The organism is Allorhizocola rhizosphaerae (genome assembly GCF_003426775.1).
Lineage (GTDB): Bacteria > Actinomycetota > Actinomycetes > Mycobacteriales > Micromonosporaceae > Allorhizocola > Allorhizocola rhizosphaerae.
The window spans coordinates 1-52,586 of sequence record NZ_QJUG01000027.1; the positions used below are offsets into that span (position 1 = coordinate 1).

The 52,586-nt window shown below is 67.5% G+C and carries 59 protein-coding genes, 1 tRNA gene and 1 pseudogene; 40 read left to right on the forward strand and 21 right to left on the reverse strand.

What is annotated here, in order from left to right:
* The 3 genes from DM816_RS07865 to DM816_RS07875 all read left to right on the forward strand — a co-directional run.
* Window positions 1-1,117: hypothetical protein (locus tag DM816_RS07865; RefSeq protein WP_211588584.1), on the forward strand; the 1,117-nt coding region annotated here is incomplete at its 5' end.
* Between the two features lie 189 nt (window positions 1,118-1,306).
* On the forward strand, window positions 1,307-1,468 hold the full coding sequence (locus tag DM816_RS43655) for a hypothetical protein (protein WP_211588587.1): 162 nt from the start codon (window positions 1,307-1,309) through the stop codon (window positions 1,466-1,468).
* A gap of 1,964 nt (window positions 1,469-3,432) precedes the next feature.
* The gene (locus DM816_RS07875; RefSeq protein WP_162907216.1) at window positions 3,433-3,954 is read left to right on the forward strand and encodes a hypothetical protein; all 522 of its coding nucleotides are present in this window, start codon (window positions 3,433-3,435) and stop codon (window positions 3,952-3,954) included.
* A gap of 77 nt (window positions 3,955-4,031) precedes the next feature.
* On the opposite strand, the gene DM816_RS07880 is transcribed toward DM816_RS07875, so the two are convergent.
* Window positions 4,032-4,760, reverse strand: coding sequence for an XRE family transcriptional regulator (locus DM816_RS07880; protein WP_117209486.1), 729 nt, complete (start codon window positions 4,758-4,760; stop codon window positions 4,032-4,034).
* Between the two features lie 135 nt (window positions 4,761-4,895).
* Here DM816_RS07880 and DM816_RS07885 point away from each other — a divergent pair, with 135 nt between their 5' ends.
* The 3 genes from DM816_RS07885 (at window position 4,896) to DM816_RS07895 (ending at window position 6,255) form a co-directional block, all read left to right on the forward strand.
* Window positions 4,896-5,135, forward strand: a complete 240-nt coding sequence (locus DM816_RS07885) for a hypothetical protein (RefSeq protein ID WP_117209487.1) — start codon at window positions 4,896-4,898, stop codon at window positions 5,133-5,135.
* 86 nt (window positions 5,136-5,221) lie between these two features.
* Window positions 5,222-5,677, forward strand: coding sequence for a GntR family transcriptional regulator (locus DM816_RS07890; protein WP_117209535.1), 456 nt, complete (start codon window positions 5,222-5,224; stop codon window positions 5,675-5,677).
* Between the two features lie 26 nt (window positions 5,678-5,703).
* Window positions 5,704-6,255: an HD domain-containing protein gene (locus tag DM816_RS07895; protein ID WP_117209488.1), complete on the forward strand. Its 552-nt coding sequence runs from the start codon at window positions 5,704-5,706 to the stop codon at window positions 6,253-6,255.
* On the opposite strand, the gene DM816_RS07900 is transcribed toward DM816_RS07895, so the two are convergent.
* Genes DM816_RS07900 through DM816_RS07910 form a run of 3 tightly spaced genes read right to left on the reverse strand, consistent with a single transcriptional unit; the run spans window position 6,252 to window position 7,925 of the window.
* Window positions 6,252-6,710 carry a hypothetical protein gene (locus DM816_RS07900; protein ID WP_117209489.1) on the reverse strand — a complete coding sequence of 153 codons (459 nt, stop codon included), beginning with the start codon at window positions 6,708-6,710 and terminating at the stop codon, window positions 6,252-6,254. The two genes, DM816_RS07895 and DM816_RS07900, sit on opposite strands and share 4 nt — an antisense overlap.
* Window positions 6,703-7,179 carry an NUDIX domain-containing protein gene (locus tag DM816_RS07905; protein ID WP_117209490.1) on the reverse strand — a complete coding sequence of 159 codons (477 nt, stop codon included), beginning with the start codon at window positions 7,177-7,179 and terminating at the stop codon, window positions 6,703-6,705. The genes DM816_RS07900 and DM816_RS07905 overlap by 8 nt, the downstream gene beginning before the upstream one ends.
* An 11-nt stretch (window positions 7,180-7,190) precedes the next feature.
* A complete protein-coding gene (locus DM816_RS07910) occupies window positions 7,191-7,925 on the reverse strand; it encodes a helix-turn-helix domain-containing protein (protein ID WP_117209491.1) in 735 nt (244 codons plus the stop codon).
* A 287-nt stretch (window positions 7,926-8,212) separates the two neighbouring features.
* Here DM816_RS07910 and DM816_RS07915 point away from each other — a divergent pair, with 287 nt between their 5' ends.
* The 7 genes and pseudogenes from DM816_RS07915 (at window position 8,213) to DM816_RS07950 (ending at window position 15,373) form a co-directional block, all read left to right on the forward strand.
* Window positions 8,213-8,659 carry a hypothetical protein gene (locus DM816_RS07915; RefSeq protein ID WP_117209492.1) on the forward strand — a complete coding sequence of 149 codons (447 nt, stop codon included), beginning with the start codon at window positions 8,213-8,215 and terminating at the stop codon, window positions 8,657-8,659.
* 990 nt (window positions 8,660-9,649) lie between these two features.
* A pseudogene (locus DM816_RS07925) lies at window positions 9,650-9,928 on the forward strand (hypothetical protein); the annotation flags it as partial.
* An 83-nt stretch (window positions 9,929-10,011) separates the two neighbouring features.
* Window positions 10,012-11,469 carry an FtsK/SpoIIIE domain-containing protein gene (locus tag DM816_RS07930; protein ID WP_117209493.1) on the forward strand — a complete coding sequence of 486 codons (1,458 nt, stop codon included), beginning with the start codon at window positions 10,012-10,014 and terminating at the stop codon, window positions 11,467-11,469.
* Complete coding sequence (locus DM816_RS07935) at window positions 11,466-12,029, forward strand: DUF2637 domain-containing protein (protein WP_425455225.1); 564 nt, start codon at window positions 11,466-11,468, stop codon at window positions 12,027-12,029. Before DM816_RS07930 ends, DM816_RS07935 begins: the two co-directional genes overlap by 4 nt.
* Entirely contained in the window at window positions 12,026-13,807 is a 1,782-nt protein-coding gene (locus tag DM816_RS07940; protein ID WP_117209494.1) for a replication initiator, read from the forward strand. The genes DM816_RS07935 and DM816_RS07940 overlap by 4 nt, the downstream gene beginning before the upstream one ends.
* Window positions 13,800-13,991 (forward strand): helix-turn-helix transcriptional regulator, encoded by a 192-nt coding sequence (locus DM816_RS07945; RefSeq protein ID WP_117209495.1) that lies wholly within the window; start codon window positions 13,800-13,802, stop codon window positions 13,989-13,991. The genes DM816_RS07940 and DM816_RS07945 overlap by 8 nt, the downstream gene beginning before the upstream one ends.
* Window positions 13,988-15,373 carry a tyrosine-type recombinase/integrase gene (locus DM816_RS07950; RefSeq protein ID WP_117209496.1) on the forward strand — a complete coding sequence of 462 codons (1,386 nt, stop codon included), beginning with the start codon at window positions 13,988-13,990 and terminating at the stop codon, window positions 15,371-15,373. The genes DM816_RS07945 and DM816_RS07950 overlap by 4 nt, the downstream gene beginning before the upstream one ends.
* A 202-nt stretch (window positions 15,374-15,575) precedes the next feature.
* On the opposite strand, the gene DM816_RS07955 is transcribed toward DM816_RS07950, so the two are convergent.
* A tRNA-Ile gene (locus tag DM816_RS07955) sits at window positions 15,576-15,649 on the reverse strand.
* Window positions 15,650-15,780: 131 nt separating this feature from the next.
* Between DM816_RS07955 and DM816_RS07960 the strand changes: the two genes are divergently transcribed.
* From DM816_RS07960 to DM816_RS07970, 3 genes are read left to right on the forward strand one after another with little or no spacing between them, the layout of a single operon-like run.
* Window positions 15,781-16,650, forward strand: coding sequence for an LLM class F420-dependent oxidoreductase (locus tag DM816_RS07960; protein ID WP_117209497.1), 870 nt, complete (start codon window positions 15,781-15,783; stop codon window positions 16,648-16,650).
* A gap of 45 nt (window positions 16,651-16,695) precedes the next feature.
* Window positions 16,696-17,415: a peptidylprolyl isomerase gene (locus DM816_RS07965; RefSeq protein WP_117209498.1), complete on the forward strand. Its 720-nt coding sequence runs from the start codon at window positions 16,696-16,698 to the stop codon at window positions 17,413-17,415.
* A gap of 17 nt (window positions 17,416-17,432) precedes the next feature.
* A complete protein-coding gene (locus DM816_RS07970) occupies window positions 17,433-17,960 on the forward strand; it encodes a DinB family protein (RefSeq protein WP_117209499.1) in 528 nt (175 codons plus the stop codon).
* Here DM816_RS07970 and DM816_RS07975 read toward each other — a convergent pair.
* The 8 genes from DM816_RS07975 to DM816_RS08000 are packed head-to-tail and all read right to left on the reverse strand — an operon-like array spanning window position 17,947 to window position 25,807.
* Window positions 17,947-19,263: a KamA family radical SAM protein gene (locus DM816_RS07975; RefSeq protein ID WP_117209500.1), complete on the reverse strand. Its 1,317-nt coding sequence runs from the start codon at window positions 19,261-19,263 to the stop codon at window positions 17,947-17,949. The genes DM816_RS07970 and DM816_RS07975 overlap by 14 nt on opposite strands.
* Window positions 19,260-19,871: an SET domain-containing protein gene (locus tag DM816_RS42295; protein WP_162907217.1), complete on the reverse strand. Its 612-nt coding sequence runs from the start codon at window positions 19,869-19,871 to the stop codon at window positions 19,260-19,262. Before DM816_RS42295 ends, DM816_RS07975 begins: the two co-directional genes overlap by 4 nt.
* Before the next feature lie 2 nt (window positions 19,872-19,873).
* Entirely contained in the window at window positions 19,874-21,142 is a 1,269-nt protein-coding gene (locus DM816_RS42300) for a preATP grasp domain-containing protein (RefSeq protein WP_162907218.1), read from the reverse strand.
* Entirely contained in the window at window positions 21,135-21,836 is a 702-nt protein-coding gene (locus DM816_RS07985; RefSeq protein WP_117209501.1) for a class I SAM-dependent methyltransferase, read from the reverse strand. Before DM816_RS07985 ends, DM816_RS42300 begins: the two co-directional genes overlap by 8 nt.
* The gene (locus DM816_RS07990; RefSeq protein ID WP_117209502.1) at window positions 21,833-22,690 is read right to left on the reverse strand and encodes an alpha/beta fold hydrolase; all 858 of its coding nucleotides are present in this window, start codon (window positions 22,688-22,690) and stop codon (window positions 21,833-21,835) included. Before DM816_RS07990 ends, DM816_RS07985 begins: the two co-directional genes overlap by 4 nt.
* The gene (locus DM816_RS45185; RefSeq protein ID WP_281274302.1) at window positions 22,687-22,809 is read right to left on the reverse strand and encodes a hypothetical protein; all 123 of its coding nucleotides are present in this window, start codon (window positions 22,807-22,809) and stop codon (window positions 22,687-22,689) included. Before DM816_RS45185 ends, DM816_RS07990 begins: the two co-directional genes overlap by 4 nt.
* The gene (locus tag DM816_RS07995; RefSeq protein WP_117209503.1) at window positions 22,806-24,050 is read right to left on the reverse strand and encodes an MFS transporter; all 1,245 of its coding nucleotides are present in this window, start codon (window positions 24,048-24,050) and stop codon (window positions 22,806-22,808) included. The genes DM816_RS45185 and DM816_RS07995 overlap by 4 nt, the downstream gene beginning before the upstream one ends.
* A complete protein-coding gene (locus DM816_RS08000; RefSeq protein ID WP_117209504.1) occupies window positions 24,047-25,807 on the reverse strand; it encodes a hypothetical protein in 1,761 nt (586 codons plus the stop codon). Before DM816_RS08000 ends, DM816_RS07995 begins: the two co-directional genes overlap by 4 nt.
* A gap of 201 nt (window positions 25,808-26,008) precedes the next feature.
* On the opposite strand from DM816_RS08000, the gene DM816_RS08005 reads away from it, so the two are divergent.
* The gene (locus DM816_RS08005) at window positions 26,009-27,154 is read left to right on the forward strand and encodes a GNAT family N-acetyltransferase (protein ID WP_211588586.1); all 1,146 of its coding nucleotides are present in this window, start codon (window positions 26,009-26,011) and stop codon (window positions 27,152-27,154) included.
* Here the strand turns inward: DM816_RS08005 and DM816_RS08010 are convergent.
* On the reverse strand, window positions 27,141-27,449 hold the full coding sequence (locus tag DM816_RS08010; protein WP_162907219.1) for a hypothetical protein: 309 nt from the start codon (window positions 27,447-27,449) through the stop codon (window positions 27,141-27,143). The two genes, DM816_RS08005 and DM816_RS08010, sit on opposite strands and share 14 nt — an antisense overlap.
* A gap of 62 nt (window positions 27,450-27,511) precedes the next feature.
* Here DM816_RS08010 and DM816_RS08015 point away from each other — a divergent pair, with 62 nt between their 5' ends.
* Genes DM816_RS08015 through DM816_RS08035 form a run of 5 tightly spaced genes read left to right on the forward strand, consistent with a single transcriptional unit; the run spans window position 27,512 to window position 32,477 of the window.
* Entirely contained in the window at window positions 27,512-28,678 is a 1,167-nt protein-coding gene (locus tag DM816_RS08015; RefSeq protein ID WP_281274303.1) for an NADH:flavin oxidoreductase, read from the forward strand.
* A 10-nt stretch (window positions 28,679-28,688) separates the two neighbouring features.
* Window positions 28,689-29,357 carry a 4'-phosphopantetheinyl transferase family protein gene (locus DM816_RS08020; RefSeq protein ID WP_162907220.1) on the forward strand — a complete coding sequence of 223 codons (669 nt, stop codon included), beginning with the start codon at window positions 28,689-28,691 and terminating at the stop codon, window positions 29,355-29,357.
* On the forward strand, window positions 29,354-30,496 hold the full coding sequence (locus DM816_RS08025; protein WP_117209508.1) for a glycosyltransferase: 1,143 nt from the start codon (window positions 29,354-29,356) through the stop codon (window positions 30,494-30,496). The genes DM816_RS08020 and DM816_RS08025 overlap by 4 nt, the downstream gene beginning before the upstream one ends.
* Window positions 30,497-30,537: 41 nt before the next feature.
* Window positions 30,538-31,509, forward strand: a complete 972-nt coding sequence (locus DM816_RS08030) for a thiamine pyrophosphate-dependent dehydrogenase E1 component subunit alpha (protein WP_117209509.1) — start codon at window positions 30,538-30,540, stop codon at window positions 31,507-31,509.
* Window positions 31,509-32,477, forward strand: coding sequence for an alpha-ketoacid dehydrogenase subunit beta (locus tag DM816_RS08035; RefSeq protein ID WP_117209510.1), 969 nt, complete (start codon window positions 31,509-31,511; stop codon window positions 32,475-32,477). The genes DM816_RS08030 and DM816_RS08035 overlap by 1 nt, the downstream gene beginning before the upstream one ends.
* Before the next feature lie 22 nt (window positions 32,478-32,499).
* Here the strand turns inward: DM816_RS08035 and DM816_RS08040 are convergent, their stop codons facing one another.
* Window positions 32,500-33,264 carry a class I SAM-dependent methyltransferase gene (locus DM816_RS08040; RefSeq protein WP_117209538.1) on the reverse strand — a complete coding sequence of 255 codons (765 nt, stop codon included), beginning with the start codon at window positions 33,262-33,264 and terminating at the stop codon, window positions 32,500-32,502.
* Window positions 33,265-33,453: 189 nt separating this feature from the next.
* On the opposite strand from DM816_RS08040, the gene DM816_RS08045 reads away from it, so the two are divergent.
* The 5 genes from DM816_RS08045 to DM816_RS08065 are packed head-to-tail and all read left to right on the forward strand — an operon-like array spanning window position 33,454 to window position 38,020.
* Window positions 33,454-34,755 (forward strand): condensation domain-containing protein, encoded by a 1,302-nt coding sequence (locus DM816_RS08045; protein ID WP_162907221.1) that lies wholly within the window; start codon window positions 33,454-33,456, stop codon window positions 34,753-34,755.
* 1 nt (window position 34,756) lies between these two features.
* Entirely contained in the window at window positions 34,757-36,100 is a 1,344-nt protein-coding gene (locus DM816_RS08050) for a condensation domain-containing protein (RefSeq protein WP_117209512.1), read from the forward strand.
* The gene (locus DM816_RS08055) at window positions 36,097-37,020 is read left to right on the forward strand and encodes a 3-oxoacyl-[acyl-carrier-protein] synthase III C-terminal domain-containing protein (protein ID WP_117209513.1); all 924 of its coding nucleotides are present in this window, start codon (window positions 36,097-36,099) and stop codon (window positions 37,018-37,020) included. The genes DM816_RS08050 and DM816_RS08055 overlap by 4 nt, the downstream gene beginning before the upstream one ends.
* Window positions 37,021-37,032: 12 nt before the next feature.
* Complete coding sequence (locus DM816_RS08060; protein ID WP_117209514.1) at window positions 37,033-37,305, forward strand: acyl carrier protein; 273 nt, start codon at window positions 37,033-37,035, stop codon at window positions 37,303-37,305.
* Window positions 37,289-38,020 carry a 2-hydroxy-acid oxidase gene (locus DM816_RS08065; RefSeq protein ID WP_117209515.1) on the forward strand — a complete coding sequence of 244 codons (732 nt, stop codon included), beginning with the start codon at window positions 37,289-37,291 and terminating at the stop codon, window positions 38,018-38,020. The genes DM816_RS08060 and DM816_RS08065 overlap by 17 nt, the downstream gene beginning before the upstream one ends.
* Here DM816_RS08065 and DM816_RS08070 read toward each other — a convergent pair.
* Together DM816_RS08070 and DM816_RS08075 are read right to left on the reverse strand one after the other, a co-directional pair.
* Window positions 37,997-38,761, reverse strand: a complete 765-nt coding sequence (locus tag DM816_RS08070; RefSeq protein WP_117209516.1) for an ABC transporter permease — start codon at window positions 38,759-38,761, stop codon at window positions 37,997-37,999. The genes DM816_RS08065 and DM816_RS08070 overlap by 24 nt on opposite strands.
* Before the next feature lie 11 nt (window positions 38,762-38,772).
* Window positions 38,773-39,729: an ATP-binding cassette domain-containing protein gene (locus tag DM816_RS08075; protein ID WP_117209517.1), complete on the reverse strand. Its 957-nt coding sequence runs from the start codon at window positions 39,727-39,729 to the stop codon at window positions 38,773-38,775.
* Window positions 39,730-39,965: 236 nt separating this feature from the next.
* On the opposite strand from DM816_RS08075, the gene DM816_RS08080 reads away from it, so the two are divergent.
* From DM816_RS08080 to DM816_RS08090, 3 genes are all read left to right on the forward strand, one after another.
* The gene (locus DM816_RS08080) at window positions 39,966-40,235 is read left to right on the forward strand and encodes an acyl carrier protein (protein WP_117209518.1); all 270 of its coding nucleotides are present in this window, start codon (window positions 39,966-39,968) and stop codon (window positions 40,233-40,235) included.
* 58 nt (window positions 40,236-40,293) lie between these two features.
* Window positions 40,294-41,364, forward strand: a complete 1,071-nt coding sequence (locus DM816_RS08085) for a LacI family DNA-binding transcriptional regulator (protein WP_162907222.1) — start codon at window positions 40,294-40,296, stop codon at window positions 41,362-41,364.
* Window positions 41,365-41,481: 117 nt separating this feature from the next.
* The gene (locus tag DM816_RS08090) at window positions 41,482-41,838 is read left to right on the forward strand and encodes a DUF6223 family protein (RefSeq protein WP_117209520.1); all 357 of its coding nucleotides are present in this window, start codon (window positions 41,482-41,484) and stop codon (window positions 41,836-41,838) included.
* Window positions 41,839-41,864: 26 nt separating this feature from the next.
* On the opposite strand, the gene DM816_RS08095 is transcribed toward DM816_RS08090, so the two are convergent.
* The gene (locus tag DM816_RS08095) at window positions 41,865-42,332 is read right to left on the reverse strand and encodes a hypothetical protein (protein ID WP_117209521.1); all 468 of its coding nucleotides are present in this window, start codon (window positions 42,330-42,332) and stop codon (window positions 41,865-41,867) included.
* Between the two features lie 106 nt (window positions 42,333-42,438).
* Here DM816_RS08095 and DM816_RS08100 point away from each other — a divergent pair, with 106 nt between their 5' ends.
* Together DM816_RS08100 and DM816_RS08105 are read left to right on the forward strand one after the other, a co-directional pair.
* A complete protein-coding gene (locus tag DM816_RS08100; RefSeq protein ID WP_162907223.1) occupies window positions 42,439-44,640 on the forward strand; it encodes a tetratricopeptide repeat protein in 2,202 nt (733 codons plus the stop codon).
* Between the two features lie 44 nt (window positions 44,641-44,684).
* Window positions 44,685-45,794 (forward strand): alpha/beta hydrolase family protein, encoded by a 1,110-nt coding sequence (locus DM816_RS08105; RefSeq protein WP_162907224.1) that lies wholly within the window; start codon window positions 44,685-44,687, stop codon window positions 45,792-45,794.
* Here the strand turns inward: DM816_RS08105 and DM816_RS08110 are convergent.
* Window positions 45,780-46,361, reverse strand: a complete 582-nt coding sequence (locus tag DM816_RS08110) for a mycothiol transferase (RefSeq protein WP_117209524.1) — start codon at window positions 46,359-46,361, stop codon at window positions 45,780-45,782. The two genes, DM816_RS08105 and DM816_RS08110, sit on opposite strands and share 15 nt — an antisense overlap.
* Window positions 46,362-46,448: 87 nt before the next feature.
* Here DM816_RS08110 and DM816_RS08115 point away from each other — a divergent pair, with 87 nt between their 5' ends.
* The 6 genes from DM816_RS08115 to DM816_RS08140 all read left to right on the forward strand — a co-directional run bounded on the left by DM816_RS08115 (window position 46,449) and on the right by DM816_RS08140 (window position 49,679).
* A complete protein-coding gene (locus tag DM816_RS08115) occupies window positions 46,449-46,781 on the forward strand; it encodes a hypothetical protein (protein WP_117209525.1) in 333 nt (110 codons plus the stop codon).
* A gap of 86 nt (window positions 46,782-46,867) precedes the next feature.
* Entirely contained in the window at window positions 46,868-47,074 is a 207-nt protein-coding gene (locus DM816_RS08120) for a hypothetical protein (RefSeq protein ID WP_117209526.1), read from the forward strand.
* A 182-nt stretch (window positions 47,075-47,256) separates the two neighbouring features.
* Window positions 47,257-48,276 (forward strand): zinc-dependent alcohol dehydrogenase, encoded by a 1,020-nt coding sequence (locus tag DM816_RS08125; protein WP_162907225.1) that lies wholly within the window; start codon window positions 47,257-47,259, stop codon window positions 48,274-48,276.
* A gap of 201 nt (window positions 48,277-48,477) precedes the next feature.
* On the forward strand, window positions 48,478-48,828 hold the full coding sequence (locus tag DM816_RS08130) for a hypothetical protein (RefSeq protein WP_117209528.1): 351 nt from the start codon (window positions 48,478-48,480) through the stop codon (window positions 48,826-48,828).
* 17 nt (window positions 48,829-48,845) lie between these two features.
* Window positions 48,846-49,316 carry a hypothetical protein gene (locus DM816_RS08135; RefSeq protein ID WP_117209529.1) on the forward strand — a complete coding sequence of 157 codons (471 nt, stop codon included), beginning with the start codon at window positions 48,846-48,848 and terminating at the stop codon, window positions 49,314-49,316.
* A 15-nt stretch (window positions 49,317-49,331) separates the two neighbouring features.
* Window positions 49,332-49,679, forward strand: a complete 348-nt coding sequence (locus DM816_RS08140) for a hypothetical protein (RefSeq protein WP_117209530.1) — start codon at window positions 49,332-49,334, stop codon at window positions 49,677-49,679.
* On the opposite strand, the gene DM816_RS08145 is transcribed toward DM816_RS08140, so the two are convergent.
* Both DM816_RS08145 and DM816_RS08150 read right to left on the reverse strand, forming a co-directional pair.
* Entirely contained in the window at window positions 49,672-49,935 is a 264-nt protein-coding gene (locus DM816_RS08145; RefSeq protein WP_117209531.1) for a hypothetical protein, read from the reverse strand. The genes DM816_RS08140 and DM816_RS08145 overlap by 8 nt on opposite strands.
* 250 nt (window positions 49,936-50,185) lie before the next feature.
* Window positions 50,186-50,974: an IclR family transcriptional regulator gene (locus DM816_RS08150; protein ID WP_117209532.1), complete on the reverse strand. Its 789-nt coding sequence runs from the start codon at window positions 50,972-50,974 to the stop codon at window positions 50,186-50,188.
* Window positions 50,975-51,066: 92 nt separating this feature from the next.
* Here DM816_RS08150 and DM816_RS08155 point away from each other — a divergent pair, with 92 nt between their 5' ends.
* Window positions 51,067-52,011: a U32 family peptidase gene (locus tag DM816_RS08155; protein WP_117209533.1), complete on the forward strand. Its 945-nt coding sequence runs from the start codon at window positions 51,067-51,069 to the stop codon at window positions 52,009-52,011.
* 114 nt (window positions 52,012-52,125) lie between these two features.
* Window positions 52,126-52,413 (forward strand): DUF4193 family protein, encoded by a 288-nt coding sequence (locus tag DM816_RS08160; protein WP_117209534.1) that lies wholly within the window; start codon window positions 52,126-52,128, stop codon window positions 52,411-52,413.
* The last annotated feature ends 173 nt before the right edge of the window (window positions 52,414-52,586 follow it).

Below are 52,586 nucleotides of genomic sequence, written 5' to 3' on the forward strand. Positions count from 1 at the left end.
CGGCGTCAAAGACCACCACCGGAGCGTGCACTGGCAACACGGCCTACTTTTGGACAACGGGCTACACGGTCGTGCCCTGCTCACTATGGAAGGCAATCACATCACCGTCACTGTCCGCGCTGCCTACCCACACAACCTTCTAGCCCGCCTGACTGAAGACATCCGCGCCTACGTCGAGGACTTCTGGCAGGGCCTGGAAGTGCGGGTGATGGTTCCCTGCGCCGAACGGTGCCCTGACGACCGGCCAGGCCAAGGTGTCTTCGACACCGAAGCCCTCATCAATGTCAAAGCCGGTCGAGGTACAGAAATCTCGTGTAGCAGCTGCTTTAAAGGTCATGACATCGACTCGCTGATGCTCGACGTGGTCACCCGGCCTCTCAACACCCAGGAACGGCTGGTGGAAGCCGTGGCCGCGGTAATGTCCGAGCAGTTCACCCCGATGCTGCAACTGGCTTACGCCACCCACGACGAGCTGACCAAGCAAAGCCAGCACATCCGAGAACTGGCAGACGTTATCGATCTGCGCTACCGCGAGCTCATGAACGCCCTGGACGATCCCGCCCGCGACGGCCCACGTCTGATCACCGTGCAACGAGAACCCGGGACCGTGTTGGAGCCCGGCTGGACCCATGTCAGGATACGTATCACGCTGTGGTGTGAACATTCCCGCCGACCACTTCACCTGCTCGACAACGACCCCACCGTCGGCGTGTACGTCATCACTGTTCCCAAAGACTGGCTGATCAAGGCAGCCCCGCTGCTGACCGCCATTTCTAGGGTGCTGCGCAGCGTGCTGCCCCTCACCGGCCTGCTCGACGTCGCTCTGCCCGACAGTGCCAAGACGTGGACGGCCATCAGCGACCAACTGGGCGACGCGGAAAAGACCATTGAAGGACTCGCCACCGCCACTAAACCCGACGCGTCCACCGAGGACGCTACCGTTGTCGTCTCTAGACACGGCACCGGACATGAGCTCGATGAGGCGTCCATACGCAGACTTCACCAAATCGTCAAAGAACAAGACCCCGGATTCGGTGGCTTGCAACGGGTCAACGACCGTGGCCGCTACCGATGGATCCACCCGCAATACCTCACCTCCTATCAACAGGGCGGGTGACCTGCGAGCCATCCCGTCGACCGTCGACCCGCCCACCGGGATGCCGGGTTCTGCCGGCCCGCGCAAGGGTCGGCTTGCCGATCGTGTGTGACTTGCCCTTGCGCGGGCCGGCAGGTTCCGGCTCGGCTCGCCCGGGTCGATGGTCGGTGGGATGGCCTCCCATCCTGGACGCCGGACCTGATGGACAGGATGGGCCACGCTTCGACCAAAGCGGCGTTGATCTACCTGCACCGGTCCGGGGCGCGGGATCGTGCCATCGCGGACGCCCTCAGCGCGATGGTCGAGGAGGCGCAGAAACAGAAGAACACCGATGAGTCGCGGCACGGGGAGGAAGCGCCGCCAGAAGAGTAGGTCTTGGTGCGACCAGAAGTCCATCGCGTGTCCAGTCTGGATTGGATTCGGATATGGTGACGTCAGCAAGGTTCCGTTCACCAAGGACATGCGATGCGAAGGATCAAACGTGGGGTTGGCACTGTGCAACTATCTCATGGCACCGTTGGTGTGAGGCGCGCAATAAATCCCAAGCACGTGGCGTTTTATGCACCGTCAAATCTTTGGAAACCGCGGCGGAGGCGGCCCGTAGCGGCACGGAAGACCAGCGTACTCGGTGAGAAGTGGCTCTTTAAAGACGACGCATACGAGGGCGCGTGCCGTCCGGGTTTCGAACTTCAAGGATCACAAGGTCTTCGTGGCCAGTAGCACGCTCGACTGAGATCAGGAGACGGATGGGAGTGATCTCATAGCGCTTTCTCCACTTTGTCACATTCGTGTAGCGAGGTGGCGGGTCGCTGCGCTGCATGTCAAGAACCAGAGGTGCGCCTCGTACCATCGCGAACGGGCCAGCGACATGACCTAGCGAGGCTTCCCTTTCAAAGCCGGGTGAGAATTTGTACGGTCCCCACACTGCCTCAGCCCGTTGTTCCATGGTTAAGGGTTCGCCGTCCCAGGGCCGTAGGTGCTCGTCGCCCCAAACCGTGATCCAGATACGTTCGAGCAGGTTCAGACCCGGCGGTCCGACTAAGCGAATACCCACAGCAATTTGACCCGACCCGTCGACTTGAGTGGCACCCACTGCCTCCCACTGGGGCGCCATCGAGGCGTCGAACGCCTGCTTCGCTACGCTCGCTGATGTCTCCGCAGCTCGCGCTGCTGCTTCGGTAGCCCTGGCGGAACGGTGGGCATCGCGTCGAGCGAGGATGGCCACGACGACAGACGCAAGCGTGATGAGACCCAGTACGACATTCACTGCGACGGGATAGTTCTCCAACGAGAATCCCGTGGGGCCGACAGACGGCGACGGAGAGGGTAGCCCTAACAGCGACATTCCTTCATTATCGAGGTGAGATCGATTCAGCCATCGACCAGGTATGCGCTAGTTGTCGGATTCCTATGTACCGGGACTGCGCCATCTCCATCCCTTCCCGTCGGCCCTCGACCCGCACGTTTGTGGGAGCGGGCCGCGCCGGGGTGCGGAAGGTGGAGCACCCTACGGCTGAACGACCTTCCGCACCCCGGCGCGGTCTGCTCGGCTTCGCCCGGGTCGTGGGCTGGCGGGAAGGGTTGTCCCACTTCCCGGAGGCCGGAGCGCTCCCGCCGGAGGCATGGGTTTGCTTTTCGCCACCCCCGGATCTGGCAGGGAGGCCGTTCACGGCCGACCGGTCCTCCGCGGGAGCTGGGAGGGTGAGTCCAGCGGCGCGTGGTAAATAAAGATCTTCAAATCTTTTGATCTTCACCCCGGCACCGGTTCACCGCTGGCCAGAAAGCGCCAAGAGATGCTGATGCGGGCGTAGGGCTCATTCAGGACGCCCAGGGCGGCGTGTTCGTGGTAATCGTTGGCGAAGACGAGCACGGCACGGATGTGGTGCGGAATCTGCTACAGGGAATCGGTACGGGTGCTGGCCGGGCGCGGCCGGCCGAAGGCCAAGGCCGCTGGCCCGGCCGTTGCGGCCCGTAGGGCCGCCTTGATCCTGAAGAGAACAATTCGGCAATCAAAGTTCCGTTAGGTAAAGGATCAACCGAAGCTAGGCAAAGTTCCGTTAGCGCTTTGTCCGTTGTGCTGCCGGGGTCGGCGTACGTGGCGGGGACGGCCTGGAGGTCCTGGGACGTCCTCACGGAGGCGGTATATCGCCAATTGACTATGGCTAAGACTTTGAGGCAGCTGCTCAATGTGCTGGGTGGCAAAGACGGCTCCCGGTCGTTGTGGTCGCATCCTGAGACCGGGGTCCGCCATGTCGAGAAGGCAGATGCCCGTGGGGCATCCCCGTTGCCTTCGACAGACAGCTTTCAAAGATAGGAAGGACAACGGAGAAGTGAACATGGATGAGATCAAGCGCAGGACCGACAGAGTCGATGAGGCGATCAACGAGGTGATCGCGGAGTCGGATGTCGGCCCGGCAACCGTGGGCAAGGCGGTGCGTGATGTCAACGAGACTCTTGCCGTCCACGCGGCCTGGACCGACGAGCGGTTTGAGAAGGTGAACGACCGTCTCGTCAGCCTGGCGCGTATCCAGGTCATGACGTCCAGCAAAGTCGAGATGCAGATCGCGCGGATCGAGTCGCGTCTTGCCGGTTTGGGGGTCGGTCAGTCGCAGATCGGGCAGAGCTTGTCCAAGCTGGAGCAGAGTCAGGCGGCGCTGCTGCAGCGCGATACTGCCCTGTTCCAGAGGGTCGAGCGTCTGGAGCAGGGTCAGGAGGCTTTGCAGCAGGGGCTGACGTTGCTTGCGGAGACCGTGCAGGGCTTGACGACTCGGGTCGGTGAAGTGTTGGCGTTTGCCATTTCCGACGAGATGGATCAGCGCCTGACGAAGGAGGCCGACATGGTCTCGGCAGACGGTTGACGCTACACCGACGATTTGCCGCTGACGATTCGGGTCTGGCACGCCTGGACGATCCGTTCGTCGGAGGCTGCGGCCTGTTACGCGATACGTCGAGCATGCGCCCATACTCGCTCGAAGGAATCTAGGTACATGGATGCTATGCCGTCCGGGCGGCTGTGGTGTAGGTGAAGCACGGGGGCGTGACCTGCGGGGAAGCGGTAGATGTGGGTGTTGACGAGCAGTTCGTCGTCGGAGCGGTAGATGGAGTTGTAGAGAACCGTGTCATGGAGGCGAAGTTCGGCGCCCGGTTCACTTGTGAGTGGTCGGAAGAGCACCAGTGAGTTGCGGATTTTGGCACTCATGATGTCGTCAATGCCCTCGTCGGCTCCGCGGCGGGCTACCTGCGGGCCGGCGAAGTCGCCGAGGGCAATGCGTATCCGAACACCGTTGTGGGCCTTGTCTTTCAACGAGCGTAGGAGTATCGGATCCTCGGCGAGGAAGAGTGCGCTATAGGCGAGGATGCTGATTTCGTGCTGGGCATTGGCGAAAAGGCGACGCCATACGTCGTTGGGCACGGCGGAGCGGTGCGGATAGGTGATGCCGAGTTCGTCGGGTGTTGTTGTGGGCTGGGGCGGGCGCACGGTGCTGGGCCAGAGGTCGCGCACGGTCCAGCCGGTGAGGTTGGCCAGGGCGGTGCGGTAGCGAGGGTAGGGTACGCGGCCGGAGCACCAGCGTTGAACTGTTTTCGGATCGACACCCAGACGCGCGGCCACGTCGACGGCATCGAGTCCGACGGTGGCGAGTGCACGGGCAAGTGGGTGTCTCACTGGCGGCCTTCCGAGCAACGGCGGCGACGACCCAGTTTAGCCAAGACGTACCAAGACGTCCCTCAGACGTGGTACCGACATGGTGACCTTGGTCGGAGACTGTCGGCGACGGGACTGAGTGTGAGTGGAGATCAGATGGATGAGCAGGGGTCGCTGGCTGGCAGCGATGAGCGGGACGTGCAGCAGGTGGCGGACCGCCTGGCGCTTGCGTTGGAGGATGTCGGGTTCGACGTGGGCCGGGCGTTTCCGATGCTGACCAGCGGTAGCGGGCCGGATGGGGTGGGCTTCGTTCAGCTTGGGCGGGTGACGCGTGGGGTCGCGTCGGACCTGGCGTCTGTGTTGTCGCGGGCGGCGGGGCGGGGCGTGTCCCTGTAGCCGGGGCCGGGGTGGCGTGGTGCTCTGCGTGATGCTGGGCTGAGAAACTACGCTCAGGCGAGGCGTTGGCAGATGGTGAGGTGAAGGTGAGTCCACGGGCGACCGCGTGGGGCGCGTATACGGCTATTGCGGAAGCTCTGCGTGCCAAGATAGCGGGCGGTGATTGGAAGCCGGGCTCGCTGTTGCCTTCTGAGTCGGCGCTGTCTGCGGAGTACGGCGTGGCACGCAATACCGTGCGGCGGGCGCTGGATGTATTGGCCGAAGAGGGCCTGGTTGAGGCGCTGCCCGGTCGCGGGCGCGTGGTGGCTGATCCCGGCGGGAAAGCGGACGCCGTTCCTCGGTACCAGAAAATTGCCATGGATCTTCGTCGGCGCATGGAGTCTGGGGAGTTGCGGCCCGGTGATGCGCTGCCGAGCGAGTCGGAACTGTCCGATATGTATGGTGTGGCGCGGGGGACGGCGCGGCACGCGTTGGCGGAGCTTGAGGGGGCCGGCCTGGTCGAGTCGGTCCATGGGAAAGGTCGCTACGTGCGGAACAAGTGATCGCCTGCTCAGATAGTCTCGGACGTGTGGAACATGTAGCGTGGGCGCGCGACCTGGCACGACAGTTGCTCGCTGAGGCCCTACCGACTCGCTGGGCGCACACGCAGGGCGTGGCGCGTGCGGCGGAGTCCATCGCGGACATCGTGGACGAGGATGCCGAGACGCTGATCTGCGCCGCGTGGCTACACGACATCGGATATGCGCCCGGCCTCGCTCAGACAGGCTTTCATCCCTTGGACGGTGCGCGTTACCTGCGAGATAAGCAGCGAGCCGATGAGCGGTTGTGCAGGCTGGTGGCGCACCACTCGTGCGCGGTGATCGAGGCTGGGAAGCGCAGCTTGGCGGCCGAGCTTGTAGCCGAGTTCCCTCCGGTCGGCGGGCTCGTGGCGGAAGCCTTGACCTACTGCGACATGACTACCAGTCCGCGGGGCGAGCCGGTCGATGTGCAGCAGAGGCTGCGCGAGATTCTTGGGCGGTACGGCAAAGGGTCTATTGTGGCCGAATCGATAGCGCAGGCTCGGACCGAAATCGAGCGGTCGGCGCGGTTGGTCAGCGCGGCGGTTGCGCAACGGCGTTAGTCGTCGGGTTCGGTGCGAGCGAGTTTGCCCTGTTCGTCGCGGGTCCAGCGTCGGCCGGCGCTGTCGAGAAACTCGATCTGTACGGGTTCAGGATCGACGTACGAGCGCAACCATTCCGTGGGGGCGGCACGGCGGACTGTTTGCCCTGGTGGTACCAGTCCAATGAACTCTGACTGTTCCTCATTGGACGCTGTCGGAAGCGGTACTTCGACCTCATAGATCGGCATGTCGCTGGCGTTGTGGATGTGGAAGGCGATTTCGCGGCCACCGTCAGGCTTGCGGTATGCCTCGACCCAGGCGCTGATGCGGGCGGCCTGGGCGCGTCGCTCGTCCTCGGCTCGATCCGCCTCCCGGCGGTGTTCGCCACGCAGCAGGACGAACCCGATGACGAAAGCGCCCACTGTGCCCACAGCGGAGAAGATGTCAGCGGCTGCGGTGACCCAGTCGTCAGCCAAGGTGAGCGCTGCCCGGTGCGGTGAGGTAGTGGTTGATGCGCATGCGCATGGAGCGGTCCATGGTGAGGGCTGTGAGGTCTTCGCGTGCGATCCAGCGAACCTCGCGGGATTCGTCGCTCGGTGTGGGCGTTCCTGACAATGGCCGTGCGGTGAAGACGACGGAGAATTCTTGGCGGACTTCGCCGTTGCTGGTGTAGAGGATGACGTGGCGTGGGTCGGTGTAGATGCCGACCAGGCCCGTGATTTCCACGTGTACGCCGGTTTCCTCGGCGGTCTCCCGGATAGCGGTGGTGGGTAAGGACTCGCCGAGGTCCATCGCGCCGCCCGGCAAGGCCCAGTTGTCGTTGTCTGCACGGCGGATCATCAGGATTTCGCCGGAGTCGTTTACCACGACCACATTGGCGGACGGGACGACGCTGTTGGCCTTGGGCGCTGCGGGATCGTCAAAGAAGTCGATGCGGCCGGCCATGTGGGGCAACCTCATTCCAGTGGGCTTGCGCTGTCCCACACGCCGTCGAAGCACTCCAGGTACGTGCTGACCATGTCGCCGCCCGCGACACGGCGAAGATGCAGTACTGGGGCTTGGGCGGCGGGGAAGCCATAGATGTGGGTGTTGACAAGGAGTTGGTCGTCGGCCCGGTAGATCGAGTTATACAGAACCGTGCGATGCGTGCGGAACTCGATGCCTGCGACGTTGCGCAACGGTCGATACAACACGATGACGTTTCGGATGCGCGCGGCCATGGTGTCGCCGATGCCCTCGTCGGCGCCGCGTTGGGCGACCTCCTCGCTGTCGGCGTCGCCGAGCAGGATGCGCACCTTCGCACCTGCCTCGGCCTTTTGGCGCAACGTGCGAAGAATCCCGGCGTCCTCGGCGATGAACAGTCCACTGTAGACGAAGATGCCGATTTCCTGCTCGGCCCCTTCGAAGAGGCTGCGCCACAGGTCCGTTGGGACGGTCCATCGGTGCGGGTAAACGTTGATGATCTCGCTCTCGGAGGCGCTGGCGACTTGACCCCGAGTCAACGCATCGGGCCACAGGTACGCCTCATCAAGGCCCAGCTTGGCCGCTATGGCGTATCGATGGCGCCGGTACGGCAGGCGACCGCCGATCCACCGCTCCACACTCTTCGGATCCACGCCCACCGCTTCGGCGAACTGAGCAGGTGTATAGCCGCGCTCAAGCAGCGCAGAGCGCAAGCGATCGTTCCGCATCCATCCCCCACACACATCCGGACGTCCCACCAGGTGACAACCATAGGCCAGACATCTCGAAGAGGTCCAGCCGTGACCTGATCCCGTCCCTCCGCGTCGTCGCATCCTCGAAGCATCGACGCACTCCGGTGTTGGAGAAAACCAGAGCGGCAAAGGATCTAGATGCAACGTCTTGACGGCAAGGCGAAGTTTCGGGACGCTAGATCTGAACATGATGGACATGTTCAGAAGTTGATACCAGGGCATGGTGCCTCGGCGTCCATGCCGCGCATAGCAGGAGGAAGATCGTGATTCCAGGTTCAATCAGGGTTCCGGTTGCGTCGGAGCTGGTGTTTCCGGAGGGGGCGCTGTTTCACAGCGTCGAGCCGGTCATCGACTTCGACAAGCGCAAATCCGGTGATGGCGACCCGCAGGAGCGGGACAAGGAAACCGGATTGCGTGTGTGGGAAGTCAAGGTGACGGACCTTGACTCTCAGGCGGGCAAGTTCGGGGGCTCGCGTGAGGTGAAGGTGAAGATCACAGCGGAGCATCAGCCGGTTCCGCCTGAGTCTCAGGTGCCGGGCTACCCGGCCAAGGTCGAGTTCACCGATGTGGTGCTGACTCCGTGGGTGGACAACCGCAAGTGCACGGGCAGGAGCATGCCGCATCGGTGCGGCGCGCGTCAGGGCTGGTCGGTGAGGGCGTCGGCGATGGTCCCGTTTGGGTCGGCTTCCAGCAAGAAGAAGGGCTCCTGAAAGGTTTCGCATCCGGGACGAGCTCATGTCTTGGCGGACCGCTCGTCCCGGACTCCAACAAACACCTTCGATCCTTGGAAAGGGTGGGTTTGTCGTGTCGATTGTAGATCGTTGCGCTGCGGCACACGCCGAGGATGCCCGCGGCTGCGAGGGTTCACGTGAGGCGGTCAGGATCGTAGATCTGACCGGCGGGGAGACGACCGGGTGTGTGCTGCACGGTGCCGTGCTGCTGGCCTCGCTGGTTGAGGCGCGGGTGTACCCCGGCTCCGGCGACCCTGGTGGGGCTGCCATCGAGGTCTACCAGCGCGCACAGAGCCTGGAACCGTTCGACTTCCTGCGTGGCGCCAAGGTGCGTCAGGGCTCAACTCCGGTAGATGGGAATGAAGCCGCCAGAGATCGCTATCTGTCGTACCGGGTTCAGCGGCGCGCGGCGGATTTGCTGACTGATCTTCTTATGGAGGCGGGCGGCGCGGGGTTGCCACAGCTCGTGTGGACCGTCGGGCAAAGCGGCACCTTGACCGGTCGGGTGTGCTGTGGGACGGATGCCGAGCGTCGGGCCTCGTTTCAGCGGTGGATGCAAATTCGTTGCGGCGAAACGACTCTCGGACAGCAACGGGGCATGGACGGTGATGCTGCGTGCCCGCCGCGAGAACTTTCGCGGGGTGCGGGTGCTGCTGTTCGCCGAACTCAACACGGACGTGAACGGCGGGGGTGACGATCAGTGAAGATTACGGCTGTCTCGAAGATCCTGGGCAGGGTAGACCGGGCGTCGGCTCGGGTGGGGTCGTGGTGGTGTCATGGGTTCGTCCGGGTGGTGTCGATCGAGTGCCGCCAGTGTGGCCTGTGGGTGGATGCTTCGGACTGGGATCCGCAATACGCGGTGTGCGATGAGTGCACGCGCCGGTTGTTCCGTCGAGTGGCGCGGGCAAACCGGTCGGCTCGTGTCCGTGCGGGGCGTGCTGGAGGTGCCCAGTGAGGCACGCGGATGCTGTGAAGAACGGCGTCAGGTCGGACCTGACGGTGAATCGGTCACGCGCAACGGTGGGAAACAAGGAGTTCGCGGCGTTCGCTAGGCGGATTGTGAAGGCGTTCGCGCGGCGGGTCGCGCATGGCGATGTGGAGGCGCTGTCGGATCTGCTCGCGTTCGCCGGTGAGGTGGACGATGCGATCCGCGACGCGGTGACGGGATTGCGGGAGTTCGGTTATTCGTGGTCGGAGATCGGGGCACGGGCGGGGATCACCAAGCAGACGGCACAAGAGCGCTGGGGAACAGTCCGGGCTCCCCGGATAGCCCGCAAGCCGTTGGGTGTCAACGGCCATCGCGATGAGCGGTCGGACGGCGGTGACCGCTGATGCCCACTGTCGTAGGGGACAGGTACCCGGACCCTGAACTGTTCACCAGCGGTGTGCTACTGCGGCCGAAAATCCGCGTGCCGTGGTGGATGTATTGGCCGTACCGAGTCGTTAAGGCGCTGGTCAAGGGCGTTGGTGTGGCGCTGAATCTCGCGCTGTACCGGTTCGGGTATGCCGGTATCCCTGCCTTGGCACTCGCCTATCTGGGGTTGGCCTATGACTGGTGGGTAAGCGCCGGCATCGCTGGGCTGGTTGTCGCTGGGCTGCTGCTGTGGTGGTGGAGGGCGCGGGAATCGTTCTGGCGGTGGCTGGGCTGGTTCTACCTGGCCCAGTGGCGACGCTGGCGGATCTACCAGCAGAACTGGCACGCCACCTGCGCCAACCTCGGCCTGGCGATGAGCTTCGCCGCAGCCAAGTACTACCCCACGATTGTCAAGGTTCGCCGTGACGGTGAAGGCGACCTCGTCACGGTGCGGATGCTCAACGGTCAGATTCCACAGCAGTGGAGCCAGAAGGCGGAAAACTTCGCACACACCTTCAACGCCGACACATGCACCGTGCGGCCGGTGGAAAGCAGGTGGGCGCGCAACCGAGTGGTGCTGCACCTTCGGGTGCGCGACAGTCTGGCGAAAACCGTTGTGCCGTTTCCGATTGCGGCTGTGCCCGATCTGTCAGCGCTGCCGGTGGCAGTGCGTGCGGGCGGCCGAAAGGTGTGCATCAGCGTCATCACACACGTGCTGATCGCCGGTGCGTCCGGTGTGGGCAAAGGCGCGGTGTTGTGGGCGATCCTGGCGGCACTGGCCTCGGCGATCCGAGGCGGTTGGGTTCAGGTGTACGCCTTCGACCCCAAGGGCGGAGTTGAGCTGGAGCCGGGTAAGGCGTTGTTTCACCGGTTCTACTACGGCGACCCGGACGAGATGGCCGGAGCTCTTGAGGATCTGGTGAAGCTGATGAAGCGGCGTCAGGCCCAGCAGCGGGGCCGGGGTCGAACGCACATCGCCACGACGGATGAACCGGCGATTGTCATCGTCATTGATGAGTTCGGGGCGCTGACCTCGTACGTGACGGACAAGAAGCTCAAGGAGCGGATCAATGCTGCGATGTCGCTGATTCTGTCGCAGGGCCGGGCGATCGGGGTGCATGTCGTTGCGGCGCTTCAGGATCCGCGTAAGGAGATCCTTCCGTTCCGTAACCTGTTCGGTAGCCGGATCGCGTTGCGGCTGGTGGAGAAGAGCGAGGTCACGCTGATTCTCGATGATGACGCCTTGGACCGGGGGGCGGCCTGTCACCAGATCCCGAAGTCACTGCCGGGCAAGGGGTACATGGTTTTGGAGGGTGATCCTACCCCGGAGCAGATTCGGTTTCCGTACCACACCGATGCCGACATCGCCGAACTGGCGGCGCACTATGCCGCACCGCACTCGGACGGCGGACCGGGATGGGTGGTGAACCGGTGAGCCTCAATCGGAAAGCCTCTACAAGTCAACGCCTTGAGGGCATCGTCCTGGTGGTCATCCTGCTGACCGTGGGTGGGTTCGCTGGTGCGGCGTCGTTTACCCATGTGCACGACTGGACCATGGACAACAGTCCGGCGGCGACCGGGGATTGGTTCGGCTGGGCCAACGCGGTCATCGCCGAGCTGGTTCCTGTCGCTTCGCTGCTGGTGATGCGGCGGCGACGTCAGGCGGGACAGTCTGTCGTCTACCCGGCTGTCCTGCTGGTTGCCGCGCTCGCGTTGTCGATCACAGCACAGTTGGCGGTGGCCAAACCCGGCTTCTGGGGCGGTTTGGTCTCGGTCGTGCCAGCGTTGGCGTTCGCGGCCCTGGCCAAGCTCGTGCTCGGCAAGACACCCGAACCGGCGTCGCAGACACCCGGCCCGATCGGCGGTACAGAGCCGGTTCCAATCAGGACCGGCGATCACAGCGAGGAGGTTGTGTCAGCGGAACTGGTCCCTATGCCGGTGTCGGCCAACGGTCAACGTGACACAACCGGGTTGATCGGGATGGTGACCCGATGACCCAAACCGTCCTACCACTGGACGGCGTTGCCCCGGCCGGGCCGAGCACTCCTCGGCCGGGGTCACGGGCCGACCGGATGCGCATGCCCATGGCCAACAACGTGCTGCGCGATGTGGCCGAATCGTTCGGGGTGTGCGTGCGCCCGCTGGCGATCCGGCGCACCGACACCCACACCGGAGTTACCGAAGTCATCGACGTGCCGTGTGGTGCCCGGTTGGCGTCGCAGTGCAAGCCGTGCGCGGAACGGAATCGGCGGTTGCGGATACAGCAGATCCGCGAGGGCTGGCACCTGGCGGAGGAACCCACGCCCGCCCCGGAGCGACCGGCCGATGACGTTGTCGCTCTCGTCTCCACGCGGGCGCATCTGGAGTTCGACCGGGCACAGCTGATGACCGAGAAGATGACGCCGGAGGAGCGTCAGGCCGAGCTTGCCGCGATCGATGAGGCGATCACCGAAGTAGACCAGGATTTAGCCGGCTGTCGGGTGCGGGGGCGGCTGGTCGCCTGCCGGGACGGCAAGAAACCACTGTCGCGGTCGACCAGACGACGGGCTGATGCGGCCGAGCTGCCTCGGCTGCCGGTGGCCGATCGTACGGTTGGGCGCACGTTTGCGGCCAAGGATGGCCGGACGTTCCGGCCGTCGACGCTGCTGACAGTCACTCTCGGCTCACATGGCAAGGTGCACACGGGCGCGCGTACTCGGCGGGGTCGGCTGGTGCCATGCGAGTGTGGAACCCTGCACGGGCAACGCGATCCGCTGCTGGGCACGCCGCTTGACCCGCAGTCGTACGACTACCGTCAGGCTGCGATCGACGCTATCCACTTCGCGGCCCTGCTCGACCGGTTTTGGCAGAACCTACGCCGGGCGGTCGGCTGGAAGGTGCAATATGCCGGGGCGGTCGAGCTCCAAAAACGGCTGGCACCGCACGCTCACTTCGCCGTGCGGGGCACGATGCCGCGCAAGCTCATGCACCAGGTGGCCGCCGCTACCTACCACCAGGTGTGGTGGCCACCGTTCGACACCATGCGCTTCAACGTCGAGCAACCACCCATCTGGGATACCGACAAGCGGTCCTATGTGGATCCGAAGACGGGTGAGCCTTTGCTGGCCTGGGCCGAGGCAATCAAGGCGACCACCGAGGAGGAAGCCGAACCGGCGTGTGTGGTGCGGTTGGGCAAGGTCGATCCGCGCGGCATCGAGCACGGCACCCGTGATGCTGAGCGGTCGATCCGCTACGTGACCAAATACCTGACGAAAGACTTGGTCGAGCATGCCCCGGTCGGGTCGGAGGAGCAGCAAGCACACTTCGATCGGCTGCGGTCGGAACTGGCGGTGTTGCCCTGCTCGCCCCGGTGCGCCAACTGGCTGCTCTACGGCGTCCAACCGGACAAGGCTAAACCGGGCTTGGTGCCCGGACGGTGCACGGGCAAAGTCCACCAGGAACGCACGCTCGGCTTCACCGGACGACGGGTGCTCATCTCGCGCCAATGGTCGGGCAAGACCCTCGCCGACCATAGGGCAGACCAACGCGACTGGATCCGCACCGTCCTATCCGGAGCGTTAGCCGACGACGAGCAGCAGTCGGCCGATACGGGCTCGCGGTACACATTCGAACTCGCCAAACCCGACGACCCGGACGTGCCCTCCGTGCGGGTGCGCATCCTGCGCTCCATCGCCGAACGCCAACGGTGGAAAGCCCAACTCCAGCAGCTACGCGACGACCCACCAACCGTTTCGGCAAACGAGATCAACAACGGGGAGGAAGGCAATGAGTGATGACGACCTGTTAACGATTCCCGAGGTATGCGAGATCCTCAAGCCGCTGTCGAAGAGGACGTTCTACCGGTGGCGGGAGACGGGCAAGGCTCCCGACTGTATCCGCTTGCCCAACAACGAACTGCGCGTCTATCGCCGGGATCTGCGGCGTTGGCTGGAGCGGCGTCGGGAGGCGGCTGCATGAGTACCAGCCGACAGGTAAAGATCTACGATATCCAAACCCGCGTCAGCCCTGTTACGAAGAAGAAGTCGTACATCGTCCGGTGGACGGTCGGCGGCAAGGAGTCTTCCAGGTCGTTCGCGAGCAGGGCACTCGCGGACAACTTCAGAACTGACCTGAAGAAGGCCGTATCGGCCGGTGAACTCTTCGACGTGGAAACCGGCCTGCCGGAATCGATGCAGCCAAAACCTGCCGGTGAAACGGTCTTCGCGTTCGCGCAAACGTATGTGAAGGCCAAATGGCCAGACGCGGCGGCGAACTCTCGCCGGGGAATCATCGAATCCGTTGTCGGCGTAGTGATAGCGCTGGTCAAGCAAGATGCCGGCCGTCCGGATCCGAAGGTGCTACGCGCTGCGTTGAGCGCATTCCTCACTCCTGGCGCTGAGCTACCCGGCACACCCGAGGCCGCAGACGCGATCCGGTGGATTGAGGACGCGTCGCTACCCATCAAAGCGCTCGCGGACGTTGCCATTGTCCGGGACGCTCTCGATGAGCTCGGCAAGAAGCTGGATGGGACGGCGGCGGCTCCAAAAACCCGGCGTCGCAAGCGGGTCATCTTCTACAACCTGCTTGAATACGCTATCGAGCTGGGCCACCTGGACAGCAACCCGCTGGATCGTCTCCGGATCAAGTCGAAGCGCAAGACGAAGATCACGGAAGCCGTAGACCGGCGTGTCGTCGCAAACCCGCTTCAGATGGTGGCGCTCCTGATCGCAGTCGCTTCGATCGGTGGCCGTATCAAGGATCGCGGCTTGCGACTGGTGGCGTTCTTCGCCTGCATGTACTTCGCGGGGATGCGTCCCGGCGAGGTCGCCGGACTACGGGAACAGGACTGCTATCTCCCCGACTCCGGGTGGGGCCGACTGACCCTTGCCAACAACGAAACCGAGGCCGGGAAGAAGTGGACAGACTCCGGCGAACGTCACGACCAACGCGGCCTGAAGCATCGGGCCGACAACGAGACACGCCCGGTGCCTATCCCGCCGATCCTGGTTCAGCTCCTCCGCTGGCACGTCGGGACTTTCGGCGTCGCGGCGGACGGACGGCTGTTTCAGAGCCCAACGGGCGGGGTGGTCGGTCAAACCACCTACAACCGCGTATGGACGGAGGCGCGCAAGCTGGCTCTCACCCAGGCCCAGGTGCTCTCGCCTCTTGTCAAGCGGCCCTACGACATCCGGCATGCTGCCCTGTCGCTGTGGCTCAACTCCGGTGTTCCCGCGACGAACGTGGCGGAGCGGGCGGGGCAGTCGGTTGAGGTGCTCTTGAAGATCTATGCGAAGTGCATCGACGGTGACGAGGCGATCATGAATAAGCGAATAGAGGACGGGCTCGGGCTACCTTGCTAGCCCGCTATGCTGAGGCCGGTTCTGCGGAAGGCGGGACCGGCCTTTTCGCTTCTCGACCTGGGAAAATGCTCTCAAGGTCATCCCGGGTATGTCCCGGAACCCGCGACAAACGGCGGTCTTTGATGGCGCCTGGCTGCATCTTTGTACGATTTCGCAGTCGCGAATATAAGCAGGTCAGCGGCGGAATGAGAGATCAGATGCGTGGGGCGGGCGGGGATCGAACCCGCGACCGGCGGATTATGAGTCCGCTGCTCTAACCGGCTGAGCTACCGCCCCGGCGCCGCAAAGCCTACCCGATCGTGCCGGGCATGTGATGGCCCGCTGGAGGTGTGGCGTGGAGGAGGCGATTTGGGGGTTGTGTTCGAGTGTGCTCTAAGGCCTAGCGTCGGTGCGGGAGGAATCGTGTGATGAGGCTTGGACTGCACTACTGGAACTTTTCGAATCCCCCGGAGCCGTTGGCGATCGGCACGACGCTGGCGGAGACCGCGCGGGTGGCCGAGCAGGCGGGCATCGCGTCGTTTACGGTGATGGACCATTTCTTCCAGATGGAAGGTACGGGCTCGGCCGACGAACCGATGCTGGAGGGGTACACGACGCTGGGGTTTGTCGCGGGGAAGACCGAACGGATGACGCTCGGCCTGCTCGTCACGGGGGTCATGCATCGGTACCCTGGCCTGCTCGCCAAGACGGTGACCACGCTGGATGTGCTGTCCGGGGGCCGCGCACGGTTGGGCATCGGCGCCTCGTGGTATGAGCGGGAGCAGCGTGGTCTGGGCGTGCCGGTGGTCCCGATCCGTGAGCGGTTCGAGCGGCTGGAGGAGACGCTGCGGATCTGCCTGCAGATGTGGAGCGACGATGACGGCCCGTTCCATGGGCGGCACTACCAGCTTGCCGAGACGCTGTGCGTGCCCGCGCCGCTGAGCCGGCCCCGCCCGCCGATCATGATTGGTGGCGGTGGCGAGCAGAAGACCCTGCGGCTGGTGGCCCGCTACGCCGACGCGTGCAACGTGTTCGGGACGAGCCCGGCCGATGTGGCCCGCAAGTTTGACGTGCTGCGTGGGCACTGCGAGGCCGAGGGGCGCGACTACGACCGGATCGAAAAGACCGTGCTGTTCGTGCGTCCCGTGCTCGCCGACATCGACGCATTCCTCGCCGACGCGGCCGCATACGCCAAGCTGGGCGTGGCCGAAATCCAGCTGATGCCGGACCGGCATCCGGTCGAGTTCGCCGAGCAGGTCGCGCAGCGCATTGTCCCGCGGCTGGCCGAAATCTCTTGAACTCTCGCATTGCGGGCCCGCCCGCCATGCGATAGACCCATTCGCATGCTACGTCACCTGCTCCGCCTGGCGGCCGTCACCGTGGCCGGCGGGCTCATCCTCACAGCCGGGCTCACCGCTGCGGCCTCCGCCGCTCCTGCGGGCGGCACGACCAACGGGCCGTGCCAGTACACCGCGACTCCCGACGACCCGGCCGTCCGTCCGGTCCCGTTGCCACCCGACCCGCGCCGCACGCCGACCCGCACCCGGCACGCGGTGCTCGAAACCGACCACGGCGACATCAAGCTGACCCTCACCGCCGCCAAAGCCCCATGCACCGTGCAAAGCTTCATCCATCTTGTGCGGCACCGGTTCTACGACCGGACCACCTGTCACCGCCTGACCGCCTATCCCACGCTGAAGGTCCTGCAATGCGGCGATCCATCCGATACCGGCGCGGGCGGCCCGGGGTACCGCTATAAAGATGAACTTCCTACAGATCTTCCTCCGGTACCGGACCGGCCCGACCGCGTCTATTACCCACGCGGCACCCTGGCGATGGCCAACGCCGGCCCGAACACGAACGGCAGCCAGTTCTTCCTCGTGTATGCCGACTCCATCCTGCGCCCCAACTACACCGTGTTCGGCCGCGTCGACGAGGCCGGCATGGCCGCGCTGGACGCGATCGCCGCGGGCGGGGTGCAGCCGACGCCGGAGAACCCGGCGCCGGTGGACGGGCGCCCGGCCCTGCGCGCCGATATTTGCGACGCACGCGTAAGGCCCTGAAGGTAGGCTCGGCGCCCGTGACCGAACTCGATCAGCACGGGCGCCGGCAGCCCCCGCTCGCCGCCGGCGAACTCGACACGCTGCTGGGCTTCCTGGACTTCCAGCGCGCGACCCTGGCATGGAAGTGTTCCGGGCTGGACTCGGCAGGCCTGCGGGCGACCACCGGTGTCTCGACGATGACGCTGGGCGGGTTGCTCAAGCACATGGCGTACGTCGAGGACCACTGGTTCTCCGTTTACCTTCACGGAAAGGACCGGCGGGCCCCGTTCGACGCGGTGGACTGGCGGGCCGACCCCGATTGGGACTGGCATTCGGCCGCGCACGACTCGCCCGAGCAGTTGATGACCCTATGGCGCGACGCCGTGGAAAGCTCCCGCGCACTGATCGCGGGCGTCAGCCTCGACCAACTCGCCCAACGGGTCGGGCGGGCCGGTTGGGCGCCGAGCCTGCGCTGGATCCTGTGCCACATGATCGAGGAGTATGCCCGCCACAACGGCCACGCCGATCTGCTGCGCGAGTCCGTCGACGGCGTCACGGGCGAGTAGCCTGCCACCACGCGATCCCGGCGGGCGGCAGCGCGCCGATCGGATCGTAATAGGCGCACTCGTCCGGCTCGACGCCCTCCGGGGGAGTGCGCGTCCAGTGCGAGATGCCGCGCTCGCGATCGTAATCCACGACCTGGTGCACCCAGCGCTTCCCGACATAGGGCACATCGCACACGAGCCGCGGCGTGGCGTATCCGGGCAGGTATCCCATGATGGCGTCCTGCAGCTCTTGCGCCTCCCAGACGGCCAGCCGCCAGTGCTCCGCGTTGGGGATCATGTCGCACAGGTAGAAGTAGTACGGCAGGATGTTGGCCTCGCCCTGCATCGCGAAACACAGGTCAAGCAAGGCCTGCGGGCTGTCGTTGACGCCCCGCATGAGCACACCCTGGTTGCGCACGTCGCGCAGCCCCGCGTCCAGCATTGCCCGAGCCGCCTCGGCAACAAGCGGTGTCACCGACTGCACGTGATTGATGTGGGTGTGCAGGGCGATGTTGACCGCCCGCTGCCTCGCGACTTCAGCAATGCGTGCCAGGCCGTCCACCACCGTGGGCTGCAGCCAGTGCTGCGGCAGCCCGGCCAGCGCCTTGCTCGCGAGCCGGATGTCGCGCACCGACTCGGTGTCGAGCAGCCGCAACACGAACGCTTCCAACCGCTTCCACGGCACGTTGGCCAGATCGCCACCCGACACCACGACGTCGCGCACGGCCGGTGTCCGTTTCAGGTAGTCGATGATCGCGTCTTGCCGGTCGACCGGGCGCAAGGCCAAGCGCTGCTTGGCAACCTGCGCGGTGGAATGGCCGACCAGGTCCATCCGGGTGCAGTGGCCGCAGTATTGCGGGCACGTGGTCACCAGCTCGGCGAGCACCTTCGTCGGGTAGCGGTGGGTCAGCCCCTCCACCACCCACATCTCGGCCTCGTGCAGGGAGTCACGCGTCGCTCGAGGATGGCTCGGCCGAACCGGATCGCGATCGGACAGGACCGGAAGCATATAGCGCCGCAACGGGTCGGCGTAGAACGCCTCCGTGAGGTCGGGGCCGGTCGCGCCGGGCACCATCGTGTTGAGCATCTGCGGCGGGAGCATCAACGGCATGGTGGCCATCTGCTCCTGGTCGGCGAGCAGGTCGGCGTAGAACCGGTCGGCCAGCAGCCCGCCCATGACGGCGCGCAGTTGCGCGGCGTTGCGCACCGAATGGGCGCGCTGCCATTGCGGATCGCGCCATTGCGCCTCGGTGACACCGGCCCAGCCGGGCAGCCGCCGCCAGTCGGGCTCGATCAGCTCGCGTCTCGCATAGGTGTACGTCATGTCAAAAACCCGGGTTGAACGATGGAATCGCCGTTGGCCGCGTCGTCCACTGTGGAGGCTCCCGCCACCACGCGGCGATAGACCTCGCTCTGCGAGGCCAGCAGCGGACCGAGTGGCTGATCGACCACGCGCGTCGCGGGCAGAGCCGCGGACACCAGCCCGACCCAGCCCTTCCGCAGCGCCGGATCGTCGTAGTCGGACGACGCCACGTCGCTGCGGCACTCCGTCGCGCCGCAGTGGCAACGCATCGTCCAGCCCTCGTCGGCGAAGAACGCGCCGTAGTCGCACGTGACCTCCTCGCCGGCGGCGATGTCCCGCACCGCGAGGCCGAAGTCGAGCCCGAAGTCGAGGACGTTGGCCGCGCACGAGTGGTTCATCAGGTGCGCCCCGGCGCAGGGCACGAGCAGCCGCCCGTCGGCAAGCAGGTGCCCCCACATGTCGAGCCGGGCGTCCACGTCGCGCGGCAGCAGCGCGCGCTCCTGCATCGTCCATGTAGGACAGTTGCGGCACGGGAACCAGATCACCGTCCCCGCCGCGATGGCCGCAGTTGCGCGCAGGCCGAGGCCGTGCGTGAGGCCCCCGTCGGGCCGAACCTCCCCGTGCAGCACCGCTAGTCCAACCCGAGCACGTCCGCCAGCCGCTTTTCCAGCTCGCTGACCTGAGCGTGGTCGTGACCGAGGATGAGGAAGCGCCACCTGCGGTCCACGGCCCGGGTGTCGGCGGTGAGCACCACACCGGTGCCGCCGGAATAGGCGATGCCGGCCGACTCGAGCGCCTCGACGGCCGCCGCGAAATCGAGCCCGCTCGCCCCGACCCGCGAGTCGGCGAGCCACACCGGATCGCCATCCGGGACGAGCCTTCGCACCAGATATTCCAAATATGTGGTACCCGTGCGGCGCACGTTTGTCTCGGTGATGTAGAGCCGGCCGCGGGCGGTGATGGCGTCGAGATCGAACGGTCCGCGATATCCGTCGGCGTGCAGCCGCGCGCCCCACGCCATGCCATGCGCCGCCAGCTCATCGAGCTGCGGCGTGTGCTGTGGCGGCGGGGTCAGCTGCCCGCTGAAGCTGCCGTTGGGCGTGTTCATCTGTCCGATGTGGACAAGCTGCGGTCCGCCTGCCGCAGACCACATCTCGACGGTGAGCACCTGATCCACGGGCATCAGCTCCTCGACCAGCCAGCCCGCCGGCTGCCCGGACAGCGTCGACAGGTGCCCGTCGAGGATGCGGTCGAGCTCGCCGGCCTGTTCCGGCCGGACGAACAGCAGGCCGAAACCGTTGGAGCTGCGATCGAGCTTCACGACCGCGCCGATCCCGCGGCCGAGCAGTGCCGCCACCGCGGCTCGCAGTTCGCCTCGGTCGCCGCAGACGACGCCCGGCACGGTGGGGATGCCGACCTCGGCGGCGCGCCGGTGGAAGCCGGACTTCGTGTTGAGCGCGTATGCGCTCTCCAATGCGGACAGCGGCACGGTGTCGTATCCGTCGATGGGCAGGCCGAGCTCGGTCAGAAACTCGACGGCCGGCCGGTCCAGGGCGAACGGCATCGCCCGGATGCCGGGCCGCTGCGTGACCATGGCGTGCAGCCGGTCGGTGAGGCCCAGCTCCCGGACGCGGGTGGCCAACGGGCGCAACACGGTCGTGTCGACCGCGAGCACCTCGACGTCGCCGGGGAACAGGCCCAGTACGCCGTGCGCGTATGCCCAGAAGTCCGCGGGCGGCTCGGTCGGCAGCACGAGCACATCGCCCGGCTGCGCAAGCCAGATCTTGCGGGGCGACACCGACACGAGCGCGCGGGTGTGGCGCTCGTCGGGCACCCGGACCATGAGCTCGTTGACGAAGTTGGCGAACAGGCACAACGGGTATGACCGGGTGTCAGGCATGCTTCGTCCCCCCGAAAATCGCGTGTCCGGCCTTCATCCAATATGCATCCACATCGCCGAATCCGGCCTCGGTCAGCCACTGCAACTGATCCCTCAGCGGCGAAGGCTTATCCAATTCGTCCGGGTACTCAAAACAGCTCCACTCCAGCGCGTGGAACGCGCGATGCGCCTCATCGCCCTGGGCGCGCACCCACTCGTCCCACATGCGCCGCGCGAGCTCAAGGGCGCGGTCCCCGACCGGCTGCACCAAGTCGGCGATCACGATGCTGCCACCGGGCGCGAGCAGCTCGTGCATGTCGCGGTAGAGCGCCTGCTTCTCATCTCCGGTGAGGTGGTGCACGGCCAGCGAGGACACCACGGCGGCCGGTGCGGTCCCGCGGCGGCGCCACTCGGGCGAGCCCAGGTCGAAGCGTTCCGCGCGGAACCGGTCGCCGAAGGACGCCAGCTGTCTGCTCGCCTCGGCGAGCATGGCGTCGCTCGCGTCCAACCCGACCACCCGGCAATCGGGATGGTCGAGCAGGAGGCGCCGGCTGAGGCCGCCCGCCCCGCAGCACAGGTCGAGCACCGTCCCGCGCCCAGGGTCGACCATCGCGGTGACGACGGCCGCCTGCTCGGCTCGGTCGGGGACGAAATGCTCGGCGAAGCGGATGAACGACGCGGAGTCTTCCTCACTCCACACTGCGGTGGTGCTCATGTATCTGTATTGCCTTTCTCGTTGTCCTGCACGAAATCCGTCACCAGTCCGGTGATCCGGTCCATCGCGTCCACATGGCACATGTGCCCGGAGTCGGGCAGGGTGTGCGCCAGCACCCGGGGGTTGCACCGCCGCAGCAGCGCGAGATGGCTGGGGCCGGCCCAGCCGTCGAGGTCTCCGCCGATGGCCAGCACCGGGCACGTGACCCGGGCGAGATCCTCGGTGACCTGACCGAGGTCGGCGAAGACGACGTCGCCGAAGTAGCGCAGGGCGTCGCGGTTGACCGGCTGCTGCGCGACCCGCGCCTGCCAGGCAAGCGAATGCCCGGTCAGCGGGGCGACCCACAGCGGGATCACCTCGGCCAGGAACCGGCCCAGCTCCGGCTCCGGCGGATATCCGTCGCCCTCGGCCTCCAGCCGGGCGAGCGCCGCCGCGCAGGCCGGCTCGCCGGCACGCGCGTTTTGGAGCGCCTTCGCCTCGGTTTCCGCACGGTCGCCGCCGTATGCGGGCGTGCCGAGCAGGATCAGCCCGCGCACCAGGTCGGGGCGGATCGCGGCGACCCGGGCGGCGACCAACCCGCCGTGCGAGTGTCCTAAAAGGAACGTCGGCTCAGTGGCGGAGTTGGCGATCCAGGCCACCGTGTCGTGCGCGTAGGCGTCGATGGTGTAGTCGTCCGGTGTGGACGGTCGCGGGCTGTTGCCTGTGCCGCGCGGATGCAGCAGCGCCACCTCGTGCGCGCCCGCCAGGTCAAACACGGCGTCGAAGTAGTCCGGGTGCATGCCCGGCCCACCCGGGTGGCAGACCAGCAACGGCCCACGCCCCCGGCGCGTGGCCGAAATCGGCAATGCGGTCACGCCGTCACCTCCCGGGGAATGAGCGCGAGCCCCGCTTCATGAGTGGTGATGCCGTCGCCTTCCACGGGATTGAGCGCGGGCCCGGCGTGGGCGGCCGGTGCCGCTTCGTGAGTGGTCACGCCGTTGCCTCCCGCGGAATAAGCGCGGATCCGGCGAGGGCGGCCAGCGCGGCGAAGCCTGCCGCGGCCGCGAAGGCCGCCACGGTCGAGCGCGCGACAAGGACCCCGCCGAGCGCGGTGCCCAGCGGGAACCCGATCAAGTTCACACTGATCGAGACCGTCATGACGCGGCCGAGCCAGGCTGGCTCGGTGCGCCGCTGCCGCAGTGACAGGACGCTCACGTTGAGGCCGCCTTCGAGGAGCCCGAAGAGCGCGAGCCCCAGCGCCAGCGTGACCAGCGAGGCGAGCGCGCCCGCGATCGGGTAGATGGCCAGGGCGGAGCCGAGCGCGGCGGCGACCAGCAGCCGCTTCTCCCGCCCGGAATGCAACACCCTGCCCGCGACGAGAGCACCCGCCGCCCCGCACAACCCGACCAGGCTCCACAGGGCTCCGGTGTATTGCTCGGTGTCGCCCTCACCGGCGACCGCCCGCGCGACCGCGACCGGCACGGCCACGACCAGAACGCCGAACGCCACTTGGAAACTGGAGTAGGACGCGGCGAGCCCGCGCAGGGTCGGATTGCCGAACAGGTAGGTGACACCCTCCCATGCCTCGCGCAGCAGGTGCTTGCGCCGCGCGGGCTCGATCGGCGCGGCCGAACCGCGCAGCAGCAACAGGCTGAGGCTGGCCACCAGATACATCACCACGATGACGACCAGAGCCGGGTCGGGCCCGGCCCATGCGATCAGCCCGCCGGCGACGAGCGGGGCCACGACCTCGATCACCGAATAGGTGCTCAGGTCGAGCGCGTTGGCCTTGTCGTAGGCGTGCTCGGGCACGAACCTGGCGAACAGCGTCCGGATCCCGCCGGAGCTCAGCGGGCTGGTCAGCGAGTAGAGCGCGAGGATCGCCAGGAGCAGCGCCGGGTTGAGGAACCCGCCGGCCGACGCCACGGCGATCGCACCGATCAGGCCCGCGCTGATCAGCGTGTCGAGGATGACCGCGCGCACCGCGCCCACCCGGTCGAGCAGGGCACCGGCCATGGGGCTGATCAGAAAACCGGGCAGGGTAAGGAAAAAACCGCTGAGCCCGGCCAGCACCGGGGAGTCGAACTTGGCCAGGACATAGAGCACCACGGCGAAGAGCAGCATCTCCGAGGCCAGCCGGGAAAGCGAGGCCGACAGCAGCAGCTGCGGCACGTTGCGGCTGGTGAGCACGGTGCGATAGGTCACCGGGCGGGCGGTGACGGAGTCGGCTTTCATGCTTCAGATGCTCCCGCGAGCCGATCGGCCAGCACCTCGTAGGGGTGCAGCTTCTCCCACGCGTGCGACTCATACCACGCCCGGTCGAACCCGCCGATGGGCCGCCACCGGAACGTGCCGTGCTCCACCCCGTCGGCCAGTGTGCGCCACACCTCTTCAACCAGGGAGCAGTGCTTCACCGCGGTGTGCACCTCGGCCAGGGTGTAGGCCGGGCCCTCCATCCGCACCAGGCGGATGTCGTAGCACCCGCGGAAGCCGTGCCCGAAAACGTGAAACGGCTCCCGCCAGACCTGCGCGCCGGGAGCCCGGATCGAATAGCGCACCCGGGCGGAGACGTGTCCGCCGTGGTGATGCTCGGAGTGCTCGGCGATGTCCGGGATCTGCGGCGGGAAGAAGTAGTGCCGCTTGAGCGGGATCTCGGCCCGGTCGAACTCACCCGGTGCGAAGTGCCAGCGGTTATACATCATCCGCTGGGCCACCCGCCACAGCGTCGTGACCTTTTCCTCGTCGGTGGTGAGCGCATCCATCCGCACCGGGTGGGGCAGACAGCAGCAGAAGAAGTCGCCCTTCTTCAGCTCCAGCACGCCGTCGGGCCGGCCGGGCAGGCTGCCGCGCAGCCTCGCCAGGTCGCGCACCGAACTGCTCATGCCGTAATCGGAGTCGCTGGCGGCAACGGCGGACAGCACGATGGCGCCGATCAGCTCGCCGATCGCCCCGGCGCCGCCCTCGTCGTCGGCACGCTCCGCGTCGATCTCGGCGGCAGCCCGGGTCATGGCGCGCATGTCGGCCGCCGCGTCGCCGGTGACCGGTGTGCCGAGGTGGAACGCCTGCTCCTCCAGCAGCGGGGGCAGTTGCGCGAAGGCGCGCGGATGGGCGAAGTCGGTCACGTATTCACTTTTGACGAAGGTCAGCCCGTTGATCCTGCGGTAGCGCATCGACCGGGAACGGTCGACCTGTGGCAACAGTTCGCGCACCAGCCGGGAAAGGTCAAGCAGCGAAAGGCGATGCAGCTGCGCCGGTGCGCGGCCGAGGGCGCGGCAATAGCTGGTGTAGCGCTCGTTGAGGAACTGGCGAAGCGCGGTGGCGGACAGCTGCTTGCCGTTGAACTCCTCGAACCGCACGGACCGTCCACTGTGGAACAGGCACTGCGCGGCCACCACGAAGAGCCGGTCGCTGGCCCGCCACTGCGCCAGGGGCAGCCGCTGCAGGCGGAGCAGCAACTCGTCGCGGGTCAGCGTGTTGGAACCGGCGTCGGACTTGGAGAAGACGTCACGGCCGATGAGCACGTAGACCGTCTCGACCCGCTCCACCCGGTCGGCCAGCTCGGCCACCTTCGCCTGCAGCACGCCGTCCGACTCCCAGTCGTGCAGGATCGCGTCGATCTCGCACATCTCCGCGGACTCGCGGGCCTGCCACAGCTCGGCCTCCTCGGTCACCATGTCGCGCAGCTGCGTCGGCGCGTGCAGCCAGGCCAGCACCTCGCCCGGTGGGGCCGGGGTCGATGCGGTGTCCCAGAAGGCGATCCCGTCGAGAACCGTCGCGGTGACGGGAATCGACCAGCCGTCGGGCACTGGTGCGCCGGCGATGGTGACGTCATGGCGCCCGAGCACATGCTGCACGAGAATCGCCTCCCAGGCGGTGAGTCTCGCGCAGGCCAGGCGGAAGGAGATTTTGCCGCGCTGGGTGAGCTTTTCCAGCAACCAGGCAGTTGCTGCCTGGGTGGCGGGCACGGTCCGGGCAGACACTTCGGTGACCACGAAAATCCCCCGTTTTCATGACTGTCCAATATGGAAGCGTGTTGATTCCATCGGGAGACAACCTTAGGCACGCCACGAAAAAGATCGCAACATCGTCAGTCATGGTTCTATCGATATATATCGGCTATGGTTACTTGTCGATCCGTCGAGAGCGTGTTATCTCAAATGTGTGTGGATACGGGGGTGCGGGGGACAGTTGACGTGAGTCTTCGAGAGTTGGGCCTTGCCCAGGCGGGCGCTGACCCCCGGTGGGAGGCGATGTGCGGGCCGGGCGATCTCTTCTGCACGGGGCGCTGGCTGGCCGTCGAGCGGGAGGCCGTCGGGCCGTGGGTGCCGCGCGCCAGGTCGTGTCTGGCCGCGTTTGACGGGCCGGAGATCGCCGCGGGCGTGGTGGTGCAACAGTTTGATCGCGATGCCGACGACGAGACGGTCCGGCTCGACAAGATGCTGCCCGCCGAGGTGCTCGCGCGCTGGGACGATCCGGTGTCGGCCGTGCAGCCGTCGCTGATGTGCGGCACGTGGTTCAACTCGACCGTGCTCACCGCGCCCGGCCTGGCCGGGTCACAGCGGGAGAAGGTTCGCCGCGAGCTGGTCGACGCGGTGGTGGAGCGGGGCCGCCAATGGGGTTGCGCCACCGTGTTCTTCCCGTTCCTCGACGCCGACGACGTGCAGCTGCGCGAGGCGCTGCGCGACGCGGGCTTCGCGGAGTTTCCCGCACCCGCCCGCCACATTTTCAACTGTGATTTTCCCAACTATGAATCCTTCGTTGCCTCATTGCGGTCGCACAAACGCCATCGTTTGCGGCGCGAGTCGGCGGCCGTGCGCGCGGCGGGGATCAGCACGGCGTGCCAGGCGTTGGACGGCTCCACCGTGGAGACCGCGGCGCGGCTGGCCCACCTGCTGGAGCGCAAATACGACCAGCGATCCACGTTCGACGAGATGGCCGCCTGGTTCGAGGCGATCGCCCGGCACACCGACACCGTTGTCTTCACTGCCTCCCGGGGCACCGGTCCGCCCATCGCGATGAGCATGTGGATCCACCACGAGGACCGCATGTATGGCTTCCACGCGGGCTTCGACTATGAGCAGTGCCAAGGTCTGCCGATGTATTCGCTGGCAGGATTCCATCTGCCGATCGAATACGGGTGTTCCCATCCCGGGATTCGCGCGCTCGAATACGGGTGCAGCTCCGATCAGGCCAAGCTGATCCGCGGCACCACGGGCATGGCCCAGGTGCTGTGCGTCAAACCGCTCACCGCGCTCGCCCAGCCCCTGCTCAATCACCGGTCAGGCGGAACGGTTTGGGTCGGGCTGCCCGAGTCGATCGACGGCGTCACGGGCGAGTAGGCGTGGGGCCGACGGGGCTGAATGGTCCCGCGGCGGGGTCGGGTCGATAGCCGCTGCGCCGTTCGATGAGCCACCAGCCGCCGCCTTCGCGGCCGAACCGGTAGGCGAGCTCGATGTTTCTGCGCGCGGACGCCTCGTCGGGGTAGCTGGTCCGGATCCTGTGCCCGCCGGGCTCGGACACGACCACCGTCCACACGCCGAGCCGGTTGCGCGCCGCGTAGACCCGCAGCCGCAGCCTCGTGCCCTCGTAACAGTTCCCGATCTCGCAAAGGTCCACGTCAGATCCCAACCACACGGCCGTTGATCTTATCGAACGCATGTTCGAGCGTGTCAAGGGGTGCGTGTTAGAGTCCGCGGGTGGCAGGCCCCGATGTCTTCGCGCCCGCGCGGCTCGGCCCGGTCATGCTGCGCAACAGGATCGTCAAGGCGGCCACGTTCGAGGGCGCGACGCCGGATGCCCTTGTCTCCGGACGCCTGATCGCCTTTCACCGCGCCGTCGCCGAGGGCGGGGTGGGTCTGTCGACCGTAGCCTACCTGGCGGTGAGCCCTGAAGGTCGTACCCACAAAGAGCAAATATATCTTCGCCCCCAAGCGTTACCAGGGCTGCAACGCCTGACCGACGCGGTTCATCAGGCGGGGGCGGCGATCGCGGCGCAGATCGGCCACGCCGGGCCGGTCGCCAACGGGCGTTCCAACGGTAGCCGGGCGATCGCGGCGTCGGCGATGCCCAGCCCGCTGAGCCTGCAGATGATCCGCGCGGCAACGGTTTCCGACCTGGCGCGGATCAGGCAAGCATATGCCGGCGGTGCCAGGCTCGCGATGGGTGCCGGCTTCGACGTGCTGGAAATTCATCTTGGGCATGGGTACCTGTTGAGCTCCTTCCTGAGCCCGAATCTGAACCGCCGCAACGACTCCTACGGCGGCCCGCTGCGCGCACGGGCGGCGTTTCCGCGTGATGTCGTGCGGGCGGTGCGCGAGGCGGTGGGCGGGTCGGTCGCGGTCACCGCCAAGGTGAGCATGGCCGAGGGTACCCGCAAAGGCTTTGCCATCAACGAAAGCATCGAGTTCGCGGGAATTCTGGAGGCCGACGGGCAGCTTGACGCGCTGCAACTGTCGGCCGGCAGTTCGCTGACCAACCCGATGTTCCTGTTCCGCGGGGACGTCCCGGTGCGCGAGTTCGCCGATGCCCTACCCCTGCCCGTGCGCTGGGGGATGCGCTTGTTCGGCGGGCGTTTCCTTCGGCAGTACCCCTTCGAGGAGGCATTCCTGCTGCCCATGGCGCGCCGCTTCCGAGCCGAGCTGGCGATGCCGCTGATCCTGCTCGGCGGGATCAACCGGCGCGCGACACTGGACCTCGCCATGGCCGAGGGGTTCGAGTTCGTGGCGATGGCCCGTGCGCTGCTGCGCGAGCCCGATCTCGTGAACCGCATGCGCACCGAATCGGCCGACGGCGTGTGTATCCACTGCAATCGGTGCATGCCGACCATCTACAGTGGCACGCGATGCGTCGAGCTCGCGCGGTAGATTGCCCGACGTGGACACGCGTGTGGAGGTCTGGCTGGTGCGCACCGACCTGCCCGTGCCCACTGTGTCCGAATTAGAGTCTGTTTTGGACGATGACGAGCGCGCTCGGGCCGACGCGCTGCGCTGGCCTGCGGACAAGCGCCGATACATCGTGGCGCACGGGGCGGTCCGGTGCATTTTGGCGGCCCGCCTTGGCGTGCACGCCAACGATATCCGCTGGCGCCGCGGCCCGCGCGGCAAGCCGGAAATCATGGGCGGCGGCCCGCATGTGAACCTGTCGCATTCGGGCGAGCTGGCCGCGCTGGCGATCTGCGAGGACCGGCCGGTCGGGATAGACGTGCAGGAGATTTCGCCGGGTTTCCGGCCGGACCGGATGGCCGAGCGCTACTTCCACGCCGACGAAGCCGCGCACGTGGCCGGATCGGTGGAGCGGTTCGTGCGGCTGTGGGTGCGCAAGGAGGCGTGCGTCAAGGCAGCCGGCCGGACGCTGTGGCCCGCGCTGTCGCTGCCCGTCCTCGACGATGTCGTGCCCGGCTCATTTCGCGTGACCGACATTCCGGTCGCGGACGGGTTTCGGGCCGCCGTGGCACTGGCCGGCGACCGTCCATACCGGACGGTGCTGCGGACGTGGACCGGTGTTACATTGCCGCCCGTGGACATCTCCAAGGCACGCCATTGAGCCGTTTTCTTTTTGTGGTACCGCCCGTGGCCGGCCATGCCCGGCCGGCCGCCGCGGTGTCCCAGGCGCTGCGCGAGCGCGGTGAGGAGGTGGCGTGGGCCGGGCCGAAGCAGTTCCTGGCCCCGCTGCTCGACCACGACGTGCCCATCTTCCCGACCGGCATGCGGCTCTACCGCGACCTGCGCGCCACGGACGGCACCGCTGTGCAGGCGTTCCTCACCGGATATGTAATGCCGTTGGCCCGCTTCGTGTTGCGGGCGGTCGACGACGCGGTGGAGGCGTTCGCGCCCGATGTCGTGGTCGCCGACCAGCACGCGATCGCCGGCGCGCTGGTCGCATACCGGCGTGGCCTGCCGTGGGCGAGCCTGCTGCCCGGGTCGCGTCAGCTGCCCGATCTGGCCAACGGGTCCCAGGAGGTGGCCGAGTGGATCGAAGGGCACCTGTCCAAGCTCGCGCCCGACGTGCCGCAGGAGCGCCTCCCGTGGCTGCTCTACTCGCCGCACCTGCGCCTCGCGTTCACCACGCTGGCCCTGACCGGCCCGCTGCCGCTGGACGACACGACCGTCCTGGTCGGACCGGTCCTCGGGGCGCGGCCCGATGACAGCCCGATGCCGATCGTGCCCGATCCGGCCCGCCGCACCGTGCTCGTGACCGTCGGCACGCTCAATGTGGACATTTCCGCCGACTTCTATCGGCGCGTGCTGGAGGCGCTCGCCCCGCTGGCCGATCGCGTCAGCGCGGTCGTCGTGGCCCCGCCCGACGTGCTGCCCGACCCGCCCGAGCACATCACGGTCGTCCCACACGTACCCATGCTGCGCCTCATGCCGCACGTCGACGCCGTCGTCTCGCATGGCGGCATGAACACCGTGGCCGAGGCGCTCGCGCACGGCGTGCCGCTCGTCGTCGCGCCGATCACGCTCGACCAGCCGACCACCGCGGCGCAGGTCGTCTCATGCGGAGCGGGCCTGCGGGCCGACTTCGATCGCGCCACCCCCGACCAGCTGCGGGCGGCGATCCTGGCCGTGCTCGACGTTCCCGCCTATCGGGAAGCGGCGGCCCGGGTGCGCGCTTCCTTCCGCGCGGCGGGCGGGGCCCCGGCCGCCGCCGAACATTTGCAACGCCTGGCCCATCGGGGTTGACCCGTTCGGCCGTTGATCGCGATAGCCAAATATCTAAGCTGATGGACGTGCTGCGTGAGCCCCTATACCGGACCGTCAGGCTCATCCGTCGTTTCGAGGAGCGGGCGATCGAGCTGGTCCGCACGGGCGTCATCGTGGGCGGCATCCACCCATATATCGGGCAGGAGGCCGTTGCCGCGGGCGTGTGCGCCGCCCTGCGCGACGACGACATCGTGCTGTCCAACCACCGCAACCACGGTCATGCCCTGGCCAAGGGAAGCGAGCCGCGCCGCGTGATGGCCGAGCTCGCGGGCCGGATCACCGGGATCGACAACGGCCGGGCCGGTTCACTGCACATCTCCGATTACGAGCGCGGGCTCTACGGCGCGACGATCACCGTCGGGCACGGCGCGGCCATCGCGACCGGCGCGGCCTGGGCGGCGTCGCGCGACGGCACCGACCGCGTGGTGGCGAGCTTCATCGGCGACGGGGCGATGAATCAGGGCGCGCTGCTGGAGACGATGAACCTCGCGAGCCTCTGGCGGGTACCACAGCTGATAATCGTGGAAAACAACCTGTATGCCACCACGCAGCCGGTCGGCGCCTCCACGGCGGGTTCCATCACCGGCCGGGCCGAGGCCTTCGGCATCCCGGGCCGGACCGTCGACGGCATGGATCCGGAGGCGGTGTTGGAGGCCACGACCGAGGCCGTGCAGAGGGCACGCTCGGGTGGCGGGCCCTCGCTGCTGGAGTTCATGACCTACCGCTTCGACGCGCACCACACCTTCGAATATCGGGTGCGCCTGCGTTACCGCACGCAGGAGGAGATAGACCACTGGCGCGAGCGGGATCCCGTGGTCGTGCAAGGCTCCCGCATCCCTGACGAGGCCCGCGAGCACATCGATCAGGAGATCGAGGACGTGCTCGCCGACGCGGTCCAGTTCGCGCAGGACAGCCCGAAGCCCGATCCCGCCGACGCACTCGAGTACCTTTATGCCACAGGGCTTCGGCCCCGCCCAGGGGTGGTGAGCTGATGCCCAAGCTGTCATATCTCAAGGCGCTCAACCGTGCGCTGGGCGAAGAGATGGAGCGCGACCCGTCGGTGTTCGTGCTCGGCGAGGACGTCAACCACGCGGTCACCAACGTCACCGCCGGGCTGCTCGACCGCTTCGGCCCCGACCGGATCGTCGAGACCCCGCTGTCCGAACAGGCCGTCACCAACGTGGCCACCGGTGCGGCGCTGTGGGGCAGGCGCCCGGTGGTCGAGTTCGCGATCCCGTTCCTGCTCCAGCTGGTCTTGGAGCAGGTCGTCAACCAGGCGCACAAGTTCTCGGTGATGAGCGGCGGACAGGCGCGCGTGCCGGTGACATATCTCGTCGCGAGCTCCGGCTGGCGTCCCGGCTGGGGCGGGCAGCACTCCGACCAGCCGCACGGGCTGTTCGTCCACAGCGGAGTCAAGACGGTCATGCCCACGACCCCGACCGACGCCTACGGCCTGCTGCTCACGGCGATCCGGGACGACGACCCGGTGGTGTTCATCGCTCCGCGCGTCGCGCTGGACGTCCGCGAGGACGTGGACTACGCCGATCTCGTGCCGGTGCCGCTCGGTTCGGCCCGCATCCACCGCACCGGGCACGACGTGACGGTTGTCGCGATCGGACACCACGTGCACGACGCGCTTGCCGTGGCCGAGGCCCTCGCCGACGAGGTGTCGGTGGAGGTGTTCGATCCCCGTTCGCTGTATCCGTTCGACTGGGCAGCGCTCGCGGAGTCCTTGTCGCGCACGGGCCGTCTCGTGGTCATCGACGACGCGAACCGCTCCTGCGGCCTGGCCGCCGAGATCCTGGCCACGGCGGCCGAGGAGATGCCGCTGACCGCGCCGCCGAAGCGGATCACGCGCCCGGACGGCGCGGTTGTCGGCTGCAACCCCGACCTCGATCTCGCCCTGCAGCCCAACCGCGACCAGCTCGCCACCGTGATCCGCCAGGTCATGAAGCGCTGAGCGTTTCCGGCCCGCACGTGAGTCAGGCCGTCGCCTCGACGTACAGGGTCTCGTCGTTGCGGATCATCAGGTCGAGCTGGGCAACGTCCGGCCGTGCGCCGTCGCGGAAGGCGCAGGCCCGCACCTCGCCGGGGTCGAAACCGGCGCGCGCCAACGCGTGCTTCAGCTCATCGAAGTCGAAGATCCAGCGGTGGCCATACAGATAGAAGATCTGATTGAGCATGAACGCCCCACGGGCCGGCATGGGTGGCGCGACGCCGCCGAGCGCCTTCTGCACGCGCCCGCGATGCTTGGCGAAGAAGGCGCCGCCGTTGACGTAGGCCTCCGCATACTTGCGCAGATCGGGTGTGGTCACGCGGAACAGGCCGCCCGGCGCGAGGATCCGGCGCACCTCGGCCAGCCAGCCCACGGCCGTCTTCATCGACACGTGCTCGATGAGATGCTCGGCGTAGACCCACTCCACGGACGCGTCCTCGAACGGCAGCGGCTCGCAGATGTCGAGCTCGATGAAGAAGCACTCGCCGTCGACCCGATAGATCCGGCCCCGCTCGGTGAGCGTGTCGCCGGCCTGCAGGCCCATCAGGTCCGTGCCGAGTCCCGTCGGATGCGACGTTTTGAACGCGGCGAACTCGATGCCGGTGATGCCGTGCGCGGCGAGGTCGTCGCGCCGGAACACCGGTCCCTCCGCGACCACCTCAAGCTTCTCGACGACGGTGCGGCCCTGCATGAACTCGTTGGTGAGCGCTTCGAGGCCGGCGGGATCCTCCCAGTCCCAATCATTGGTCATGCGGCGCACACTCTCCATCGGTCCGGCGACATTGGCGGGAGATTAGCAACGCCACGGTGATCCCACAACGGTAGTTTGACGCATGGACAAACATACGAGCGATTGATTGCTTTATTCAAAAATCTCGGCGTATGGTGACGCGACCGCTGACCTCGACGACAAAGTGGACGCACGTTTGACATGCGATTCGTGATTTCCGAACGGGTTCCCGTCCCGTTCGAGGGCGTGGGCAGCGGGGTCGGCGAGCTGTCCTGGACGCAGCAGGCCATGTGGGCGGACATGAAGCGGGCCGGGATCTCGCTGGCGATGACCGCCGTCAGGGAGCTCGCCCCCGGGGCGACCGCCGCCGAGTTCGCCGACGAATACCGCTTCTATCTGAGCCGTTACGAGTCCATGCGCACGCTGCTGCGGTTCGAGCCGGACGGGCGCGTCCTGCAGGTCGTGCACGGCTCCGGTACCGCGGAAATAAAAATCATCGAAGCCGGTGACCGCGACCCGGCGGAACTGGCCGTGGAGCTGGCCGACAATTACGGATTCATGCGCTTCGACTACGAGCGTGACTGGCCCATGCAGCTGATGCTCGTGCGGCGCGACGGGGTGCTGACCCACGCCGTGATAGCCGTCGCCCATCACATGGCCGACTTCAACGCCGCGATGGCCATGCTGGACGACCTGCGCTCGCGCGACCCGGTCACCGGCGAGCCACCGCGGCCGCCCGGCATCCAGCCGCTGGCGCAGGCGCGACTGCAGCAGACTCCGGCGGCGCGCCGGCAGAACGAGGCCGCCCTGCGCTATTGGGAGAAGCAGCTGCGGGCGATCCCACCGACGATGTTTCCGGTCAGGCGCGCACCGGACGGCCTCTGGTACGCCGAATATCTCTCGCCCACGATGTACCGCGCCGCGCACGCCATTGCGGCTCGCCTCCGCGTGAACACCGGCCCGGTGCTATACGCCGCGATGGCCACGGCACTGTCCCACATCGTCGGCGTCAACCCGGTCGCCACGATGATCACGGTGAACAACCGGTTCCGCCCGGGTCTGGCCGACGCCGCCGGGCACATGGTCCAGCATGGACTGTGCACATTGGACATAGATGCGGCCGGCTTCGACGAGCTGGTGCGCACGGCAAGGCGCCGCCTGATGGTCGCGCAGAAATACGGCTATTACGTCCAGGCCGATGTCGACGCGCTCGTCGAGCGCGTCGGCCGGGAGCGCGGCGTACAGTTCGACCTGTACTGCCTGTACAACGACCGGCGGCCGGAGGAGGGCTCACCGGACGCGTCGCCCGCCGGGCCGTCCACGTTGACCTGGCGGAAGGTCGAGCACCTGCACTTCCGGATGATCTTCCACGTCAACGACAACGTCGACCGCGCGCTGAGCCTCCAGGTGCAGTTCGACACCGCCTGCATCGGCCGGGCCGACGTGGTGGCGCTGTTCGAGCACATGGAAAAGCTGTTGGTGGCGGCCTCTTCGCCGGGAACGGAGCGCTGACATGGACCTGGTCTTGGCCGAACGGGTCCCGGTCCCGTTCGAGGGCGACGACGGCGGCACCGGCGAGCTGAGCTGGGGGCAGCAGTCCGTCTGGCAGGAGATGGAAGAATCCGGCGTGTCGCTGGCGATGACCGCCGTCCGGGAGCTGCCGCCCGGCGCAGAGGTCAAGGAGTTCGTCACCGAGTTCGCTTTCTATCTCAGCCGGTACCAAGCGATGCGCACGCTGCTGCGGTTCGAGCCGGACGGGCGGGTGCTGCAGGTCGTCGAGCGCGCGGGGAGCGCCGAGATCGAGGTCTACGACGCCGCGGGCCACGACCCGGCCGACATCGCGGCGCAGGTCGGCGAGCACTACATGGCGAAGGTCTTCGACTACGCACACGAGTGGCCGATGCGCTGGGCCCTGGTGCGGCATGACGGGGTGCTCACGCACGCGGTCGTGGCGCTCGCCCACCACGTGGCCGACCCGACGAGCGCGATGGCCATGATCGAAGACCTGCGCGACCGCGACCCGGTGACGGGCGAACCCCCGCGCCCGCCCGGCATCCAGCCGCTGGAACAGGCGCGGCGGCAACAGGAGCCGCCGGCGCGCCGGCAAAACGACGCCGCGCTGCGCTACTGGGAGGAGCAGCTGCGCGTCATCCCGCCGAGCATGTTTGCCGCCGAGGATCCCGGCCGGCGCTATCCGGGACGCTTCTGGCAGGTCGATTTTTCTTCTCCCGCCCTGTACCTTGCCCTGCGCGCCGTGGCCGCCCGGCTCGGCGTGACCACGGGCGCCGTCCTGTTCGCCGCGTTCTCCGGCGCGCTGTCCCGGGTGATCGGCCTCGACCCGGTCGCGCTGACCGTCACGGTGAACACCCGGTTCCGTCCCGGGCTGTCCGGCGCGGCCGGGCCGATGACCCAGCTCGGCCTGTGCACGCTGCAGGTCGGCGAGCTCGGTTTCGACGAACTGGTGCGCGCGGCGCGCCGCCGCCTGCTGGTGGCGCGGAAGCACTCGTACTACTCGCCCTTGGAGTGCGAGCGGGTGATCGAGCGGGTCGGCCGGGAGCGGGGGGTCGCGTTCGATCTGCGCTGCATGTTCAACGACCGGCGGGTCGAGGAGGGTCCAATCCAGACGATTGCCGGCGAGGCCGAGATGCGCGCCGCGCTCGCGGCCACGAAGGCCGACTGGAAGGAGGTCGAGGGCCTGCACCAGGTGCTGATGATCCACGTCAACGACCATCCCGCCGCGCTGGAGGCGCTGGTCCAGGTGGACACGGCCTACGCCGCACGCGCCGACATCGCGGAGGTGCTGCGGCGCATGGAGTCGATGGTGCTCGACGCGGCCGTGCGGCGGGCAGTCCGATGATCGCGCTGGAGGGGGTGGCCACATACCTGCCCGAGCACCAGGTGCCGATCGACGATGTCGGGCAACAGCTTGGGCTGTCGGCCATGCAGGTCAAGGTGTTCAAGCGGTTCCATGGCCTGGCCGAGATCCGCCGTGATCCGGAGAGCACGCTGCTCGATCTGCTGCTGGCGTCCGCGACGCGCCTGGAGGCGCTGCGCGGCCGGGAGCATCAGGTCAAATACGTGATCTATGCGCGGGCCATCCCGGTCGGCGTGCCGTTTCCGGCCAACCCGCTGCACGAGCTGTGCCACAAGCTGGGCCTGGACCGGGCGGTCGGGTTCACCGTGACCCAGCAGGCGTGCGCGTCCGGGCTGCAGGCCCTCGACGTGGCGGACAAGCTGCTGTCCGGCGACCCGGACCCGGACGCGCTGGCGCTGCTGGTGGCGGGGGAGAAGACGTTCACCGCCGAATCGCAGTGGCTGCCCGAGACGTCGATTTTCGGCGAGGGCAGCGCGGCCTGCCTGATCTCGCGCGGCGGGTCGCGCGATCGGTTGCTGTCCTACGCGGCCAGGCAGCGCGGCGAGCTCGACGGTGAGCACGCCGACGTGGCCGCGGAGTTCCAGCGGGGGTACCACAACAGCATCGCCGAGATCATCCTGGCGGCGGTCGAGCGGGCCGGGCTGGTGCTCGACGACATCGGCCTCATCCTGCCGCACAACGTGAATCACGTGTCGTGGCAACGGGTGTGCCGGCGGATCGGCTTCCCGCAGGCGCAGGTGGTGCTGGGCAACGTCGCCCGTTACGGGCACGTGTTCTGCGCCGACGCGTTCATCAACTACGAGACCGCGCGAGACCGGCTGCGGCCGGGGGACCGCTACGTCATCGCCGCGGCCGGTGCGGGCCGCGGCGCGACCTACTCGGCGATGGTCTTCGAACACTAGGAGAGGGTGGCCATGACCACGAATATCGACACGGAACTGCGCGAGCGGGTCGCCGGGCGCGTCTGCGCGCTGCTGCCCAGGTTCGTCCGCGACGAGCTGACCGACGTTTCGGAGCAGACCCGGCTCATCGAGCTGGGCCTCACCTCGGCGTCCACATTGGAGCTCCTGCTGACCATCGAGGACGAGCTCGAGATCCAGATCGATGTGGAGGAGTTCGACGAGCAGCACGTGGAAACGGTCGGCACGCTCGCCGACTACGTGGCCGGCCATGCCGTCAGGTTCTGATGCCCTGCACCTGATCCGGGTGCGGCGGCGGCTCTTCGGCACCCCGGCGCAGCTGCCGCCGGCCCACCGTGCCGCGCTCGGCGTCTTTATCACCGATCTGGTACGTCCATACGGCCTCGCGCTGCGCGAGCAGGAGGTCCACAATGGGCACTCCTACGGCGAGATGGCCGCCGAGCTGATCGCGGAGACGGTGGGCGCGCACGAGCCGGTGGACCTGCTCGTGCTGGCGTTCGCCATCCCGGACCTGTGGCCGGGCCGGGCCACCGCGACCTATCTGAGCCACGTGTGCCCGGGGGAGCCGCTGGCGTTCGCGGTCTGCGATCAGGGCACGGCCGCCGCGTTCACCGGCCTGCGGCTGGCCCGCGAATACCTGCGCGGCGATGGGTTCGAGCGGGCGCTGGTGTTGATCGTCGAACAGGCCGTGCTGCCGTACGAGCCCGCCGCGCCGGTCACCCTACCGCAACGGCATGCGGGGGTCGCGCTCCTATGTGGACGCTCAGGCGGGTTGCGGTTGGAAGCGCTGGAGCAACACCCCGACGTCACGGCCGAGCGAGCGATCGAGATGCTGGGCGACACCCGAGACACGGGCACGGGCGCCTGGTGGGAGCTCGACCCCTCCTCGCCCGGTGGGGAGGTGCTCGTCGCCGATTACGACCCGCTGCTGCGCTATCTGTGCCTGGCCCGCTTCACGTCAGCGGATGTTGCGGGAATATAGGCGCACCGACAGCAGGACCGTCACGACCGCGAGGACCGACACGATCAGCGTGCCCTGCCACACCACCGGGTCGGTCAGCGAGCCCCAGAAGAGCGCCCGCACGCTGTTGGTCGCCCACGAGAACGGGTTGGCCAGGGCCAGCTTCTGGATCCACACCGGCGCGATCGCCAGCGGTAGCAGCACCCCGGCCAGCAGCGCGATCGGCTGGCCGATCGAGTTGAGCAGGGAGCCGAGCGCGTTCTCGTTTTTTATCGTGAGTGCGATGTCGTACGAGATGGCCGCGGCCATGAGCCCGATGATGGTCAGCAGCGCATACGCCACGAGCAGGTTGGGCAGCGGCACGGTGAGCCCGAACGGGACCGACAGGATCGTGATCAGTGCACATTGGATGAGCATCGCCGTCACGTCCCGCGCGGCCCGGCCGAGCAGGAGGGCCGAGCGGCTGATCGGGGTCACCCGGGCCCGCTCCAGGATGCCCATGCGCAACTCGGCCACGAGCCCGAAGCCGGCAAACAGCCCGGTGTAGAAGCACATGACCACGAGCAGACCGGGCACGTAGATGTTGTAGGCGTCCTGGATGGTGCTGGCGCCCATCGGTAACAGAGCCTTTTGAAGGAACGGTGCGAACAGGAACAGGTAGGTTACCGGCTGGGCGAGCGCGAAGAAGAGCCAGATCGGCGACCGCCACATCAGCAGCAGCTGCCGCTGGTAAAGCAGCCAGGTGTCGCGCAACAGCTTCACGGATTCTCCTTTTAGGACTCTCGTAGCGAGCGGCCGGTCTTGGTGAGGAACACGTCGTCGAGGCTCGGCCGGTGCAGCGCAATGGTGGAAAGCGTGATGCCGTTGTCGTTCAGCTCCCGCATCACGTGCGGGATCGCGGTCTCGCCGGCGTCCACATAGAGGCGCAGGCCGGTCTCGCCGACGCTTTCCAGCTTGAGCACATACCGCTTGTCCTTGAGCACCTCCTCGGCCCGCGTGGTCGGCTCGTCGAGTCCGATCATCACCACGTCGCCGGAGATGTCCCGCTTGAGCTCCTCGGGCGTGCCCTCGGCGACGATCCGCCCGTAGTCGATGATCGCGATCCGGTCACACAGGGCGTCGGCCTCGTCCAGGTAGTGCGTGGTGAGGAAGACGGTCATGCCCTCGGAGCGCAGGCGGCGTACCTCTTCCCACATGTGGGCGCGGCTCTGCGGGTCGAGCCCGGCGGTGGGTTCGTCCAGGAACAGGACCTTCGGTCGGTGGATCACGCCGAGCGCGATGTCCAGGCGGCGCCGTTGCCCGCCGGAATACGTTTTGCACCAACGGTCGCCGTACTCGTCGAGCTGGAAGGCCTGGAGCGCGGCGTGCGTCCGCTGCTGCGCCTCGGCCTTGCTCAGGCCGTGCATGCGACCCTGCAGCACGAGCTCCTCGCGGGCGCTCACCTCGTCCCAGGTGCCGCCGCCCTGGGCCACGTATCCGATCACGGCGCGCACGCCCGCTGGGTTGGCGCGCAGGTCGACGCCCGCGATGTGGGCCTGTCCGCCGTCGGGATCGAGCAGGGTGGCCAGCATGCGAAGCGTGGTGGTCTTTCCGGCGCCGTTCGGCCCCAGGAACCCGAAGATCTCGCCCTCGGTGACGGACAGGTCCACCCCGCGCACGGCGTCGACGGTCGTGGTCTGCCGGCGACGCTTGGTGCGATAGGACTTGCGCAGCTGATTCGCCTGTATCATTTCCAGCTCCTGTCGCCCGCGTAACGGCCCGCCGTAACCGCGCGGACGTCAGCGTAGGGAACAGGGCTCCCATCCACAATGAACGATATGCATATTCAAACGGAAGCCCGACTGCGCCATGGACGATCGACCGGAAAAGACGGGCTGACCGGCGTGGTAGCGCTCCCAAGCCTTGTCGTGTAGCGTTCGGATCGCCGGGAGTAGATCTTTTTGGGGCCAGCGGAGGGGCGCATCGCATGACCACGACTCAGGAGATTCGCGAGTTCGTCCTCGAAGCGCTCATCGAGATGAAATACGACGTCACCGGCATCGACGACGACACCAGCCTGGGCACGGCAGGGGCCGACCTCGAGTCGCTCGCGCTCGCCGAGCTGACCGTGCGGGTCGAGGAGCGATACGGCGTGCGGTTCGAGGACGAAGAGACCGAGAAGCTCGCGACCGCGACCGTCGGTGAGCTCTGCGCGGCCGTCGCGGCCCGGGTCGAGGCGGGGGTCTCCAGCGCCTGATGGCGTGGGTTTCTCCTAATGCAATCGTATGCAGGCATTGGATGCTAATCTTGCGTCAATGTCCGACCACGACACACCCAGCCGGCCCGTGCCGACCATGCGCGACATCGCGGCCGCCGCGGCCGTGTCGCAGAGCACGGTTTCCCGGGTGCTCAGCGGGGTGCCGACGGCCGTGCCGATCGCGCCGCAGACCCGGCAGCGGGTGTTGCAGACGGCTCGCGAGCTGGGCTACCGGCCCAATCCGCTGGCCCGCGGGCTGCGCGGGGCCGCGACCAACCTGATCGGCGCGGTGGTGCGCGACTTCAGCGACCCGTTCTTCGCCGGGGCCATCGAGGCGCTCGTGGTCGAATCCATGGGGCATGGCTACAACGTGGTCCTCGGCCACGCGCCCGGCCGGACCGGCAAGGGCGCGGTCTCGCTGACCACCGTGCTGGAGACCCGGCACACCGACGCCGTCGTGCTGCTGGGCGCCATGCAGGAGCACCCGAAGCTGCTGACCGAGCTGCGCAGCTCCGTCGTGCCGGTGGTGGCGCTGTGGCCGGGCATCGGGCCGCACGACTTCCCGACCGTCGACGCCGACGACCGGGCCGGCATCCGCGCCGGGCTGAGCCACCTGGAATCGTTGGGACATAGGCGGATTGCCTTCGTCAATGCCGAACTTCCAGGCAATTATCGGGTACGGGTGGAGGCCTACGCCGATTTCATGCGGGAGCGCTTCGGCGCGGTGCCGCCCGGCTATGTCGAGCAGTGCCCCAACACGCTCGCGGGCGGTGACGCCGCGCTGCGCCGCCTGCTCGCGCATCCCGAGCCGCCGACGGCAGTCGCGACGTCGACCGACCTCGTGGCGGTCGGCGTCCTGCACGCCGCGCACAGCCTCGGCGCGACCGTGCCGGATCGCCTGTCCGTGGTGGGATTCGACGACATCCTCATCGCCGCGCACACCGTGCCCGCGCTCACCACGCTGCGCATGCCGATCGCGGAGATCGTGGGCCACGCCGTGGCGCAGGCGGTCGGCCTGACCCGTGAGCCGGCCGGATCGCCCCGCCGGACGGGGCACAAGGTGTTCGCACCGGCACTGGTCGTCCGCGACTCAACCGCCCCGTTGATGGCGACAACACCGGGGGTATGAATCCCCGCGCGCGTACGACACGGCTCGTACGCCACTCGCGACTCTCGCACGACGACACAGGAGCACGTCGATACATACGCTTCCGCTGTATTCGTTACGCGTTCGAAGGGATCGACGATGTCCATCCAACACGTGCTTGCCCACGTCTCGGCTCAGCCGGACGAGGTCACTGCCTACACCATGGGCCCCGGGCGAATCGCGGCCATCGTGGCCGGTTTGCTGGCGCTGGCCGGCGTGATCGTCGGTGGGCTGGCTCTGCTCCGCTCGACCGGTGACAGCCGGAGACGCCGCGCCGTCACGGCCCAATTGCTGGGCGCGATCGGCATTGTCGTCGGCGCGATCGTGGTGGCCACGGCCGACGGTGGTCTCGGCACCGGCAACGGACTGGGCGGGGATGTCGTGGCCGGCGTGGTCGGGCTGATCGGCGTGGTCCTCGGCCGGCTGGCGCTTGGCCGCTCCCGCCGCGCCGGCTGACCCGGCATGGTGCCGGGTCAGCGCGCCTACTTCGTCTCGCCGGCCTCTTGCAGGTGCGCGGTGGCGTGGGCGTGATGCGCGTGCGGCATCATGTATTCCTCGGGGCGCAGCAGCATGACGCCGGCCATCGCGGGAAGCATGAGCATGTGCCCGATGCCCGACAGCGCACCCTCGTCGATCAGACCGGCCCACAGCAACGGGAACAGCGCGATAAACGGCAGATACATCGCAGCGGCCATCTCGGCGATGGGGCGCCAGCCGTGTCGCCGGATCACCATCCACACCGTCATGCCGATCGTCATGGCCGTCGCCATGACAAGGGTGTGCACGTCGGGACGGGCGTAGACCGCCTGGGCTCCAAGGGATTTGAACAGCATGCCGCCCAGGGGAGTCAGCGCCATCCCGACCATCATCGCGATGACCATCTGCACGTAGTGCCACCAGAATCGGCCCCACGACCCTCCTGCGGCGAGCGCCCGCGACACCCGTTTCATTCCATGCTCCTCTCGTCTTCGCGTCCCGTGCACCATACCACCCGGGGGTATATGGCACCACCGGGTGGCATGGCGCGCGTCGATCGGGCCACTCACAATGAAGACCGTGACTATTGTCGCCCTTACGTTTGTCAATCTTGAGCTGGCCGAGCTTGTCGTCGCCGTCATCGGTGTCGCGCTCGCGGGCTTGACGGCCTGGCCGACGGTGCACCGGTGGCTCAAGCGGCGGTCAGCGCCCGCCACTACCGCAGTCGTGTCTCTTGTCGCGCCGACCGGCGAGGCGCGCACGGTGCTGCGCGGACGGGCCGCGGAAATGTCGTTGCTGCGCAAGGCGGTTCGGCGGCCGGGCGGGCGGTTCGTGGTGCTTGCCGGACTCGGCGGCGTGGGCAAGTCGGCGATTGCCTCGAAGCTGTGTGAGTGGAGGATGCAGGCCACGTTGCGCTCCGTCTGGTGGGTTTCGGCGCGCACGCCCGAGACGTTCACCGAGGGCCTGGTCGCGGTCGCCGAAAAGCTTGGCGGAACGTCTGCCGACTCGGCTGGCATCCGCGCCGGTACCGGTCACGCCCAGGACAGATTCTGGCGATTGCTCAGCCGAGCCCGCCGAGGCTGGTTGCTGGTGTTCGACGACGCTGACGACGTTGGCGTCTTGGGCCCGCTCAACGGGTCCGGCTGGGTGCGGCCGAGCCGTCGCGGACTCGTGCTGCTCACCAGCCGCGTGGGCAGCCATCGGGTTTGGGGCGACGCCGCGGTCGTCATCGACGTGAGCCCGCTGGGCGAGGCCAACGCGGCTCGCATGCTGCTCGACCTGGCCCCTGCCGGTGGCACCGAACACGAAGCCCGGAGCCTGGCCCGCCGCCTGGCCGGCTTGCCGCTCGCGCTCAACATGGCGGGACGCGGTCTCGGTTGGGAGTTTGCGCGCTGGAGCTCGTTTCGCGCCTATGTGGATGAGCTCAATGCGGACGGCATCGGTGAGGTGGCCGAGCCGGACGACGGCATGGGCACCGCGAGCGATCCGCGTCGCACGGTGATGTCCACCTACGAGCTTTCCCTGGACAGCCTCGCCGGCAAGGGCATCTCCCAGGCCAGACCCCTGCTGCGGCTGCTGTCATGCTTCGCGTCCACGGTGGCGATTCCCGTGAGCGTGTTGGAGCACGGGTCCGAATACGACAAGCCGCAGCTCATTGCCGGCCTGCGCGGTTTGGCCCGGCTCAGTCTCGTCACCGAGCTCAATTGGCCGATCGGTGGCGTGCCCGTCAAGGCCGTGTCGCTGCACCCGCTCGTGGCCGAGACCAACCGCATCCACCTTCAACTGGAAGGCGTCGCCTCGTGCCGGGCGACCCATCGGCTCGCCGTCGAGCTGATGTCGGCTGCCGTGGAACCGGTGCGCTTCGATGACAACGCGAGGTGGCCGATCGGGCATGCCCTCATCCCGCACGCGCGGCAGATGCTCGAAAGCACCGTGCCCCATCTCGACGAGGCCGATCTGGCGCGATTGCTCAACGCGGTGGGGCGTCTGGTCGCGGTGGCAGTGTGGAGCGGGTCCGAACGCGACGGTGAACGGCTCGCCGTGGACGCGCTCAACCGGGTCGGCCCACTGCGCAACGACCACCCCGGGTATCCCGCTTGCCTGCGGCTGCGCACCGAGCTTGCCTGGGCCACGGGCCGCCACGGGAACTGGCACGCCGCCCACGACGCGCTCGGCTCGGTGCTCGACGCGTGGTCAGCGGTGCCGGACGCCCCGGAGGAAAGCGTGCTTGACGTGCGGCACAAACTCGCATGGGCGACAGGCAAGACGGGCGACTGGGAATCGGCATACCAGGAGCTCACAGCGGTCCGTGGGCTTCGTGCGCGGATGCTCGGCGACGACCATCCCGACACGCTGCACACCCGTTGCTGCCTTTCCTGGGCGGCGTGGCGGATCTCGCACACGGGGGAGGCCGAAGCCGGGTACTTATCCGTTATCGAGGCTCGGCGGCGGGTGCTGGGCGACGATCACATCGAGACGCTCGACGCGCGGCACTCTTTGGGCGAAGGCTATGTGCTGGAGGGCCGCCACGCGGAGGCCGAAGCGGTACTGCGGGAAGTCATCTCCGATTACGACCGCGTCCTCGGGCCGCAGCACCCGGAGACCCTTGAGGTCAGGCCGCGTTATTGGCTCGGCCAAGCCCTGCGCCGGCAGGGGCGGCATCTTGAGGCCGATACGGTTCTCTCGGATCTGTTGGCCAGGCAGACGGAGGCGCTCGGACGCGATCACCCGGCGACCGTCGCCACGCGAACTAGCCGGTTGTGGGAGGAGGGCCACGACTGACCATTGTTTGACATGTGTCTCTGCGCTCGATGAGACTGGTGGGCGTGCGGTTGGTGAGAGCGGCGGCGGTGGCCGTGGGAGTGCTGCTCGCGGTGATGCCCGCGATGCCCGTGGCGGCAAAGGGTTCTGCGGCGCTGGGTGCGGTCATCCACAGTGGACCGTTGCCGCAGGAGCTGCGGTTGGCGGGTGCGGGCAAGGCGTGGAAGGTGTGGTATGTCTCCACATCCTGGCGTGGCGGGCAGACCGTGGTCACCGGGACGCTCACGCTGCCGGCGGGCAGGGCTCCGGCGGGCGGTTGGCCGGTGGTCAGTTTCGGGCACGGCTTCGGCGGTGTGGCCGACGCCTGCGCACAATCGCGCACCGGCCCGAGCCCGTGGGAGCGGTCGCTACAGGAGCGCTTTATCGCGGCGGGCTATGCCGTGGCGGTCGCCGATTTCGAGGGGATCGGCACGCCCGCGCCCAGTCCGGGCGTCGCGGGCAATGCCGAGGCATACAACATGACCGACATTGTCCGCGCGGCACGGCGAATCGCACCCGTGGCCCGCCGATGGGTTGCCGTCGGCTATTCGCTCGGCGGGCATGCCGCCCTGTTCACGAGCGCACTGACCGCCGCCTATGCGCCGCGGCTCGACCACGCCGGGACCATCGCGCTGGCACCGGTCACGCAGTGGGCGGCGCTCATCGCCTTTGGCCGCGATCCGGCCGCGCCGGCGCAGCCCACGACGTTCTACTCGGCGTACACATTGGAGCTCACCAGCGGTGGCGCCTACCGCGCGGCGGACTGGTTCACGCCGGCCGGGCTCGCGTTTGTGCGCCAGGCGGGCACGCTGTGCATCGACGAGCTTGCCGAACGCGCCGCCGGGCTCACCAACGCGGACGTGTTCACCGATCCGGCTGCGGCCGCCGACGAGCTGACCCGTCGGCTCGCCCCGCAGGAGATCCCGATCGCGGCCTATCCCGAGCCGGTGCGGGTCGCGCATGGCACGGCCGACACGCTGCCAGCCGTGCTCAGCGAGATTACGGCGGGGCAGCTGGCCGCCGCCGGGACCGAGGTGAGCTACACGCCGGTGCCCGGGGCCGACCATTTCACGCTGCTGCCCACGGTGGCCCCCGATGTCGTGCACTGGGCCGAAGCGCTGCTATCCGACCGGTGACCGGCCTGGCTTCGGCTTCCAGCCTGCGGGCGGGTCCTCGCCGGTGCGCCCGTCGACGGCCTCGCGCAGCAGGTCGGCGTGGCCGGTGTGCCTGCCGTACTCCTCGATGAGGTCGCACAGCAGCCGTCGCAGGCTCGCGTGCCGCCCGTCGGGCCAAGCGATGTGGACGGGCTGGTCGAGCCCGCCGGAGTCCAGCGCGGCGGCGAGCCGGGCGCGAGACCGGTCCACGGCACCGTCCCACAGCTCGTAAAGCAGCTCGGGCGGGTCTTCGGCGGCCGAGCCGAACTCCCAATCGTTGCTGCCGTCCCAGCCGAGGGCCTCCCACGGCGCGCCGATCGGCTTGCCGCCAAGCTTGGCAGTGAACGTGTAATCCTCAACGACGGCAAGGTGTTTGAGCAATCCGCCGAGTGTCAGCGTGGAGGAGGCGATCCGGGCACGCAGCCCGGCCGCGTCGAGGTCGTCGACCTTGTACCGAAATGTGGCGCGCAGCCGGTCGAGCGAGCCGGTGAGGTGTTCGGCCTCGGTGCCGGCCAGCGGCGGCTCCCATGGGGTGTCACTGTCGTTCATACCAGTGATCGTGGCACCCAATCCCGACACCCACTGTCGTATTCACAAGATGGCCGCGCCCAGGATGCCGCTGCGGTCGTAGGGGCCGTGCAGGCGCGAATCGACGCTGTACGCCGGGTTGTCGCCGAGCAACAGCAGGCACTGGCGCACTATCGGGAGCAGGCCAGCGACGCGGGCATCGGGCCGGCGCGGGGCAACCTCGCACTGATCAACCACGGGCTCGGCGGGCTGCGCGACGCTCACGCGTGCGCCCGGCAATCCCTTGCGGTGGAACGCAAGGCGGCCCGGAAGTACGGCCAGGCGGTGAACCTGTGCAACCTCACGCTGATCCTGAGCGACCTGGGCGAGCATCGCGCGGGGCCGCGCTGCACGATGCCCGCCGGGCCGCACGCATTGCCCGCGACGGCGGCTTTTAGCTGATCGAGGCGATCGCACGGGCCGGGCTGGCTGCCGTCCACCTGTCGCGGGGCGCACTGGACCCCGCGCGGGACGAGGCCGCGCAGGCAATGGACTTCCTGCGCGAGACCGGTGCGCGGCAAGAGGAGGGGCGTGCACTGCTCACGCTCGGCCGCATCCTGCACGCGGCGGGTGACGTGACCGGGGCGCGGTGTCACTGGCTCGAAGCGGCACGGCTGTTGCGGGAGTGCGGTGGCTTCGACGCCGAAATCGCCGTGCGCCTGCTCGGTTCGCCGCGTGCGACCGCTTTGGTATAGCTCGTTGCATGCATAAGCCCGGCGCTGATGCATGCAATTAAGCTAAGGTTCCCAACGGTTTTCAACGGTGGGAAATGTAGAAAGAAGTGAGATTGCCTTCGCGCCAACGGATTTGCGCGTCCCGGGTGTTGTCCGCATCGCGAACTGTTGCCATTCTGATGGCACGGCGCGAAGGGACTCACATGCAGGCACTCCTGGTGACCGGGCCGGGACGGTATGGGCTCGCCCAGCTGCCCGAGCCGGAACCTGGTCCGGGGGAGGTACTGGTCGCTCCGACCAGTGTCGGCATCTGCGGGTCGGATCTGGAGCTGCTGACCGGGCAGCGACCCGACGAGTATGTGCGTTATCCGGTCGTGCCCGGACACGAGTGGGTCGGGGTGGTCGTGCGGTGCGGCGTCGGCGTGACCGGGCTCTCGGCCGGGACTCCGGTGGTGGCCGAGGGCGTGCGGTCGTGCGGGGTGTGCCGCAGGTGCGCCGAGGGCCGGGTCAACCTGTGCGCGGGGGCCTATGCGGAGACCGGGTTCACCCATCCGGGCGCGCTCGCCGAACGCCTTGTCGTTCCCGAGGTTTTGGTGCATCCCCTGCCCGCCGGGCGATCGGTCGAGACCGCTGCGCTCATCGAACCGGCGGCGTGCGTGGCGACGGGATTACTCGAAGTGGGCATGCCCGCCGCGGGCGCGAAGATCGCGGTGGTGGGCGACGGGCCGCTCGGGCTGCTCGCGCTGGCGCTGCTGGACCTGAGCCGACCCGTGCGGTTGGCGCTCATCGGGTCGCACAAGCAGCGGCAGGCGTACGGGATGAAGTTGGGCGCGACCGAGACGTGGCTGCGCAACCAGGTGCCGCGCACCTGCGACGGCGGGTTCGACCTGGTGGTGGAGGCGACCAACTCGCCCGAGGGCGCGGCATCGGCGCTCATGCTCGCCCGCCGGGCCGGAACCGTTCTGCTGCTTGGCATTTCGGGCAGCGGCCGGGCCACCATCGACCCCGATATCATCACCCTGCGGCACCTGCGCGTGCAGGGCGTGTTCGCGGCCTCGCGGCCGGCGTGGCAGTGGCTGGTGTCGCTGTACACCGAGGGACTGTTCGACCCGGGCGCGCTCATCACGCACCGGTTCAAGCTTGAGGAGTTCGAGGAGGCGGTGGACCTGCTCGCCGATCCAGACTCCGCCGGGGCACTCAAGGTCGTCATCGCACCGAACTGAACCTGCCGGGTGCCGCATGGAGACTTCTCAGCCACCTGCGCCGTCGGGTCGGCAGCAGTCAAGTCACCATCTGACAGTCGAAAGCCCGCCGGAATGTCAAGCCGAACGGCCTGTGGCGGGAAGCCCAGGGCCTCAATCGTCGTATGTTGATCTGTCTGGCGATTCGCTTCCGCCACAAGCCATCTTCTCGGTCGTGAGTGCTTGCCGGCCTCGCGCACCTTTCCGGAGGCGCTCGACACCTCCAGCACCCTGAGCCTTGACTTCAGCCAGACGAGGCTGAGTGACAAGGACGCCTTCAAAGAGCTGGCGGCACTGAGTGATCGCTGGAAGCTGGGACTCGTCAAAGTGCTCCCAGAACTGAGCGGCGACCAAAACCGGCAGGTCTTCGTGCCGCTCGGGTCGTCACGGAACTTGCCTGACCCGGTGCGCTGGTACGGCGATCAAGCCGAGGGCCGGGTCGCACACTCCGGATCTCTCGAGCAGTCCTTTGCCACCGGCACCTATTTGGTGACGGGAGACCCGACCCACCTCGATGAGTTCCAAGGACGCTGACCGCGCAAGGGATACGGGTGCGGCGCGAGGACGACTCGCTGCTGCAGGGGCTCGGCCTTGTCGTCAGCCAAGGCGCCTTCCGCACCACACTGATGGCAAGCGCCGTGCTGATGGTGTCGCTCGCCCTGTACTGGCTGATGGTCAAGGCGAGGGGTGGTGCGCTTCGCGTCCTGGGCGGCGTGCCCGTCTGGCGGATCCAGTTTGAGGATCTCGGAAAGTTCTTGCCGGCGATGCTCATTGGCGCGGTCCCGGTCACCGCGGTGGCGCTTTCCTATGTGGCACTGACTCGTGGTGCACCATACGTGCCCTACTCCGCGCAGACGTTGTTCTGGCTAGTGTTCATCGTCATCGCGATCACGATGAGCGTTGCCATCGCGATGTCTCTGACGTCTTGGCCGAGCGCCGCCGTGCTGGCGCTCGCCGTCCAGCCGTGCAGAGCTTGCACAAAGCGTCGACCATCCTCAAGGCGGCCACGTTCGTCTTCCTGATCTTCCGTAGGGCCGGTGTGGATCGCCTACACCGATGCCAAGTCGGTGGCGGCTCAGCAGGCGCAGTGGAAAACTCTGGCAGACCAGGTGGTCCTGCGCCATCCCGCGGCCATCGGAGAAGCCGGATTCCAAGCTCTGATGAAGGACGTCGGTGGTGTCGTCCGCAGCACGGAGGAGCGAAGCGACGTAGCGATGAGCTACGCGCTCACTCCGGCGCACGTTCGGGGCGCGGACTTCGGGCGGTTCGACGCCTTGGCGCTGGCCAACCAGAGATGGCTGGACCTCATGCTGAAGGATGCCGCGCCCGGTGCCGTCGAGGCGATAGGGTCGACCAGGTGCCGCCCGGGATCGCCGACTACTTGAACGCCAACCTGCCTATCTGGACACGTGCCGTAAGCGCGGGCACGTCGCTGTCGGACTTCGAGATATACCAGTCGAATGGGTCGGTGGACATCGCCTTGGCGGCGGGCGGCAACGGCGACCTCATCTTTCCCGAGCGTCCCCTGATCCTGGTTGCGCCGAGCCTCTCCGCCACGTTCAACGATGACTTCATCGCCTCGCTCACGTCCAGCAACAACATCGTCTTCGCCGGCCTGGAGCCGACGATGCGGCTGCTCACCGAACGAAACCTGCGGCACACCATCCAGGTGAAGTATGCCGCCGAGGACGGTGTCCTGCGCGCTCAACTCACGGCATACCTTGCCTGGCTTCGCGGCGCCTCATTTGTTGGCCTCGTCGCCGCATTCGCGGTCGCGGCAGGGATCAGCGCGTTTATCAATGCCTCGCTGCGCGCCCGAAGAGACTTCCCGCTGCGCCTGGCGGGCAAGTCTTGGACCCAGATTCTGGCCCCTGCTCACCCGCTTCGGATCTCAGCGTTTCGCGCTGACGGCCGTGGCCGACCGGTGGCCCAGGCGCTCGGAAAGCTTGGCGGCACCGGCGATGACCAGCGGGCGCCACTGCGCCTCGGTGGTCTCGTTCCACCGGATCGTGGGCGCCGAGATGCTCATCGCGGCGATCATGCGGCCGGTGTGGTCGTAGACCCCGGCGGCCACACACTTGACGGCCTCGTTGGACTCGCAGTCGTCGAAGGACACGCCCTCGCGCCGGATCTCGGCCAGGTGCGCCCGCAGTTTGGTCGGCGACGCGATGCTGCGCGGGGTCATCGCGGTCAGGCCCTGCGAGCGAGGATAGCGCGCGTCGAGCGCCTCGTCGCTCAGCCCGGACAGCAGCATCTTGCCCACGGCCGTGCAGTGCGCCGGGAGCCTGCGGCCGACGGCCGACACCATGCGCACCGGATGGGTGCTGTCCACTTTGGCCACATAGACCACGGTCGTGCCGTCGAGCACGGCCACATGGACGGTCTCATCGCATGCCGCGGCCACATCGCCCGCCGCGTCCTGCGCCTCGCGCACCAGGTCGAGCCGATCGGCGAACTGGCTGCCCAGTTGGAACAGGCGCATGCCGAGCCGGAACCGGGTGGGTGCCCCCGACACGGCCTCTAGATAGCCCCGGTCCACCAGCGTCGTGACCAGCTCGTGCACGGTGGTCCTGGGCAGGTCGAGCTTCTCGGTGATCTGAGGCGCGGACAGCGCCGAGCGGTCCAAAAACAGCTCCAAAATGTCCAGTGCTCGGCTGACAGCGGGGACCGCCCGACCCATTGACGCCTCCATGACGTGTCGTGCAGACTTTCGATGGCCGAAGTTTCGAACTGAGTCTGTTATACCGAACTAGCGGCATCCTGGGAAGCGCGATGAGAATTGACCGGCTCACCACCCCGCAACTCTTCGCCGAATTAGGCCTGCCGCCTGAGGACGGCCATCAGCTGGAGCCGTCACCGCTGCGGTTCCCCGACGGCGGACAATACCGCGTGGAGATTCCCAGCGTCGAAGGGCCCCGCTGCCTGGAGGCGGTGCTGAGCGAGGCCGAGCGCTGGGACGTGCCCGTGGCGCGGGTGTCGCAGGGAAGCGGCGTCGGCCTGCTCACCGACGGCGAGATCGACGAGATGGTCCGGCTCGCCGGGGCGGCGGGCGTGGAGCTCAGCCTGTTTGCCCGGCCGTGCGCAGGTTGGGACGCGTCGGCCATGGCCCGCTCGTCGGGTGGGGCGTTCGTCGCGGCCTCGGCGCGCGGGCAGGATCAGCTCGTCGCGGTCATTGACGAGATCAGGCGGGCGGCGGATCTGGGCGTGCGCAGTGTGCTGGTGTCGGATCTGGGCGTGCTGTCGGTGTTCGGCCAGTTGCGCGAGCGCGGGGCGCTTCCGGCCGAGATGCAGGCAAAGGTGTCGGTCACGCTGCCCTCGGCCAACCCGGCGGCGGCGCGCGTGCTCGAACGCTTGGGCGCCAACACGATCAACCTGCCGACGGACCTCACGCTGGCGCAGGTGAGCGCCATACGTTCCACTGTGGACATCCCCTTGGATGTGTACGTGGAATCGCCCGACAATCTCGGCGGCTTCGTCCGGCACTACGAGCTTCCGCGGCTCATCGACATCGCCTCGCCCGTCTATGCCAAGTTCGGGCTGCGCAACGCGCCCGACATCTACCCCTCGGGCGGACACCTCGACGCGACCGCGGTGGAGCTGTCGCGCGAACGCGTGCGCCGCGCCCGGGTCGGCCTGGATCTGTTGTGCCGCAGTGGCTCCAAGGCGCAGGTGTCGGGTCCCGGCGCGCTGGGTCTGGCCCTGCCCGCGGCGGGCTAGGCGCCGCCGGCCGCCGGCCCACCGGAAATCCGCTCCGGCGGCTGGTTTACCGGCTGTACCGCGCGGGTACCCGCTGTCCGCTTACGACAGACAGATTGTGCGGAAGGAGTTGCGATGGCGAAGACGCTTGACTACGACGTGCCCCGGACTATGCCCGATGGCGTGCTGGTGCCCGATAGCCTCGAAGACCTTCAGGCACGCGGGCTCGGCACACCAGCGCCCAGTGATGTCGATGATGGGACGGCCGATGAGGTGTTTGAGGTGCCGGACGTCATCCTCGATGAGGAGCTCACCGTCCCGGTGGTCCCCATGCAGGCCGACGAGTTCCGGTGCGAACGCTGCTTTCTTGTCTGCCACGCCAGCCGCAGGGCGGGCCCGGGCATCTGCAGCGACTGTGCCTGACACCCAGGGCGGGCTGGCGGTGGGCTAGCGCCAAGGCCGTGTAGATAAGGATTTGGCCTGGATGTCAATGGCGGCGTGTTGATCCACGTGAATAGAACGGAGCTCCGGTAGAAAGGCTTGTCCTCCAAGACAACCGCTACCAAGGAGCTCCGCTGTCTGAATATTCTGACATT

Bases quoted from the DNA above. Each gene is read 5' to 3' on its own strand.
- DM816_RS07910 (WP_117209491.1), bottom strand. From the start codon at position 7,925: ATGCGGAACGATCGCTTGCGCTCTGCGCTGCTTGAGCGCGGCTATACA.
- DM816_RS08110 (WP_117209524.1), bottom strand. From the start codon at position 46,361: ATGAACGACAGTGACACCCCATGGGAGCCGCCGCTGGCCGGCACCGAG.
- DM816_RS08095 (WP_117209521.1), bottom strand. From the start codon at position 42,332: ATGAAACGGGTGTCGCGGGCGCTCGCCGCAGGAGGGTCGTGGGGCCGA.
- DM816_RS07945 (WP_117209495.1), top strand. From the start codon at position 13,800: ATGAGTGATGACGACCTGTTAACGATTCCCGAGGTATGCGAGATCCTC.
- DM816_RS08050 (WP_117209512.1), top strand. From the start codon at position 34,757: ATGGACCTGGTCTTGGCCGAACGGGTCCCGGTCCCGTTCGAGGGCGAC.
- DM816_RS08090 (WP_117209520.1), top strand. From the start codon at position 41,482: ATGTCCATCCAACACGTGCTTGCCCACGTCTCGGCTCAGCCGGACGAG.
- DM816_RS08120 (WP_117209526.1), top strand. From the start codon at position 46,868: ATGGACTTCCTGCGCGAGACCGGTGCGCGGCAAGAGGAGGGGCGTGCA.
- DM816_RS07975 (WP_117209500.1), bottom strand. From the start codon at position 19,263: ATGACGTACACCTATGCGAGACGCGAGCTGATCGAGCCCGACTGGCGG.
- DM816_RS43655 (WP_211588587.1), top strand. From the start codon at position 1,307: ATGGGCCACGCTTCGACCAAAGCGGCGTTGATCTACCTGCACCGGTCC.
- DM816_RS08040 (WP_117209538.1), bottom strand. From the start codon at position 33,264: ATGACCAATGATTGGGACTGGGAGGATCCCGCCGGCCTCGAAGCGCTC.
- DM816_RS08080 (WP_117209518.1), top strand. From the start codon at position 39,966: ATGACCACGACTCAGGAGATTCGCGAGTTCGTCCTCGAAGCGCTCATC.
- DM816_RS08160 (WP_117209534.1), top strand. From the start codon at position 52,126: ATGGCGAAGACGCTTGACTACGACGTGCCCCGGACTATGCCCGATGGC.
- DM816_RS07960 (WP_117209497.1), top strand. From the start codon at position 15,781: ATGAGGCTTGGACTGCACTACTGGAACTTTTCGAATCCCCCGGAGCCG.
- DM816_RS07885 (WP_117209487.1), top strand. From the start codon at position 4,896: ATGGATGAGCAGGGGTCGCTGGCTGGCAGCGATGAGCGGGACGTGCAG.
- DM816_RS07995 (WP_117209503.1), bottom strand. From the start codon at position 24,050: ATGAAAGCCGACTCCGTCACCGCCCGCCCGGTGACCTATCGCACCGTG.
- DM816_RS07905 (WP_117209490.1), bottom strand. From the start codon at position 7,179: ATGGCCGGCCGCATCGACTTCTTTGACGATCCCGCAGCGCCCAAGGCC.
- DM816_RS08125 (WP_162907225.1), top strand. From the start codon at position 47,257: ATGCAGGCACTCCTGGTGACCGGGCCGGGACGGTATGGGCTCGCCCAG.
- DM816_RS07875 (WP_162907216.1), top strand. From the start codon at position 3,433: ATGGATGAGATCAAGCGCAGGACCGACAGAGTCGATGAGGCGATCAAC.
- DM816_RS07965 (WP_117209498.1), top strand. From the start codon at position 16,696: ATGCTACGTCACCTGCTCCGCCTGGCGGCCGTCACCGTGGCCGGCGGG.
- DM816_RS07930 (WP_117209493.1), top strand. From the start codon at position 10,012: ATGCCCACTGTCGTAGGGGACAGGTACCCGGACCCTGAACTGTTCACC.
- DM816_RS08065 (WP_117209515.1), top strand. From the start codon at position 37,289: ATGCCGTCAGGTTCTGATGCCCTGCACCTGATCCGGGTGCGGCGGCGG.
- DM816_RS07950 (WP_117209496.1), top strand. From the start codon at position 13,988: ATGAGTACCAGCCGACAGGTAAAGATCTACGATATCCAAACCCGCGTC.
- DM816_RS07940 (WP_117209494.1), top strand. From the start codon at position 12,026: ATGACCCAAACCGTCCTACCACTGGACGGCGTTGCCCCGGCCGGGCCG.
- DM816_RS08030 (WP_117209509.1), top strand. From the start codon at position 30,538: ATGGACGTGCTGCGTGAGCCCCTATACCGGACCGTCAGGCTCATCCGT.
- DM816_RS08150 (WP_117209532.1), bottom strand. From the start codon at position 50,974: ATGGGTCGGGCGGTCCCCGCTGTCAGCCGAGCACTGGACATTTTGGAG.
- DM816_RS07985 (WP_117209501.1), bottom strand. From the start codon at position 21,836: ATGAGCACCACCGCAGTGTGGAGTGAGGAAGACTCCGCGTCGTTCATC.
- DM816_RS08035 (WP_117209510.1), top strand. From the start codon at position 31,509: ATGCCCAAGCTGTCATATCTCAAGGCGCTCAACCGTGCGCTGGGCGAA.
- DM816_RS08085 (WP_162907222.1), top strand. From the start codon at position 40,294: ATGTCCGACCACGACACACCCAGCCGGCCCGTGCCGACCATGCGCGAC.
- DM816_RS42300 (WP_162907218.1), bottom strand. From the start codon at position 21,142: ATGCCTGACACCCGGTCATACCCGTTGTGCCTGTTCGCCAACTTCGTC.
- DM816_RS08060 (WP_117209514.1), top strand. From the start codon at position 37,033: ATGACCACGAATATCGACACGGAACTGCGCGAGCGGGTCGCCGGGCGC.
- DM816_RS08055 (WP_117209513.1), top strand. From the start codon at position 36,097: ATGATCGCGCTGGAGGGGGTGGCCACATACCTGCCCGAGCACCAGGTG.
- DM816_RS08155 (WP_117209533.1), top strand. From the start codon at position 51,067: ATGAGAATTGACCGGCTCACCACCCCGCAACTCTTCGCCGAATTAGGC.
- DM816_RS08075 (WP_117209517.1), bottom strand. From the start codon at position 39,729: ATGATACAGGCGAATCAGCTGCGCAAGTCCTATCGCACCAAGCGTCGC.